Below are 54,767 nucleotides of genomic sequence, written 5' to 3'. Positions count from 1 at the left end.
TTTAAGAATTCGCTTGTTAGCTCATTCAAAAAACTAGCTTTGCGAAACGTTAGTTTCGCGATTTATGACCATTTGACTGGTCGCTCATTGTTCAGTTTTCAAAGAACAAATTTCATGTCCAGGTTTGTTGACCCAGAATTAGATATTAGCACATTCCGAAACATAATTGCAAGCTTTATTTTTCAACTTGTTTTCGTTTCGTTCACCGCGTCGTTGTTGATGTCTCAGCGGCGGAATTAGAATATAACATGATTGTCTACACAGTTGCAACAGGTATTATTTTACAATCCATATATCTCATAGAAGGGCGCGCCTGCGAGAACAAGCGCGCATCATTCCTATGTTCCAGTACTGCATTATTTCCACTCTTCACTGCCTTGAAACGGCATATGACGAGCTTCATCAAATTTAGGGAACGGCAGGTAATCATTAATACCCGATACAGCATTACCTCGCAGCAAGAATGCCGAAGGCCACTGCGGCACTTTAATTAACGTGCTGGTTGGGATATAGCGAATCGTCAGGCCGCAGCGACGCAGCGGGGAGTGATTGGCTTCCGATCCGTGAATGATGCTCGGATGATGGACGGAAACGCCGCCTGCACGCAAGATGAGATCCACTGCTTTGTCCTCTTCAACCAGCGCAGGATCCACTTCGGATTCCAGAACATTCGCCGTTGTCGTGTTGGTTTTCATTTCTTGAAGCTCCATCGTTTGTGTACCCGGAATCACTCGCAGACAGCCGTTATCAGGCAGGGAGTCATCGACTGCGAGCCACAATGTGACTACGTTCATCGGTTCAAGCGGCCAGTAGCTGCCATCTTGATGCCAGAGAACAGGGCGGCCGTCGAATGGCGGCTTACTAATATAGTGGGAAGCGAACAAGGCGATATCCGGACCAATATACTGCTCTGCAATATCGAGCAGGCGATCATCGCTGACTAGGCGAAGCCAGAAAGGATCATCCGCCAATAGCGTGTGACCCAGGTTCTCCGGGCGAAGCCCCGGGTTCTTCTCCATCAGCCATTCCACATGCTGCTGGGCTTCTTGAATCAATGATGCATCGAGAACATCCGGATAGACGGCATAGCCATCACGATCGAACTTTTCTTTTGCCAGCTTTAATTGATCTTGGGACATTGCTGGTTCCTCCTCATGAATTTGAATAACTGCGCGGATTAAGCGTCTTGTACTGCTTCCAGATAAATTCGTTCATTAAAGCCGCCGCGTTTAGCGGATTTCTCCGCTCTTATCGTTTCCAATTGCTCCGCATTGAAGCCATGGACACTTGAGAGCGCATGAAGGAGTTCAAGGATATCGGCCAACTCTTCCAGGGCACTCGCGTTATCCTCCGCTTCCATGTACTCGTGCAGCTCCTCCGATAATTTAAGGCGCAGTTCTTCGTGATATGAAGCTTCATCCAGAATACGAGTCGTGCACGTCTTGCCGTTGTTTGCGATGATTTCCGGAATTCGGTCGCGAACCAGCTTATTGTATGTAGGCATACAAAGGGCTCCTTCTTTAGGGAGTAATTCTAATAAATTCCTCACTTCGAGCCTATTATACCGTGATGATGACACAGATTAAACAGATTCCGGATAAAAAACACCAGCTTCGCAAGGCTTGTGCCCCATGCGGATTTCCCAATCACTGCGTACGATAAAACATCGGGATTCCATCGCGGGAGGAACAGACGCATGAAAGTGGTTGTGACAGGAGGGGCCGGGTTTATCGGCTCGCATCTCGTAAGAAGTTTAATTGCGCGCGGAGCGGAAGTACATGTCATCGACAACCTCTCGTCAGGCTCGGCGGAACGCGTACATCCGAAAGCAAGCCTTCATATAGAGGATATTCGATTCGGTAGAGCAAAACGAATCATAACGTCCGTCAAGCCGGATGTCGTCTATCACCTCGCCGCTCAGGCAGATGTACAGCGATCTATCGCACATCCCAACAGAGATGCCTCTATTAATGTCGGAGGTACGATTAATATGCTTGAAGCCTGCATACTAGCCGGCGTTCACAAAATGATTTTCGCCTCCACATCAGGGGTATACGGCAATTTAGAAAGGGATCGTATCACCGAACAGGATCCCACGGACCCGATATCATTCTACGCAATGTCCAAGCTGACAGCCGAACGATATATCCGCCTCTATAGCCGATTCTATGGGCTGGGATATACGATTCTTCGCTACGGCAACGTATACGGTCCCGGTCAGACGGCCAAAGGCGAAGGCGGCGTCATCGCGAATTTTATAGAGAGAACGGTAAAAGGTTTGCCGCTCGTGATCAACGGAGAAGGGCTCCATACAAGGGATTTCATCTATGTAGGAGATATTGTCTCGGCAAATTTGGCTGCAGCGGAACTCGGAGATCATGAAACTCTTCATGTAAGCACGGGCCTCCGAACGTCTATTAACCACTTAGCTGAGCTGCTTCGAGACCTACACCCCAGTGAAATCGAGGTGCTATATCGACCGGCGAAACCGGGAGATATCTTGCACAGCTGTTTGTCATGCGAGCGAACACGGCACATCCTGCAATGGGAGCCGATTACCGGCATAGAGCGCGGGGTCGGTGAAACGTACCGATTCTGGACGGAGCCGTGAAGCGAACCAAGCAGCTGCAGGTGCGGCAAAATAATAACAGCCTCGTTCTTAGCTCTGAAGGCGATCAGAGTGAAGAACGAGGCTGTATGATTGTCACGGTGCATATACGGAGCCTTGAAGGGTGTACGGACCTGTAATCCGCGCACGCGCGTCATTCGAACGTACGGTCAAGTAGTAGCGCCGCTGCGGAATGGTTCCAACGAAAGTCAGCTGCTCCTTTGATCTTCCTTTTGCAAAACAAGATTCCATATTCCAATAAACAACCAAGCCATCCGAGCTATCCTCACGCAGCATGATCTCCATCTCGCCCGAGTCCCAGCTCGCAAGATCCGGATTCTCCCACCCCACCTCAAACCGCAGCACTACTCGGTCACCGGGCGCTATCGAATCAAGACATAGCGAAGTAAGAACAAGCTGCTCTGGGCCTACGAGGATGGGCTCGAAGCTGCCGACATCCGCACTGCTTTTATCCGAGTATTTCATACCGCACATTCCCTTCCAATTCCTTTAGATGGTTTGCAGCATATGCAAGAAATGTTGACCATACTTTCGAGGTGAAAACTCCACATGCACAAAGCTCATCGCTTCTGCGCGTATTCGTTCTCGCAGCTCCGCGTTCTCCATAAGCTCGCGCGCTTCCTTCAGTGCCTCCGAAACGTTGCCAAGCGTGTAATACTTTCCCGTTCTATTGTGAGTGATCGAGCTAGACACGCCGTCCGAGTCCGTCGTCAGCACCGGGCATCTGCAACTCATCGCTTCTAAGACTGAATAAGGAGCTCCTTCAACTTTGGAAGTGGCACATAGGAACCCCCCGGAATCTCCGATAATCGAAAACCAATCCGGCATTTCGGAATGAGGAACATTAGATCTTACAGTCAAACGGTCCCATAGTCCAAGCTCTCCCACAATCCGTTCGAACGACTGCCGCTCTGCCGGATCTGCCAAATGGGGATCATGAAACATCCATAATCGCAGGCTTGGATACATAAGCGATAGTCGATAGCCTATCTGCAGAAACTCGCGCCAATTCTTGTTATCCTCCAATCGTCCGAGCCACGCCATGATTGGGGATGCATCCGTTAGAAGCGTTGGCCGATACGAGAACGCAGCTGCATCAATGCAATTATTGAAGTGAAACTGCGGCTTATTCGGAAACAAGTCATGGAATATCGAGGCGATATGCGGGGTGCGTGGATTAAGCAGCGCTGAAGCATGGGCCGCTATAACCGGCGAAGCCGCCGAGAGTGCCTGCCTCGCATCTTCTTTGGGGCCATAGCCTTGAATCTCGTAGATGAGCTTCCCATAATAACCGAGCATCCGGAAACGAGTGAGACTCTTATGGTCCGTCGTGACGATTATGGCTTCGTAGCCGCCTGCATCGATCAGCTGTTTAATGGCAATATCGCTATCCGTAATGCGTACATCCGAGGAATCATCCCTATTTTGCAGACCGGCCCCCCATTTGTAGTACAGGCAATGCCCGTACACTCCGAATTCCCGCAGCGCCTTGCACCTTATTCGGTTCAGCGTGTCCATGCCTCCGCTTGGCAGGTAGTAGACAAACAGCACCTTCAACGGCCTCATCCCCCCTTCAGCCCTCAATCCAGCCGATCAAAATCCTTCTCCGTTAATGTCGCAATCAGCGTGCCTTTATTACGAAGTACGGCTTTAATTCGCATCGGCTTATGCGTTGAATAGTTCGTAACAATCAGCAGACTGAACGGTGCATAGTTCGGCGCTACCGGGGGCAAATCAATTTGTTTCCGCGCTTCCATCTCCTGCAGCGTCTCGTAGAATAAAGTCCCGTTATTATAGACGTGCACGAGGCAATCGAATACTTCATCGCCGTCATTGACGATGGACCATGAAATAAACTCAATATACCGGCAATCAATTCTCGCGAAAGCAGCGGCATCCAGCCGAAATATCGCCATGAACTCCCTCCTCCGCACGTCTTTCTTCTATTATCGTATGAGAAGCAGAGGCAAACGTAAGGGCCAAACCGCCCCGGACAGCCACCCAAAAACAAGGGTAACTCATCCATTTGTCCAAGCAGATTCCCTATCACCAGCATTAACTAAATAGAGTCTATCTACGAAAGGAAGGATGTGTGGACGATGCAACTCGTAGACTTGAAGGGGAGCTACGACGCCATCTACAGCCTCGGCGACCTATGTTTGCCGGCAATCCAAATGGAGCTTAACGAGATTCGGCCATTCGCAGGCCCGCTGGACTGGATGCAATCGCAGAACCTCTCCGATGTCACCAGACTGCTTCGAAACCGTTTCGCCCGCTTCATGGATTACAGCCATTTGGAGGTCATCAGCAAAGCAAGCGAGAAGCTTTATTATGTCAAAGAGACCGAATATAACGTGTACTCGAATCATGACTTCTACACACACAACAATTTTCCGCCGGAATTGAACGCGTACCCCGAGGTGAAAGCCAAGTACGACCGCAGGGTTGCCCGCTTCCTGGAAAAAGCCGCTTGGAGCGACCACATTCTATTCATTCGTACCGAAGCGACAATGGAGCAGACGAAGGAACTGACTGACGTTCTCTCCGCTATGGTAGCAGGCAGCTATCGCCTGTTGGTTGTGAATCACGCACCGGTGAGCGGTATCGCCCAGCAGCATTGGCCATTGCCGCATGTATGCGCCATTCAACTGCCTGATGAGGAAATATGGCATGGGAACGACCTGCTGTGGAAAGAGATTTTTCAGGGAATTGCGCTCAATGAGGAGTAATGGAGAAAGGGCATCCATATCGGATTGCCCTTTTATCGTTACGGCTTCTGTTGGTTATCGACCATTGTCGAGAGTACAGGCCAATCCGGCAGCTTGTAGCCGCCGTTCGCGAGTCTGAGTCCGGCCAATATTCGGTTCCACACCTCATAGTCCACCATGACCCCGGGATCCGGCGTTTGGTCTGCAAATATTCGGTTGTACAAATCGCCTTTCACCATGAATCTCTCATTCGGCATAGCTGCCCTCCTCACTTCTCGATTGTTACTTCTTCATAACGGATTGATAAACGTCCAGTACCCGCTCCACCATCTTTTCCATCGACCACTGGGCGGTGCCCCATGCTCTTGCGTTTCGTCCAAGCTGTTCTCGGAGACTGTCATTGGCAAGCAGCAGCCCCAGCTGTTCAGCAAGCTTAACCGAATCGCGCACGGGAGAGATTAGACCTGTCACTTCATGCTCGACCATCTCAGGGAGTCCGCCTGCCGTCGACACTAAGGAGGGAAGCCCTGCCACCTGCGCCTCCATCAAAGAGAAGGGCTGATTATCTTGTATGCAGGAATGAACGAAAATATCGGATGTCCGAAGCAGCCCCGGAATATCATCCCGAACGCCGAGAAACAAGACATCCTGCTGGAGTTGATGAGCTGCCGTCAGCTGCTCAAGCTCTGCCCGCTGTTCGCCGTCTCCAACGATCCAGCACACCCAATCTCGGCGTGTCCATTTCAAAATGCCCAGCGCTGCGATGAGGATGTCAATTCCTTTGACGAACGAAAGGCGTGCGGGGCATATAATGATTTTCTTACCCGGTGTGCGCTGCATCGTCGTTCCTTTGCTTGCCTGCCTCTCGAAGGCGTCGATGTCCAGACCATATGGAAACACCTTGATTCGCTCTTCCGGCACTCCGAACGTGTTTAATAGCAGCTGCTTCTGCCAGTTGTTCGCCGTCACCGTAACATCGCCTGAGGTCGCACCATAATGCTCGATGCCGTTAAAATAATTCCAAGCCGGCGAGTTCTCCGCTACGCCTAATTGGGGGTTTAATCGATAGTTCATCGTCACTTCTATCGCAACGGAGCCATGAACATGGGCAACAAGTGCCGTCCTCGGGGACTTCACCCGTCCGAGTGCTCTAGCGGCGAATATATCATGGGTATGGATGATGTCATATTGTTCGAGCCCAAAATAAGCAGCTGCCAGCTCCAAATAATAGCGCTCAAATTCGCAATGCATCACATAGGGGTCCACGTGAATCTGCGAGACACGAGACGCGCTTAGCTTGGCGGCGATCAGAGGACGCAGCACTTCCTTGGCAATCTCCTTATTCAGACCCGGCATATGCACTTTATCAGGAGCGGTGCCGAGCAGGTCCACTTGATGTCCCATCAGCTCAAGCCGCTCTTTCAGCTGCGTCATATACTTCCATACGCCGCCAACATGCGGAACCTGCCAAAAGGTGGCCAACAATATCTTCATGCTGTCCTCTCTCCCTGCATCCGTCAGCTGCCGGACAACTGCTCCGGCGCGGAAGTGGTCATACGTTGTCGTAGTACCATCGTATGTACGAGATATCTTAAGAGCCACGACGGTTGGACCCCGTCAATGGACTATTTACTGGGAGGCTTTTGTATAGCAAAAAAACCTGCTCCCGGTAATGGGAGCAGGTCAGGCTGTCGAGAAACGCACGTGTTATATAAGAGGAGCCGTCTACCAACCTGTAACGGTTGTGACAGTGGTTATCTGGCCGAAAAAACACTTTGTTATTTTCTAACGGTTGCTAGCGGGCTTATTTGGACATTTTCCGGTAAAAATCGGCCATTGTGCAGTGAATAAGGATGCTCACAACCGCTAGAATTTTAAAAGTCGTTCATTACATGAAATAGCCACGCTGACAACCGTTAGAGGAGAATCAAATGGCAATATCGGTATTGCGTCCAAACAGTCGCTCATGGACGCGGCTCTATGCGGAACATGAAGACTACGCCTCAAGCAATCTGTAAATCACTTTCGCGCTTTCGGCACGGGTTGCATGTCCTTGCGGCTCGAAGCTGCCGCCGTTCTTGCCATCGAGGAGGCCCAGCTCCTTGGCCGCCCCGATCGATGCTGCAGCCCAGCTGCTGATGGCATTCGCATCGGAGAAGCTCTTCAGCTCTTCAGCTTGATCAGCGGTCAGCTTGCCGTGCTTCAACTCATACGCACGCATGAGCATGACGGCCATCTCTTCACGCGTAATCGTGCCGTTCGGCGCGAATGTTGATGCGCTGCGGCCGTTCACGATACCCGCTTCAGCTGCCGCTGCCACGTAAGGCGCGTACCAAGCGCCGGCCGATACGTCTGCGAATGCAGCCGACTTCGTCGCTTTGAGCTCCAGCGCGCGAACAAGCAGTGCGGCGAACTCAGCACGGGTGATGCTGCGGTTTGGCTCGAATCGATCCGCGCTTGCACCGTTCATGATATGCTTCGCCGTTAGTTCACTAATCATCGAAGCTGCCCAGTGTGACGCGGACACATCAGAGAAGTGCTTCGTGAACTCCAGTACAGCGTAGCTGGAGAAGTGAGAAATCCGGACGGTCATTGTGCCGTCAGAATTCAGTTTGCCGCCAACAAACTCAAGTTGACCATTGTCTGCGATATAATAGACGCCGATCAATTTCGTGTTGGCATTGCTGTTCACCTTGAAGGTAAGGGTAAGCGGTTGTACAAACTTACTCAGTACAGCTGTTTCCTTGCCCTTCGCATCTACAACCGCGAGACGGAAATCGTAAATATCCGATGCGACATGCAGCTCTGTTGTGCCTACTTGCTCGGCTTTAGCCACAAGTGCTTGCTTAGCCTGCTCGCTTAGCGGCTGCACATGGAGTGAAATTTGGCTACTGCTTCCGGTCGCACTGTCGCCTTGCTTGACCAGCTCGTTCAACACGTCAGTCGGAACACCGACTTTAACGTCGCCTTGGTTCACTTCCAGTGATTTGTTGCCAAGAAGCTCTGCCGTATTCACAGGCAGAAGCAGCTGGCTCTTCCCTTCCGTATTGATTGTTACTTTGTCGCCCGTTGCTTTGCCGATTACTTCTTTCAATTGTGCTTCTGTACGTCTATCTGTACCTTTATCTGTTTCGCTAACGGTTCCTCCGGAAGTAGCTGACGGAGGCGGCGAAAGATCGCCTTCTCTTGTAATCGTCAGCTCAAGCGTCTTCGTCGCTTGGCTCGCACGTCCTGCATCGGTATACCACGGAAGTGCCAGCGTTTCCGCACTTGGCTCAATATGCAGCGTGAAGTGGTTAACTCCCACAGCAAGCGGCAATTTTTCGACAAGTACATCACCTGTTGCATTCATGTCCGATGCATCAATTGGCTTACCGTTAATGGTGAAGGTTACACCATAAGGTACGTTTGCTTTTAGCGCAAATTCTTTCTCGGACGTTGTAAATGCAATGTCATCGCCGTACGAGATACGCGGCATGGTCACGATCATCGGCATATCCACCCAGCGAAGCACGTAATCGTCCACAACCATCGTGTTGCCGCCTTGGTTCTTGATCGTCAGCTGCATATTCGTATCCGTCGAGGAGTAAGCGTAGTTGCCGGCATCCTCGGTGTCATTGGCTTTACGAGTATGCGAAGTCAGTGCCTCTGTTGACCATGCCCCGCGTGTATATTTGTATTGAATGGTTTTGCCGGCCATCATCTTGAAGCTGTATTCCACCACGTCGCGCGTCGTTGCGCCGCTCGGTACATTCAGCTTGTTGCCCGATGCATTCCAGCCGTTAAGATCGCCTGCCAAGTAAATATCATCTTGAACCGGCGTGTAGCTTGGAAGATGAACGCGCAGCTTCACATCCACCATGACCAGCTTCGGCGTAACCGACTTCTCGTCGGAATAACCGCGATTATAGGCGCTATCTACTGCTGCCACTTTGTACGTGTACGCCGTATCATTGCTGACCGTAAAGTCCACATACGATGTAGCTGTGTTGTCCACAACTGCAATGCGCATAAATTCCGTGTCCGCTTTCTTGCGATAAACCTCATAATGATGCGCCGCTTCCTCAGACGCTGCCGCAGTCCAGGTCAATTGAACACGGTTCGACTCTGTCATAATATCAGCGAGCACAGGCGCTTCCGGTGCCGTCGTGTCGCTGCTGTCTGCGTGTACATCAACGCTCTGCTGCTCGGACTCCGTGAATGTATCCCCGTTGTCGCTGGAGACTTTCGCGAAGTAATAGTAAGCACCCGCCTCGATCGGCTCAAACGCTGCCCAATATACTTTCTTCCCGTCTTGCGTGTCCTGCTTATAACGCAGCTTGGTTTCTACCGCATCGGATTGGCTTGAACCTTTCTTGTAATAAGCAAGGCGTGCAATCAGATTCGGCGCTTCGCTGCCTGCATAAGCTGCGTTATCGGTAAGTCCCGGAATGTCGATGGCGACTTGGATTTCGGAGGTCTTGTGACCCGCGCCGAGCGTAACCGCATCCGATTGCTTCGTAATCGTTACCCCGTTCACTGCAAAAGAAGGCGTCGCCGATGCATACTCGCTCAGCAGACTCTCACCACTGCCCGTAACTGCAGTCACGGTGTAGTAGTACTTCTTCCCGTTCTCCACGTTCACATCTGTCCATGTGTTGCCTTCTGCTTGGCCGGCCAATTGCAGCTCAGCACCTTCGATTGCCGCACGGTACACGTTGTAGCCCGTTGCACCTTGTGCAGCATCCCATGTCAGCGCAACCTCGCCGTTACCGCCGACCGCTGCAACATTCTGCACCTGCGGCACGGTAACAAGCGCGGTCGTGGAGGTCATCATCAGACCACTCATCGCTTTCACTGTAAGCGAGATGGTACCGCCTGTGACCGTACCTTCAATTTCACTGCCCAACTGATCTGCTAATGTGATGCCTTCAGGGAGGAACCCTGCAACATTGGCTTCAAACGTAACATCAGTCGTGCCGCGATTCACTACAACAAGACCTGCTTGACTGTCCGTTTTGCGCGCATAGGCAATTACATCGCCTTGGTTGTACGCCGTCTTCAGCTCACCTGTGCGGAATACTTCATTATCCTCACGGATGTTCGCTGCTTTCTGATACGTATCAAATAAATTCGCGTACTTGCCTACTCCTGCATACTCACCATCGGAACCCGAAACGCGCTCCCACGGGAATGTGCGGCGGGAATCCGGATCCTTCGTACCCGTCAAACCAACCTCATCACCATAGTTGATCGTAGGCGCACCCGGATAACCCAATTGGAAAATCGCGGTAAGCGCCTGCATCTTGAGGGCTTTATCCGATGCATCAGGCGCAATCGCCAAATGTTCCTCTTCCCACTCCGGTTTATCATACTTCGTAATGGAACGAATCGTATCATGGGAATCCACGAGGTTCAGCATGACTTGCCACGCTTCTGCCGGATAATCCTCACGAATGGACTCCAGCGCATCATTTAACTGTGCCGCATTGCCGCTGATAATGAAGCTTTGCAGCGCACCGCGGAAACGGTAATTCATAACGGAGTCAAACTGATCGCCAAGCAGGAAGCGAGTGGCAACGCCCCACTCTTCGCCCAGAATGATCGGTTCCGGAATCGTATTGCCATTGCTGTCCACGCGGCCGGCTGTCGATTTCACCGCTTTGCGGAATTGCTGCCATGTACCTGAGGATACATCCGGCGCAACGTCAAGTCGCCAGCCGTTCGCACCCATCCACTCCCAGCGCTGCGAGTTCGCATTTTGCATCAAGGCATCTGCGTCTTCGTCCGTCTTGCCGCTTAGGTCATGACCGATGACGAGGTCGCGATAGCCCTGCACGTTCCACTCATGGTTGCCCGAGAGTGCATCATTGTCGCCATCCGCCGCTTGCGGTGCATCGACAACAGGCAGGGAATCGTAGCCCCACCAGCCTTCATATTTGTAGTGGCCGTCTACTTGCTCATTCGAAACGGTAAACCAAGTGGTAAAGTCAAAATCATTCGGATAGGCATAATGCTCCCCTGTAGCTGGGTTGATCTGTGCCGTGAACGCATCGATTGTCTGCTGCTTCGCAGCTTCTAACGTTACGTCATCCTTATTCACTTTGTCGTACACTTTCGCCCAGAACTCATAAGCGCCAATCTCCGGATATTTCTCATAACGGTCAAAATAAATCGAGTCATCGCCGACATGGTTAAACACGCCGTCCACGATCAGCTTGATGCCCATCTCGCTTGCTTTCTTCGTGAAAGCAGTGAAAACACGGTCGGAAGCAATGCGCGTTGCTTCATAATCGAGTCCGGAAACCGGGTTGCCCGGTGTATTGTAGACCGGCTCACCGAACATCGGATCCAGATGCTTATAATCCGTCGCGTCATATTTGTGGTTCGAAGCCGCCCAAGCGACGGGGTTGAAGTAGATGACGTTGACGCCAATAGACTTCAAATAGTCGAGTTTCTGTGATGCACCTGCAATGTCGCCGCCATAGAACTCATTCGTCCATAGACCATCTGATTCAGCCTCCGGGAAATACGGCTGCTGCTCAGGTGTTGTACGATCCGGATTCTCGGGTACGTCATTCCAAGAGCCCCACACTTGATCCGATGCAGGATCATTCGATACGCCGCCATCAAAATATTGCAGCTTATGACCGTTCTTCTCCGTCAATTCCTCACCTGGGAGGGCTGCCCCGCCACGATACCCATCGACGATCTTAGCGCGGTTGTTGGAAGAATCCCCATCCAAGAAACGATCCGGGAAGATTTGATAGACGACCGCATTCTTCATCCAATCCGGCGTCTTGAAATCTTTGTCATACACAGTCAAATCGTATGGAAGAACGCCTTCATCCGCAGAAGCACCGCTGCCGCCGCGTGATCCATCGTCCCCGTATTCCACTTTCGCAGGGCCGTCGATCAGAATGAATTTGTAGCCCCAAACACCGATCCCTTGGAACGCAGAAGCAGGAATGGTTACCTCCCAATAATCCTTCTCGTCAAAAGAAGTCGCTTTGCGCATATCGAATGCCGAAGCCAGCCCTTGCGGGTTGCTCAACTCGACGCGCACCACTTGTGCGTCGCCAGCTTCCGTTGCGATGCGGAGTGTTACCGCCTCGCTGCCTTCTTTGATCGCGCCGAAAGGTTTCTTGTACGTAACCGAACGGGAGTCAAATACCAGCTTATCGCGGTGAATCATGCCGTCGAATTGGCTGTCCGCCGGTTTATAGTCCGTCGTGATCGTGCGATCCGCGAGAACGGTGGTGAACGTCACGTCCGCAGGATCCAGTGTTTGCAGCACGAAGTTTCCGCCGCCTGCACCGTAGTTGTTCGCATCCCAGTTATTGCCTTGCACGACTTTCATTTCGTAGCGTGCGGCCGGAAGCGTGCGTTGAAGCTTATAAGCCGATCCGTCGAAATTATAATCTATGAATAGCTGCCGCGCTTGATCCGGTGCCCATTCGGATTCGCCGAATACAGCTTGAATGCTGCCAACAAGCCGCGGCCATTCCGTGGAACTAAGGGCAGGTGTATACTGCTGTGCACCGGCTACGTTTGGCAGGTTGATCCGCACTTGACCCAGCTCGTCATTAAGATAGAAATTGACCTTCGTCTGCTCCGTCAGTGTAAATTCGATATTATTGCCGCCATTGGAATAGCCGTCCCAAGTACCTTGGTGCACGACTTTAAAGGCGTATGAGCCTGCGTCCAGCACAGTGGAGTACGCGTAAAACTCACCAACGAGATGCTTCATCTGCGTCACGGCGGAATCGTTACTCCAGCCTTGGAAGGAGCCGACTACAACCCACTTGTGGTTGCCGCCAGGCTGCTCTGCGAAGGTATCCGCTTGAATCGCACCTTCTCCTGCGGCGTCTGCATTTGCTTGCTGTGGAAAGAAGCCTACAATCTGTACAACCATAAGCATGGATAGAAGAAGTGCCCACATGCGAGTTTGGCTTTTGCCTATCATGGTTATCATTCCTTTGCCTCCCTAAGTTAAAATGACTGACGATGCTGTGCCTCTTGAGCTGAGTAGATGAAAACATGAAATTTCGCGCAAACGTTTGCGCAAATACCCATAAAATCCCCTTTCCGCCGATAAAAAAGAGCTATCCCCATGAAGAGGAGATAGCCGGGGTTGTTCCGCTTCGATTATCGAAGACCGGAAAGCATTGCCCTTAAATTAGCGATAATCAGCGTAGTTCATTGCCTTCATCTTAGTATGAAAACGCTTTATAGTCAATGATATCCATTAAGGAAAATCATTGGCGATATTCGCGGCATGCTTCTTTTCATGCAGTAGTACGCGCAATCGTTTGCGCTTTCCATTATTTTCTGTGAGTATTGCTGCATATGACTTCCTTATCACTCTGCAGTTTCGTGCTGCGTTGGATACACAATAAAGTGCCGATAATCATGTTAAAATTTCATGAACTGTGTTGTATATTTATACATGATATCATATAATTATCCGTAACAAGGATATGAGGGAGGATCATAAATGTCACTCGTAGTACGCAATGTAGAGTTTGAGGACGTGAACGGCCTAGCAGCCTTAATGCATAATTATATCGTGGGCTTCTATAAGAAGGCATGGCCCGGAGATCGCGTTGTTCGTCAATTGATTCAAACGCTGCTCGAGAAACAAGAGGGCATTCAATTCGTAGCGCTGAAGGATGGAGAAACGGTCGGCTTCGCCACGCTCTATTTTACATATAGCACCATGAAAGCCGAACGGATCACCGTCATGAACGACCTCTATGTTATGGAGCCCTATAGAGATACACAGGTGGAGTCGCAGCTGTTCCTCGCCTGTCAGCGTTATACTCATGATCTCGGCTATGCTCGCATGTCGTGGATTACCGCTAAGGATAACACCAGAGCGCAGTGCTTCTTTGACAAAATGGGCGGTGTGCAAGATGAATGGGTCAACTATTCGATTGGATAACGCGCTCATATCGTTAAAAAAGCCGCACCCCTTAACCGGGATGCGGCTTTCTTGATTCTATAGGGAGACGAAGGCACCGCCGGCGTCTGCCGACTTCTGCTCTGCTTCGATAATATCCAGTGTGCGCGCTGCGCTCTCCGGCGTGCATACTGTAATTGGCTTATCGTTTGCCAACGAATCGATGAAGGAGCGAATTTCGAAATAGTACCCCATATCATCGGACAGCTCAGCTACGAAGCTTGGCTCTTCGTTTGGATTAACCTTCACCTTATTATCCGCGAAGATGAGGTTCCCGCCTTCGAAGTTCAGACGGTAGTTCATTTCAAAGCCGAAATCGCCGCGAAGCGTCCAATCCGCTTGAGCATTCAATACGAGACCACTGTCGTATACATAATGCGTCGATACGATATCATAGGCGCTGCCCGGAATGACATTGCGAGCCATTGTCGAAACCTTATCCGGCACACCAAACAGCCAGTGTACCATATCTGTATCATGAATGTGCATGTCCAGCAGACAGCCGCCGCTCTTGCTGCCATCAAGGAACCATTCAGCCGGCAGACCTGAGCCGCGGAAGAACGAACCGCCAAGCGGCTTGCCGTAACGTCCATCTTCGATACATGCTTTGGCATATTCATAGGCCGGCCAGAAACGCAGACATTGACCGATCATCAGTTTCTTGCCTGTACGTTCCGCAGTTGCTACCATTCGCCAAGCATCCTCAGCGGTGCGAGCAATCGGCTTCTCACACATCACGTGGTAGCCTTTCTCCAGCATCATACAAGTGATATCTGCATGAAGCCCTGTAGGCAGCGTGATATCGATCATATCCAGATCTTCATTGGCGATCATTTCTTCAATATTGGTATACAGATTGAACGGATCGAGATTGTACAGCTCTTGATTGGTCGCAATATTACCGATTGCCTTGCCGTCCTTCAATTCCTCGATGCGCACATCGCAAATGGCCTTCAATTGAACCGGCGCGCCTTCCGCCATAAGCCGAGTATAGTTGTCAAAATGCATACGTCCCATAAAACCAAAGCCGATCAGACCTACCTTAATCATGCTGCTTCCTCCTTTTAGTTGTTGCCTCGTCCCAGGATGGCATCCATCGCGCGGGATGTGTTGTAAATGATTTGCTCACCATGATGCGTGTATCCGGGAATCATCTCTGCGATGACATAGTTGTTATAGTCGATGGCGCGAAGAGCCTCTACTACTGCAGGATAGTTCACATCGCCGGCAAGCAGATCAACAAACCCGTGCAATCCGCCCGCTTGTCTGCGGTAGTCTTTGAAATGCACTTTTTTGATCCGGTTGCCCAGAATCCGTACCCATTGCTCTGGATATCCGTTAGCCACGACATTGCCCACATCAAAGTAGGAGCCGACATAATCGGAGTTAACCGTGTCAATGAACGTCCGCAGCTCGAGTGGGGAAAGCAAGAACTTGTTCCACACGTTCTCGATGCCGATTGAAACCCCCGCTGCCTTCGCATCTGTAGACAACGTGCTGATACATTCAAGCGCGCGCTCATAAGCACGCTCGTAATCCACTACTTCACTGTCCGGTATGAAATCAACGCCTACTGCGCCTGGAATAACCAAGATTGTATCGACGCCAAAAGATGCCGCAAGCTCCAATTGCTTGCGAGTAATATCCATTGCTTTCGTGCGGTTAGCCGCCGATTCGCTTGTCATGGAGTAGGACCAGTAGAGACCTGTAGCAAGACCGCAAATTTCAAGATCAGACTGCTCCAACTGAGACTTGATATCGCGTACCTCTTGCTCTGTAGCTTCCAGACTAAGCTCGCCTGTTTCGTTCAAGGACAGCTCGATTCCTTCGAATCCAGCGTCTTTGGCAATGCGTATCGATTCGGCAATCGTCGTCCCTTGTGGAAAAGACCAAATGTTAACTCCCTTTTTCATCAGGCTTGCCTCCTAAGTGATTTGTATTTTTCCTGTTTATTGCGTGAAGCTGATCATTTATAATGAAACTGCCAACAATAATCAAAGTATAGTAGAAATGACGAGAAAAATATTTAGCGGAAACAGATATAATTTGAACTTTTCCGAGATCATATCCGCTGATGAAGAGTGAGGTTCGTTCAGATGGAGCAGCTGCATGCAGAAGATCGTCATCAACTTGCTTACGCCCATTTTCGCGAGTGGTCGCCAAGCATCCATTATGCCAAATATCAGAGCCTTCCCCCCGGAAAGCTGCCAAGACGAAGGCTCTACGACTATGAAATTCTATATGTCAGCCAAGGCGAAGCCGCGACGACGATTGGGGAAACGCGCTACGAATGGAAAGCCGGACAGCTCATCTACCTGCCAGCGGGGCTGTTCCATCAGAATGAGATCGTCTCTCAGCCAAACGCCCAATTTCTCGGCATCCACTTCGACTATTTCGATGAACTGGAGGTGGGCTCTGACGAGGATATGGTTGTGAATGAGGCGCATCCTCCGGCGGAGAAGTTTTGCCGCGAGGCAACGAATGAGACCTTCCCGCCACTGTCGGAGCAAATTATCTATACCCCCTCCCTGCTCTGCGTGCAGCTCATGGAGCAGTTAGTCGAGGAGTTCACTACGCGTCCTCCCGGGTACGAACTGGCTTGCAAGGCGCTGATGCTGAACATTTTGTCGCAGCTGCAGCGTTCCAGATCCACGCTCCATCAGCGTGCTGCCGATACGGTTCACGGCCAGCGTCTGTTGTCGCTCATGAAGCAGATGGAATCATCGCTATCTGAGGCGTGGAGCAACAAACGATTAGCCGATCTGCTGCTCATGAATGAGGATCACGCTGCGAAGCTGTTCAAACAGGTCGCCGGACAGCCGCCCGGCGAATTCCTGCGCTCCATCCGGCACCGTGAAGCTCGCAGACTGCTCCGCGAAACCGACTTGTCCGTCGAAGAAGTCGGCGAACGCACGGGCTGCCCCGACATCCACTACTTCAGCCGCCAATTCCGCAAGCAGGAAGGGCTGTCGCCGAGCATGTACCGCAAACTCTCGCGGGTACTGTAGGGGGAAGTCGGTCTTCAAACTAGCCGAGCTGGATCTTGAGATGCTGAGAGAACGAAAGTCGAACGCTCATCGCCGAAGCCACATCGAAAAATGACTGAGAGTCGAGAAATCGGCCTCTCGTGGCCAAACTAACTGTTGTGTGCTGGCGTTGGTGGTGGTGCTGGTATTGGTATTGGTGCGGGATGATGCTAGTACGGTGCTGGTGTTAGTACGGAGCTCAAAGACCACCGGGCGTCGGAACGCTAACGAACCATGCAGGCCTTATTCGGGCGAAATGAGCCCCCATTTTATTCTAACGAATCGTGGTGGCCTTATTTTAGTGAATTGAGTCTACAATGAGCATTTTCAACCCAAATAAGGCCTGTAGGGTTCGTTAGAATTTCAACCCCCTCGATTTGGCTGAAATAAGACCTCTGTGGTTCGTTAGAGCTTCGGCGGACCGGGGCGGCAGCCACGAACAAAAAAGCTGCCCCACAACCCGCGAAAGCGCGCCTGTGGGACAGCCTTGATTCCAACTATGAACCGTTGGCACCGCCGGTGCCTTCGGGATTATTCTTCGTACCTTTGCTCGTATACGGCTTCGGCGCGCTCTTCTTCCGGTTCTCGGCAGCCTGCCAGCGATTCCAGCCTTTCTTGCCTGTACCGCGGCCTGTACCGCCGCCTTTACTCTTCGCCATGACTAGCCTACCTTCTCGAAAGCGAAGCCCAAGTGCTCTCAAGCCACTTATCGAAATCTGCTTCTTTATCGCCTTCATAGATATCGTACACGTCGGATCTCATCTTCTGCAGCTTCTCTTTGAACTCTTCGTAGGTGTGGCCATCCGGCAAGCTCTTCTTGATCCGCACCAGAATCTTGTTCAAGCCTTTGACCAGCTCGCCTGTCTTGCGTGCCGGCAATTGCACATCTTCGCCAAGCTCCTTCAGCACACGATGAGCTGCAGCCTGCACTTGATGCGTCATATCGCTTTGCGCAATCCGTTTCAGCAACAAAGTAGCCTGCTCGCCGCCCAATTGTCCAAGCTCCTCTACAGCACGAAGACGTTCACGCCAGTTCGATGTACGACCAGCAGCCTTCTTCAACTCTTCATAACTAACGGGTTGTTCTACTACTTCTTCTTCTGTATGTTCCAATTTCGATCAAGCTCCCTCGATTAACTATTCTATACACGCTACTAGAATGATTCAGGAAAGTCAATGTTTGGCTTGTTCGTATAGCCGGATTGCTTCGCATTCATGCGATATTGGCTGGGCGTTAAGCCATACGCCTTCTTGAATTGGGTGAAGAAATGGCTCCGGCTCGCGAACCCCGATTTATCCATAATATCCGTGATCGTATCTGTGGACGTCGCAACCAGCTGGCTAGCGTACGCGAGCCTCACATTATTAATGAAGTCCGACACCGACACAAGCCTATGCTTCTTAAATAGTTTGCCCAGATATGGCGGTGACAGATCAACTTCATCCGCAATGTAATCCAGCGACAGCGCCGGATTCGCCAGCTCACGGTGCACAATCTGATTCACCATGTCGAGCAGCTTCAAATACTTATTGTCTTTCTTCGCTTCGAGCTCCTGTGCCAAACGATCAAACAGTGCGGAGAAGTCGGCCATGATCTGCTCTATCGTTTCCATTTTCTGAAGTTTCATGAGATAGGCGTTGAAATGAAAATCCACCTTCATCGCATGATTGGTCTCCAGCACCTCAATGGCATGACGAATGAGCAGCAGGATCCGGATAAACATAGAGCTCAGCGCCGAATAGCTGTATGCCGAAGCGTCCTTCAGCATGGCCGACAACGCATCCTTCGCCTCCCCAAATTGCCCCTGGATGAGTGCCTCCTTCAATTCATCATCCTTCTCCTGCGACGATTTGAAGTCATCCGTTCTGACCGTGATGTGCTCGCTGAAAATCATACTTTCATGACCGTAAATCAGTCGGTAATAAGACAAGTCGAGCGTCTTCAAATAATGAAAATTCAGCTGGGAGAGCGTTTCGAACGGCTCGCTGAACGTTACGGATACGGCAAGGCGCAAATACTGCTTCGTATGCTGCTGTATCTGCTGCATCCATTCCACAAGCGTCAGCTGCTCGGAAGGTGCACTAAGCGAATCCGCATTGAGCAGCAGCATGACCTGATCCTCTTCAAGTTCCAAGCATTCATGAGCGGCCTTCTGCTGCATCAGCTCAGTAACAATATTGACGATGCCAAACTTTAATAAACTCCGGTCTCCCCTGCTGTATGTCGCGCAGAAGTCCGAGAAGTGATCGATTTTGAACAGCACGATGAGAAAAGCCGCGGAAGGATCAAGAGAAATATCGTATTTGAGAAATTGCCGCCTTAATTCGTCCGCAGACAATGGCCCCTTGGAATGCATGATTTTGCGCAGAAACTGCTGCTTCCGATCATAGGACTCCCCCCGCTTCTCCATCTCCAGCTGGTTATATTTCTGAATGACGAGTGACATGGGCACCATCAGTCTTCGCGAGAAATAGAAGGTGAGCAGGATGCTGCCGACGATGAACAAGACGACGAACAGATACGTCTTCTGCTTCATTCGTTCCACATCTTTGACAATGTCGTGATAGGGCGTAATGCTGACCAGATTCCAATCGAAGGCATCCGTGCTCGTATAGGTAATAAACGAATCGACGCCATCCACATTCATGCGGAAGTTACCAGCCTGCACCTTAGAAGCGTTGATCCGCCGGATATAAGGCTTGTCCGACAAATCTGCAAGCAGAGGATGTGCCTGATCTGCCGATAGCAGCATGCCCGTACTGTCGGTCACGAAGATGCGGCTGCCGCCGGCATCGTTCTGAGAATGAATGCTTTGACGCAGCCACTCTTCCGATATGTTCAGGATGATCGCTTCATTCACTTTGCCGCTCGCGACCTGGGAATCAAAGAACAAATACGAATAGACGTACATATCCTTGACAGCGCCTGTAGCGATGCCGGACATGATATTCGGAATTTTGCGCAGCACGATACTGTGTGAGGGGTGGTTCTTTATGTCATCGAGAATCGGGAAGATGCCTTGATCATCAAATGTGGTGCGGTCATAGATAAATTGTTCTCGGGGGACGGCATAGATTTGCTCACCGTTGTAGATGTAGATGGATTGAAGGAACGGATAAATATTTTTGTACGATTGCAGTTTGATCTGGTACTTCACATAGTCATCGGAATCAATATCCGAGTATAGCAAGTCCGTAATAATGTCATCAAAGAAAGCCGTTGTCGACACCGATCTGGCGGTCTGTTCAAGTGCGCTTACATTTCGGCTCGTATATTGAAGGTCCGCGAGCTGCTCGCGATAAACCTGTTTCAATGCGAAATTCTCGAAATTTCGGCTCAATAAGGAGGATTGAACGAAGAGCAGAAGTACAGTGCTGACCAGGAAGGGAAGCAGAATCGTCAGAAAGAGCTGAAACGGGTTCTTCAGAACGAATTTCTTGAACATTATGCATGCAACTCCTCTACTTCCAAGACTATCACACAACCCGAAAATGATTCAATTTGTTACCGTTTCCCTTCAAAAGCCTGTTTTCAGAACAAAAAGTGATTTTGAGAACTGCTCCATTCGTTCGAAAGTGAACTGAATTGGCATTTAAGAAATTGTCAGCTCCCTGTCTGATCAACTATGATCAAGTCAGTCGTTGAGAACGTTTACATTCTTACCTAAAGGAGGTCTGGCTACATTGAACAAAATTCCGTTCTTGGCTTCATCACGCCATCTAAAGAAGAATCTGCAGCTGGCGCTGCTTGCACTGCCCGCCTTTCTAGTGATCTTCGTTTTCTCGTACCTTCCCATGGGCGGGATCTTCATTGCTTTCAAAAATATCAACTATACCGATGGCATTCTGCACAGTCCGTGGGTCGGGATTGATAACATCAAGTTCTTCTTTACCTCCAGCGACGCTTGGATGGTCGTCAGAAACACGCTTCTATATAATAGCATCTTTATCGTTGTAGGCACGTTCTTATCTGTCGTATTCGCGATTCTGCTCAATGAAGTCGTAAGCCGCAGATGGGTCAAAGCCTACCAGACGGTCTTCTTCTTCCCTTACTTCTTCTCCTGGATCATCGTAGCCTACATGGCTTACTCCTTCATCGGGCCGTATGGCGTGCTTACTACGTTAACCGAGAAACTGGGTTTTGATGCATTCGACTTCTACTCCACCACGTGGGTTTGGCCCATCATGTTAACCCTCATTAATATCTGGAAAGGGCTTGGCTATGTCAGCATTATTTTCTACGCAGGCATTCTGGGCATTTCGCAGGAATACTTCGAGGCAGCTGAGATCGACGGCGCTTCCAAACTCCAGATTATTCGAAACATTACCATTCCGCTCATCATGCCGCTCATCACGATTATGACCCTGCTTTCCATCGGCAAAATCTTTTACTCGGATTTCGGCTTATTCTTCTTCGTCCCAAGAGAAGTCGGACAACTGTTCCCGGTCACCCAAGTTATCGATACGTATGTGTTTCGGATGCTCAAAGTTTCAGGTGATATCGGCATGTCATCAGCGGTCGGGTTATTCCAATCCGTGATGGGTTTTATCGTTGTACTGGGAAGCAACTATGTCGTGAAGAAAATCGATGATGACAATAAATTATTTTAGAAGACGTCTGGAGATGAGCCTATGCCACAGAAGAAAAGGAAGATTTCGCAGCTTATTATCCATTTAATCTTTATTCTCTTTAGTCTATGTTGTATCCTGCCGCTCGTCTCGATCTTGTCCATCTCCTTAAGTAATGAAGTGGACATCATCAAGCACGGATACAGCTTAATTCCGCGCATGTTTGATTTGAAAGCTTACACGTATGTCCTCTACCGCCCCATTCAGCTTCTTGGCGCGTTCAAAGTATCCATCATGGTCAGCTTCATCGGTACTTTTCTCGCCGTGCTGTTCATGGCCGGCATCTCTTACACACTCTCTCGCGAAGACTTCAAATACAAGAATAGCCTCAGCTTCTATGTCTTCTTCACGCTGCTGTTTAACGGCGGCTTAGTGCCCACTTACATCTTGATCAGCAATTACCTGCATCTAAAAAATACGATCTGGGTGCTCATCCTTCCATACTTGGCCGTACCTTGGTTCATTCTGCTGCTGCGCTCCTTTATGCAGAAGATCCCTTTCAACATCATTGAATCCTGTATGATCGATGGAGCAAGCGAGTTCCGGATCTTCTTCCAAATCGTCATCCCGCTAGCCAAACCTGGTTTAGCTACAGTCTCCTTATTCACCATGTTGCTTTACTGGAACGATTGGTGGCTCAGTTTGCTCTACATCGAGAATGAACACCTTGTTCCGCTTCAATATATGCTTTACCGCATGATGAACAACATTGCCTATCTCACCAGCTCGACCAACATGATGCCGGCTAGTATGAAGAATGCCGAGCTCCCTTCCGAATCCGCGCGGATGGCGATGGCGATCTTGGCAGCAGGACCGATGCTGGCTGTCTTCCCGTTCTTCCAGAAATATTTTGTGAAAGGACTTACTGTCGGCGCAGTGAAGGGATAGCTTAAACATGGATCTTTGATCCAATTTAAGATAGCAATGCCAATATAAAAAAGGGAGGATTCACAATGCAACGAGCAAGAGCATTCCGATTGTCCAAGTTAGGCCTTCTATGTACGATTGTGCTTCTTGTATTCAGTATGCTGGCTGTAGCGTGCGGCAACAACTCCACTAACAATGGAGAAAAAAACACAAGCACGAACAACACTAGCAAGTCCGACAATACAGCAAAGAATGATACTTCAAACGCTGCTGCCACAGACAACACAGCTGCTACAGATACGAATACAACGGCAGATCTGCCTGAAGTTAAGCTTACCTGGTATTTCCCCGGAAACTTCCCGCAACCTCAACAAGATAAGATTTTTGCTGAAGTCAATAAAGTGATCAAAGAGAAAATCAATGCTACCGTTGATTTCAAAGCGATCCCGTTTGGTGACTTTGATCAAAAAATGCAAGTGGTTATTGCCTCCGGCGAGCCTTACGACATTACGTTCACGGCCGGCTGGATCAACAACTATACGCAGAACGTAGCCAAAGGCGCATTCCTCCCGCTCGATGACCTGCTTGCCAAATACGCACCGACAACGTTAGCCTCTATGCCCGCTTCCTTCTGGGATGCAACGAAAATTAAAGGACAAATCTACGGCTTCGTCAATCAACAAATTTCCGCAAGAACACCGTCAGTTACGGCTCCAACAGCATTAATCGAAAAATATGGATTAGATATGAATGCCATTAGCGGTAAAATTAACGAAAACAGCTTAGACCTGCTCTTACCATTCATTCAAGCTGTTCAAAAAGATAATCCTCAGAAATACCCGGTTATCGGGATTGACCCCGATTTCTTCAACATGGAGGCTATCGTCGGCTTCAATGTACCCGGCGTCGTGAAGTTTGGCGATAACTCCCTAACGGTTATCAATCAATTCGAATCCGATGCCTATAAGAAATTCGCAGCGACGCTTAGAGATTGGAATGCGAAAGGCATTCTACACTCCAAAGAACGAATTTCCAAGAAAACCGATGATTGGACAGACGGCAAAGCAGGCAAATGGGTGCTGAACATCGGCGGCGCATTCAAGCCGGGCGGCGCTAACCTTGCCTCCGCGCTTGGCGGAGAGCCCTACCAAGAAGTTCCTGCCGGTACTGCGCATTTGACTACTGGCGGTATCACGGCAACGATGCAGGCAATCAACCGGAATTCGAAAAATCCGGAAAGATCGATGATGCTGCTTGAATTGCTCAACACGGACAAAGATTTGTATAACCTCTTGAACTTCGGTATTAAAGGCGAGCAATTCGATTTCGATGCTGACGGTCTCATGATTCCCGGACCTACGCAAGCCGACTACAACCCGCAAGTGCCTTGGATGTTCGCATCCAACTTCTTGGCTAATGTAGAGAAAGGCATGCCTGCAGATGTTTGGGAGCAAACGAAGAAAGTAAACGCAGAAGCTGAACCTTCCTTGCTGCTGGGCTTTACGTTCGATGCCGAGCCTGTAAAAGGTGAAATCGCGAAAGCATCTGCCGTGAATGACGAGTATTCCCGTGCGATCAGCTTGGGCGTTACTTCCGAGGAGAAATACAACGAGTTCGTGGCGAAAATGAAAGATGCCGGCGCGGAAAAAATTATCGCGGAAATGCAGAAGCAAATCGATGCTTGGAAAGCAGCGAAATAATGATGTAAAGAAAAGAAGTCGTGCAGCTCGCTGCACGACTTCTTTTCTTTGTAGGGAATGTCGCGGCTAATCCTGCAGCAAGAACCGATACCCGATACCCGGCTCCGTCTCAATGAATACCGGTCTCGTCGGATCCTCCTCCAGCTTCTTGCGCAAATGGCCAATGTAAATGCGCAGATAATGGCTGTCTGATTCATGGTGATGGCCGCCCCAAACCTGCTGCAGCAATTGGCGCTGCGTGATGACCTTGCCCGCACTCGAGGCTAATACTTTAAGCAGGTCGTACTCCGTAGGCGTCAGCTTCACTCGATTGCCGTCCAGCTCAACGATCCGCTGCGCCAAATCAATCATAAGCCGACCGAACTGAAGAACAGGTTCATCGGCAGATTTGGCTGCATGACGAAGCGCAACGCGTATTCTCGCGAGCAGCTCCCCCATGCCAAAGGGCTTGGTGACATAATCGTCCGCTCCGCTGTCGAGCGCCGCAATCTTATCGTCTTCTCGGTCCTTGGCCGTCAATACGATGACCGGTATCCGCGTCCACTCTCGGACTCGGCGCAGCACTTCCATTCCGGATATATCGGGCAAGCCAAGATCGAGCACGATAAGGTCGGGATGGGAAATACTCGCTTGATAGACGCCTTCTTCTCCCGTTGCTGCGGTATGAATGTCAAAGTGATGGGCTTGCAGCGTTACTTTCAGCAGCTTACAGATCTGGGGCTCATCATCGATGATTAGAATGCGTGCACCGCTTGTTGTTGTCATAACTATTCACTGTTCCCCTTCGGCAATAATTCATCTAGAAAGCTCTGATCGCCTACAGGCAGAGCTATTTGGATAACAGCACCTTTGGGAAGATTAGGCTCAGCAGTAATAAAACCCCCATGCGCTTCTATAATTCCTTTACAAATCGCAAGTCCAAGACCTGTTCCTGGCACATGCTTGGTCGAGCTGCCACGGTAAAATTTATCGAAGATCCGCTCAAAGTCCGCATCGGCAATGCCCAAACCGGCATCAGCTACCCTAATGATAACATGCGTTTCATCCTGCCTAACAGAAATCACGATGGTGCTCTCATCCGGTGAATACTTGATTGCATTGCTGACCACGTTAACCAGCACTTGCTCCAGCAGCACCTCATCGCCAAGCACAATTGGAACACGCTCCGGCAGGCTCACCCGTATTTCGCGATTGCGCTGAAAGTCCTTCACCTGGGATAAGACTACTCCGATAATGTCTTCGACATCGCACCAGTTCTTACGCAGCCGGAGCATGCCGCTCTCTAATTGAACCATGCCAAGCAGGTTCGTGACGAGCCGATTCATGCGCAAAGCGCCGTCTCTAATCGTCGCAAGCAATTCGAGGCGATCCTCGGAAGAGAACATCCGATCACCTTCAATAAGTCCCGTTGCCGACCCGATGATCGTGGCGAGTGGTGTCCGTAACTCATGGGATACGGAGTCCAGCAGCGCTGTTCGGAGGCGCTCGGATTCAGCCGTCAAATGGGCAAGCTTGGCCTCTTCGCCTAGCTTCACCCTTGCAATCGCACTCGCTGCAAGTCCGGCAAAGGCTTCCAGGAGCCTCTTATTCTCCATGGATAGAGCAGTCGTCGAATTCCCATTACTCGCAAGATTCATGGCGATTACGCCGTACACCCGCTCCTCCGTTAGCAGCGGCACATACAAGCCGGGAAATTCTCTTAGCGTGCCTGAACCTCGGCCGGCCATCTCCCCGTGCGCATATACCCATTTGGCGATCGCCGTCTCCGATTCTCCTTTGCCCCAGTCCCCGCTTGCGGAAGACGCGGCTAATGTGAGCTCATCCCGACTGTCCGGCATATATAGCGCCACCTGCGAGTTAATGGTAGTCGATACTTGGCGGCACACGTTCTCAAGCAAGGATTGAAGGTCCGCAATGGCCGTCATTTGCTGACTTAGGGTGTAGAGTGATGCCGTGTGGGCCTCTCTTTGTTTTGCCAGTAATAGCTGCTGTTTGAGTCTTGCTGCCAGACTGGCTGTTAAAGCTGCAACGGCAAGGTAGACCACAAAGGAGAAGAGATAGCGCAAATCCTCTACCGTAAAGCTGAGAAAAGGCGGGACAAAGAAGAAGTCAAAGGCAATCACACCTAATGCCGCAGAATAAAATGATGGTCCAAGTCCCCAATATACAGCACTGAACAACACGGGAAATAAATAGATAAGGGCGATGTTAACCATATCGAAGGCCAGCTCAAACGCATGGAGGGCGATGGTTAACAAGGTGACGCATAGGGTAACCCACACATAGGGCTTCATAGAAAAGACTCTAATTCGATAGCTCAGATTCATGTTCATCACATCCTGAAGGAGACTATAGGCCTGAAGTTATTGCGTTTGAGCATCAAAGTCAGCCACAATCAATACATCCATATGCCTGGTAAGCCGAATTAGCTGATTGACGACGGAACCCTTCCACAGTGCTTCCCAGAAGGAAATTTTCGGCTGACCGATGACCAGCTGCGTCGCTTCAACCTCTTCCGCTTTGGAAGCTAAGACAACGGCAATTTGTCTATTCTGATGCTCTTCATGGATAATAAACTTCCCGCCTAATCGCTCCGTCAATTTCTCCAAAGCGGCCAGCCGTTTCTTCAGTTCATCCGTGCAGCTGCCTCCAACCTGTACATAATTGACATACCATGCGGCTTTCAGCCTGTACGCCGTCCGGAACCCGCGCCGAATCAGACGTTCGGCATGCGGCGTACTGTTGACGCAGATAAAGATCACTTCTTTCCTTCTCCACGGACCTCGCAGCGAGCTCTTCCGCTCGAACGATTCCAATCGCTCATCGACATCGTCGGCAATTTCGCGAAGGGCCAGCTCTCGCAGAGCAATCAGGTTACCTGTCTTGAAGAAGTTATTCAGCGCCTGATCGACTTTCGTCATGGCATAAACTTTGCCTTCCCGCATCCGATGCTGGAGCGCTTCCGGAGAAACGTCAATGAGCTGGACCTCATCGGCCAAATGAAGAATACTATCAGGTACCGTTTCCCGGACACGAACCCCTGTAATTTGCTCGACGGCATCATTCAAACTCTCCAGGTGCTGTACATTGACGGTTGAAATGACGGAAATACCGGCATCCAATATGTCCAGCACATCTTCATAGCGCTTCTTGTACTTGCTTCCGGGTACATTCGTATGCGCGAGCTCGTCGACCAGTACAACCTCGGGACATCTTCGGATGATTTCCTCGGTATCCATTTCTTCAAGGGAAACCCCTTGATACACCATACGCTTTCGATCAATGACATTCAAGCTGCCGATTTGCTGGATCGTCTCTGCTCGGTTATGGGTTTCCAGCAGTCCGATCTGCACATCAATGCCTTTCCTCAGATGGTCATTCCCTTCTCGCAGCATCATATACGTTTTACCTACGCCGGGAGCAGCGCCGATGTACACTTTAAACTTGCCGCGTCTGATCTGGTCGATCTTCTCCGCTACTTCCTGCTGACTGAGCCGCTTATACTTCTGCTGCTCCGTGGCAGCCGTCATTTGGGCAGGGAGAACCCGTTCCCCCTCGTTAGCTGTCGAATCGGCAACCAGAAACAGATCGATATTTCTCGTGATCTTCAGAAGCTCACTAATTATCGACCCCTGCCATAATTCCTGCCACCGCGTTTGCTTCGAATGTCCCATCACGATTCGCGTCACATTATGCTGGGTCGCATAGTTCACTAACGTCCTTGGGATGCGCCTGCGTTTCGGAAAAGGCAGCTCTTCAAACTGACCGTCCACTTTCTCTACAAGCTTAATCGTGCTTCTGCGGAAGGTTGCCTCTTCCTTGGATAACGTCTTCTTCAAATTACGAAACGTGATCACCACTAAATCGCCGTTCAGTCGTTTGGCGATTTGCTGCCCTCGCCTAACGTAGATTGATCCGTTCCAGTGGTACTGCGTCGTGACAAGGATGCGCTCCGCTGTGCCGGATGGGCCGATCAGTCCCATTTCTTCACGATGCAACTTCAGGGATTCATTCACATCCTCCGCAACCAGCCGAAGCGCCAGTTCACGCAGTACACCTAAGTTGCCTCGTTTAAACAACGTTGCATCCTTATTGCCTTTCAAATGACCTTCGGCCATTCGACTTAAGACCGTTTCCGGGGTGACGTCAATCAGCCTTACCTCATCGGCCAGTTCAAGCGTATCCGCCGGAACCGTACATGTCGCTTCAATCCCCGTAAGCTTATGCGCGATTTCCGTGTAGCCTTCGAGCTCGTAGACGTTAACGGTTGTGATCACGCTTATCGCATGGGAGAGCAGGAATTTGATATCCTCCAGCCTTGTAGGAAACCGAGCGTCAGGACGATTCCGGTGTGCGAGTCCATCGACGAGAACGACTTCCGGATTTCGTTCTATGAGAGCATCCAGGTTCAAATCTTTGAACTCCGTACCGTCTGTATACCAATGAATACTAGGGACCCGCTCCAGATCACCTACTTGCTCTACCGTCTCGGGTCGCTGCAGCGTCGACACCGCGCAAATCACCACATCAATGCCTTGCTGCTTCAAAGCCTGCCCTTCACGCAGCATATGATAGGTTTTGCCTGAGCCGCTCACCGGACCGATATAGATCTTCAGCGTCCCGCGATGAAGCTTAGAGATGGAGTGCAAGATATCTTCCGGTGTTCTGCGTTTGAAGCTTTCCATTGGCGATTTCCCCCCCTATGTGAAACATCGAATAAACCGAGAAAGCCACCCCCATATGAAATGGAGGCGGCTGCTTAATAATCACTTCACTTGCTTCATTAACTCCATATTGATTGCCGTTAAGTTCACGCGCGGTTCCCCGAAGATACCAAGCTGGCGGCTTGTCGTATTGGCATCCACAAGTTCATTCAGTACCTGCTCCGAAATCCCTGTTTCTTTGCTGATTCGCGGCACTTGAAACTTGGCCGCTTCCGGGGATATATCCGGATCAAACCCGGAGCCTGAGATGGTTACCAGATCGGCCGGGATGTCCGTTAAGCTCGGATTCTCCTGGCGCAAGGCATCGATTCGCTCCTTCATCGCTTGCACATACTCCGGATAAGCGATTGCCATATTGGAGCCTGCTGTGGCAGTCGGATCAAATTTCGCATTTGAGGCTCGCGGGTGAAACCATTTCGGCGATTGGAAGTCCTGGGCGATCAGCTCCGAACCTACAACTTTGCCGTCTACTTTAATTAAACTGCCCTCGGCTTGTTTGGGGAATAGGACCTGGGCAAAACCCGTCGTGACTAAAGGATATAGGAGCCCGCAAAGCAGCATAAGCACTACGGACAGTCGGATCGCGGTCAATGTCATCTTCATATGATTATCTCCTTAAACAAGTTGAAGACCATGAAGCACCAGGTCTATGATTTTGATGCCGATGAAAGGGACGATAATCCCGCCGAGGCCGTAAATCAGAACGTTGCGCGTAAGCAGTGTATCTGCTGTCATCGCACGGTATTTCACGCCTTTCATCGCAATCGGAATGAGCAGCGGAATGATGACGGCGTTAAAGATAAGCGCCGACAGAATCGCCGATTTCGGCGAGGCCAGATGCATGATATTCAGCGATTGCAACTGAGGCATCGCGATGATAAACATAGCCGGGATAATCGCAAAATACTTGGCGATATCATTGGATATCGAGAACGTTGTAAGTGCACCCCGAGTAATGAGCAATTGTTTGCCGATAGAAACGACCGATAACAGCTTCGTCGGATCGGAATCCAAATCGATCATATTGGCCGCTTCCTTGGCAGCCATCGTTCCTGAATTCATGGCCAGACCCACGTCGGCTTGCGCCAGCGCAGGAGCATCATTCGTACCGTCGCCTGTCATCGCAACGAGCTTGCCTTCTTGCTGCTCCTTCTTGATGGCGGCGATTTTATCCTCCGGTTTCGCTTCGGCGATGAAATCATCGACGCCCGCTTCGAGGGCAATCGTAGCTGCTGTGAGCGGATTATCGCCCGTACACATGATCGTCTTGATGCCCATTGCCCGCATTTCTGCAAAACGTTCCTTCAGTCCGGGTTTCACGGTATCCTTCAAGTAAATGACGCCATAGATGCGATTGCCTACAGCCGCAGCGAGCGGAGTGCCTCCGGCTCTGGCAATCCGGTTCGAGACTTCTTCTAAGTCGCTCGGAATGCTGCCGCCGCTCGCGGAAACAAATTTCTTAATGGCATCGACCGCGCCTTTGCGGATCTGTACGCCGCCTGCCAGATCGAGTCCGGACATTCGCGTTTCTGCCGTGAACTCGACGATTTCAGCACTTGCATATTCACTCGCCGTCCAAGATTCGCCAAGCTTGCCGGCAAGCTCTACGATCGAACGACCTTCAGGCGTTTCGTCCTTAACGGAGGCCTGCAACGCGACGAACGTCATTTCCTTGGCGGTGACGCCTTTTACAGGAATGAACTCCGCAGCCATCCGATTCCCGTAGGTGATCGTACCCGTCTTATCCAAGATCAGTGTATCGATATCGCCGGCGGCCTCGACTGCCTTACCGGACATCGCAAGTACATTATATTGCGTTACACGGTCCATACCGGCAATCCCGATAGCGGACAACAGCGCGCCGATCGTTGTCGGTATTAAGCAGACGAGCAGAGCAATTAGAGTGGCGATATCCAGATTGACATTCAGATATTTCGCCATTGGAACCATGGTGATAATAACAATAAGGAAAATAATCGTTAACACGGCGAGCAGAGTCGTTAACGCCAGTTCGTTCGGTGTTTTTTGCCGTTTGGCGCCTTCTACGAGCGATATCATGCGATCTAGGAACGATTCGCCCGGATCTGTCATGACCTTCACAACGATATAGTCTGAGGCTACTCGCGTTCCCCCTGTAACCGAGGAGAAATCGCCTCCGGCTTCCTTGATTACAGGTGCGGATTCACCTGTAATCGCCGATTCATCGATGGATGCCAGACCTTCGATAATTTCACCGTCGGTCGGAATAAGCTCGCCGGCTTCCACACGGACAATGTCGCCTTTCTTCAGCTGTGTGGAAGGAACCTGCTTAAAGGATCCGTCCCGCTGAACAAGCTTCGCCATCGTTTCGGATTTTGTTTTCCGAAGGGTATCCGCCTGCGCCTTGCCTCGGCCTTCCGCTAAGGCTTCAGCGAAATTCCCGAACAATACGGTAAAGAGCAGGATGAAAAACACCGTCACATTATAACCTCTGCCCACAGTATCCGTACCAAACAGGTCCGGCCATATGGATAGCAGCAGCGTAATCACTGTACCTACTTCAACAATAAACATAACCGGGTTCTTCATCATAACGACCGGATTCAGTTTCTTAAAGGCATCAAGTATCGCCTGCGATGCGATTTCCTTCGTTATGGTCTTTCTGCGTGCAGCAGCCATCGTTATCTCTCCTTAAGTTTAGTGCGACATGGCCAGATGTTCAGCGATTGGTCCCAGTGCTAGGGAAGGGAAGAACGTAAGCGCTCCGATCACGAGAATGATCATGATGAGAATACCCGTGAACAATGGTGTATTCGTGCGCAATGTTCCCGTTGTAACCGGAACAACTCGTTTAACCGCGAGAGATCCGGCAATCGCAAGCATCGCAATGACTGAAATATAACGGCCGAACAACATCACAAGCCCAATTCCTACATTATAGAAGTCGGTATTCGCGGTCAGACCGCCAAATGCGGAACCGTTGTTTGCCGCGCCGGACGTAAAGGCATAAAGCACTTCAGATAGTCCATGCGTACCGGCGTTCGCTATGGACGCGACGGCTGTCGGCGTTGCAAGTGCAAGCGCGGTCGGTGCCAGAATGATCAAAGGGTGAATGAGCAGCGCAATGGCAGCCAGCTTCACTTCCTTGCCTTCAATTTTCTTGCCGAGGAATTCCGGCGTACGTCCGACCATCAGACCGCAAATAAATACGGATAAAATGAGATACAATAACCCATTGAGCAGCCCGACGCCTTTACCGCCGAATACGTTATTCAGCATCATTTCGGCTAATGCAACGAATCCCCCCATCGGTGTTAACGATTCGTGCATATTATTTACGGCCCCAGTTGTTGCAGCTGTCGTCACTGCCGTAAACAAAGCGGACTCGGATATACCGAACCTGACCTCTTTGCCTTCCATATTTCCATGAAGGCCTGCTGCATCAAGTGCGGGAACTCCTTTGTATTCCGATACAAAAACGACTGTAAGCATAACCATGAAGATGAGTCCCATCGCCGCGAATACAGCCCAGCCTTGTTTCTTGTTCTTTATCATCAGGCCGAAGGCATAGACAAGCGCGGTAGGAAGCAGCATCATACTAATAATTTGAACCATGTTTGCGAGCGGTGTTGGATTCTCGAACGGATGCGCCGCATTCGTACCGAACCATCCCCCGCCGTTCGTACCGATATTTTTGATTGATTCCAGCGTTGCAACGAGGCCTCTGGTTATCGTTTGCTGAGCCCCTTCAAGCGTGGTCGCATCTACAGCACCTTGGAACGTTTGCGGAATGCCTTGGAACACGTAGAACAAAGCAACCAAGAAGCTGAGCGGCAAGAACACTCGCGTGATTCCGCGAACCATGTCCACATAGAAGTTACCTAGATTATCCTGACGTCCGACGAGTCCGCGTATGAACGCAATCGCAATTGCAAAGCCGGTTGCCGCCGACGTGAACATCGGAAAGGTAATCGCAAGCAATTGAGACAGATAGGATAGTCCGTTCTCACCCGAGTAAGACTGCCAGTTCGTATTCGTAATAAACGATACGGCTGTATTGAAAGCCTGCCCTGCAGGCATATTGCCGATCCCGTCCGGATTAAGCGGCAGAAAGCTTTGAAACCGTAATACAAGATACAATAGGAGCATCATAACAAAGTTGCTCAGCAGGACGGCTGCTACATACTTCTTCCAGCCCATTGCTTCATCTTCGCGTACGCCCATCAACCGATACAGCAACCGTTCAAACGGACCGAACACACGATCCAATGCTGTTTTCTCATGCTGAAACACTTTTACAAGATAACTGCCTACCGGCTTAACCAACAACATAATGATGATCAGCGTAATGGCTACCTGTACGAACCCCATACTCATGTCATGAATCCTCCGCCCTGGCCATTTAGAATTTTTCTGGTTTAACTAACACAAAGCCTAGATACAAAATAAGAATAGCTGCAATAATGCCGACGATAATCATAGCGTTACCTCCCTAGGCTCTCTCACAGAATTTAAGGAATCCCCAGAATATTGCGAATGCAGCAACAAACAATACCACCATTGTAAAATCATTGACCATAACTTCTTACTACCTCCTATAGCTGCATGCAGTGAATTGAGAATATTTTCCCCTGCTAGATTGAAACTATTCATGTCTTTCAGCGTGCTTGAGGTTTCATACGCTGCTTATCGGTTCCCCCTCTTCGGTATAAGGAAATCTTAATACGGGTTGCCGTAAAAAGGGGGTAAAGAAACCTGCTGCCAGGTGTAAAAAAAGTATAAAAATCAATCGTTATCGCCGTCTAGAACGATACGTATGCCTGAGAATGGTCGAATAAATAGGCGCGATTCCATAATGCGTAATTTCGATTGGCTATGCCTTTCGCCGTGTAATCCAGCTGCTCGGCTAAGCTTGTTAATGCCGATTCCATTAAATGCGCGCGTTCCATCCCCCATGCGTCTTGCTTCTGGTGGATGTAGTCCAGACTCTCCTCGAGTGTCAGTCCCTTCATTCGCTGGTAGATGGCCGTCCACTGCACAATGTCGCCCTTCAGGTTACAGCCGTGCATCTGGAATTCAATGAGGCTGCAGCCTCCGTCATTCGTGGTGATGGCGAGTAAACCGCAAATGCAGTCTTCACTATGTCCAGGCAGCCGTTCATCCGTGAGCTCCCCATCAAATTGAAACAGCTCGATCGCCTTAATCTTGCAATCTTTCACAATAGTCACTCTCCTGAATGGTTTGGTAGAAAACACAAAGAGGCCCGGGGAGCAGAGAAACTCTACTCCCGGGCCTCTTTCACAGCGTGCGTAAAGAAACAAGCTGCTGGAAGCTCGATTGAAGGGGGTTCTCTCTCATACGCTTACGAGGTTAGCTGTCGGATTCGGGCTTGAGAGTACCCTACCTTAACAAATAACACCTGTTATGGATTCACCCCAAGAAGCCGTTCTGATCGAAATCGGCTTCTGATTGGTTCCCCCGTTCCTCTTGCGAGGACTCAGCGTTTAAAGCAAGTTATTCCGTTGATGAATCAAATCTTATTCCTGCGCGAAGAGAATGTAAAACCTGATTTACGTGCTAATTCCGCCAATTCTATCGAATTGCGCGCATAATTGCGCTTTCATCCTGCGAACCCATTCTTTTCAATTGGATTATCATAGGAATGCTTCCAAACCTTACTGCTTGTGATGCCAACAATAAGGAGCAAAGCACATTGTTCTCACATGGCAATTGAATGTGACCCCGAGATGCGATACGCTGAAATCTATAATGGACCCGGCCTGCTCGCTGGGAAGAAGGAGATTGGATCATCGTGCAGATTTTGCACCGGGAAAACAGCTCGCTGAACGAGATTACCGTTTACGATACGAATACGTACGGCGAGGAGCATGGGCGATTCCGAGTCCTTCAGTTCTCAAACAGCGCCATGCAAGGTGCTGTGGATTTGGATCAGCCTGAGCGGATCCTATTCGAATATCCGCAGGCTATGCTTCACCTCATGAATGGCAGCAACCCGACCTATCAGCGTCTGTTTATCATTGGTCATGGCGTTGGAACAATTGCTCGACATAGTACGGCGAGAACGATCAAAGTTGCGGAGCTGGACGAGCGAGTTGTGGCGTTAAGCAGGCAATATTTTGGCTATCGTGACGATAATGTGGCGGTTGGCGATGGCCGTGAACTGCTCTCATGCGAAGCTGAGCATACGGTTGATTTTATTGTGCTCGATGCCTTCTCCGATAAGGGAACGCCGCGGCATTTGACTTCGATGAGCTTCTTCGAGCTTGCTGCCGCCAAGCTGGATGAGAGCGGTGCTATCCTCATCAATCTCATGGGTAAGCGTGAGAACGATGCACATATAAACGCCATCTATACAACACTTCGAGAAGTGTTTCGATTCGTGAAAGCATTTGCTTTGCCAGCTGAAAACGCCGCGGATCGTCGAAATTACATCCTGACGGGCAGCAGCGCCCCGCTGACCTGCCAGACTCGCCGAATGGCCGGGTTTATGGAAATGGAATTGGGGCAAGGCTATATCATCGTGGATCACGATCACGACTAGTAGGATTCGCCTATCAGACGTGCTAGTGATATTTTTGATAAGAGAGGGGTTGCTATAAACCTTTGAATACGCCAGCCGCTCCGGCGCAGACCGTCCGCTTATTCGCTGCCGTCCCTGTACCGGATTCCATTAAACAGTCACTTTCGATAGGGTGCGAGGACATCAAATCACAGCTTCTATTTCGCAAATGGGCACATCCTGACGATTATCACATCACGCTGCAATTTCTGGGCGATACGCCAATAGAGCTTGTCCCTGCCATCTCGGCAGCACTTCGTGAAGCAGCATCGTCCGTTCAGGCTTTCGCGTTACATGTGACTTCGCTGGGCGTCTTCGGGCGTCCGATTCGCCCCTCCGTCCTGTGGGCTGACGTCGCAGGGGATGTCGAGCAGCTGCACAACTTGCAACAGCATGTTGCAAGGAGGTTAAAACCTCTCGGCCTCATGCCGGAGAGCCGCACCTACCATCCGCATCTCACGCTTGCACGCAACTACGCGGGCGAAAGCTCATTCGAGCCATCGCAACTGAACGGCTGGAAGCTGCCGCCGACCGGAAGCCCGCTCCAGTGGCAAGCGGATGCCATAACCCTCTATCGAAGCCACCTGCAGCGACGTCCGATGTATGAGTCCGTTTCGGTTGCTCCGCTCCTTCTCTGAGTTTTTCCCTATTCCCCTCCAATATTTGCGTTATACTGGTTAATAAACAACCCATTTTGGAGGTAGATGTGCCCCTATGGAATCACGCTGTTTCATTACCCATACCACCTATCAAGACTGGCCCGCCGTCCTCATGGAATCTACTGAGCTGCGGATTACCGTCATACCCGAGCTGGGAGGCAAAATCGTCTCCCTAGAGAACCGCCTTACCGGTAAAGAGTGGGTCGTCGGCACCGGGTCCCGTCCACTCGCTAAGGTCGAACATGGCTCTGACTTCCTCGCAGCGGATATGAGCGGCTGGGATGAATGTTTCCCTACCGTTGCCGCATGTCTCTACCCGTTAGAAGGGGACAACTTCGGACAACACATGCCGGATCATGGCGATGTATGGTCCATCCCGTGGGAGGTTTCTTTCGAAGAACAAGATGCACTCGTTTGCAAAGTAGTCGGAAGAGCGCTCCCCTATGAATTGACAAGAACCATTCGATTCGAGAACGATCAGCAGCTGCGTTTCGAATACACAGTTCGGAACCTCAGTTCGGAGACGATAGCGGCATTTTGGCTTGCGCATCCCCAGTTTGTTGCCACGACAAACACGCGGATTATGCTTCCTGGGGCCACTAAACAAGTACGCTGCGTATTCGGTGGTCGTTTGCTGCAGACAGGCGAGCTGTATGATTGGCCGGAAGCGGATATTGATGGTTCTTATCTTCGCCTTGATACGATCGAACCCGCTTCTGCCAAGGATGCTCGTAAATTCTATGTTGACGGGGCAGTCGATGAGGGATGGACCGGACTTTATGAACAAGACAGCGGGGATTACTTAATGCTGGAGTGGGATGCTGAATCAGTGCCCTACTTGGGCATCTGGATTGACGAAGGGTTATGCAACGAGCAAGCCGTTTGTGCACTGGAGCCATGCAATGGTTACTACGACAGCCTAACTGAAGCAGCTGAACGAGACAAGCTTCTCCACATTGCTCCTCACGCTACGAGTGAGTGGTACTTATCCGTCAAGCTAGGTTCCGGTCTAATGAAGACTAAGTAATTAGTCCTACTAATATAACGCCGTTTCTCTTAAGCTAATGCTTGGGAGGAACGGTTTATTTTTATTGCGGTGAGACTTTAGAACTAGGAGGATTTGCGACGTTCTGTGTCGAAGATAGTAGGAAATGTATGTTAATCGAAGGGAACTGTGATTGCTTATGAAAGCACACGAGCAGCAACAGCAGCCATCTAGAGAGAGTGGCTTTACATTAGTTGAAATCTTGACCTGCCTCATCATCCTCTCCGTCGCCGGACTCGCGATGACAGGTTTTTTTGTCCATGCCCTCTCCTACGCCAAGGGCAACCAGAATAAGACAGTCATGGTCAATCTGGCGCGTAACACGCTGTTTTATATGCAGAAACAATCAGATTTTGATGAGATGGCCAAATTTTTCAAGGTTGGACAACCGCTTGGCATCGGCGAGGAGCGTAATGAAATCAATTCAGACGGCTGCCCCGAAGGCAGTGGCTCCTGTACAAATTATAAGGAACTCGTAGATGACCCGCAGACGCTTGCCTTTATCTTGAATCCCAAAATCAACGATATTTCTTACCATGTCACAATTAGCTTCCAAGATAAAGTCAAATTTTCTCCCGATAGCGGACAGATCAATAAATATCTGCTCCCCATTAAAGTTGAAGTTGCAGAGCTTGAGCCTCACAATAGCGAAGACAATCGGAGCAAACGGGAGTATTCGGAAGTGGAGGGGTACATAAGCGATGAATCGATTCGTTAACCACATGAGACGGCGACTAACCGGTAGCGAGGCTGAGAGAGGCTATACACTAGTTGAACTGATTGCCTCACTGACCATACTATCCGTCGTTCTGGGTGTCATTTACTCTTCTATTACATTTGGGATGAATACCTACAATAAGGTTCGCGTCGAGAACTCCCTTCGAGACGAAGGCGATCTAATCATGTCCTCCATTATTACCGAATTGTACCGGGTCGGACCGAGCCGAATCTCGCAATCCGATGCAAGCCTTAGTCAATCGATTACGCTGACGCTGCCGGAGATTTCTTCTGAAGACCCTATAGAGACAGGGGACGACCCTCTCCGGGAAGTAATCAGCATTAAACATTCTGATGCCTCGAATAAAAGCGCTCTATTTATCGGTAATCGTGAAGTAGCTATCGCATCAGAGATTGTACCGAACAGTCCTACTGCATATAACGAATCTTTCATTAAACTAAAATGCGTGAACGGCCAAACAGGCTGCAGCAGCGGGATGCTTGAAATCAAGCTTAAGCTGCGTCAAGAGTATGGCGACCGAAATTTTGATCTTAACCTGGAAAGTAGATTCGGATTTTAAGAGGAGGCAGCTCGCTAATGATACGTGAAGAGAAAGGCTCTGCCTTTTTACTTGTTGTGTTTATGATGCTGCTCTTTACACTAGTCGGTGTAGCTGTTCTCGGTGCTACGATCGGCGGAGCAGCACGGACTCAGAAATCGGAAGACAATTTGCAAACCGTCCATCTTGCGGATAAGGCGCTGAGTGAAGCGATGGCACACATTATGGCGCGCTTCGATAATCAATCGATAAGCCCTTCCCTGTTGACACAAAATGTAGAGCAATTCGTGGAAAGCTTCAAAGACTATGGGGAGCGAGGCTATTTGAATGAAGGCTCAGAGCTCGATAAGGCCAAGAAGCCGGAATATCGTATCAAAAACATGTGCATTCTCGGTACGATCAATCTTTTGAAACAACAGTTGTATTGCCAGAATCAAAGCAGCGGAACGGGTCAACCAACGGCCAATGAATACTTAACTGCCATTCGAATAACGGCTGAAGCAGAAGTGAACGGCGTCAAACGGGATTTGGTACAGGATATGACGCTGGATACGTTCCCGGATTTTCTGAAATATGCATTTGGTTCAGAAGGCGATGTTGTCATCAACGGCGCACCAGCCTTCAAAGGTAACATCTATGCGGGCAATGAGCTGAGAATCCAAAATGTCGCGAACTACACCTACTTGAACAACCCGCTTACTGCCAATACACAGTTCCTGTATGTCGACCCTGTTGATTCATCGGCGTTGGATGGCATCTATGTGCCTGACGGTGATGACATTGGGAACGGTAAAATTCAAATCCAATCGCAAAGTAAAATTAAATATCGCGACAAACCGGTTGATCCAAATACACCCTACCAAATTCTTGAGAATCTGGGGGATCCTCAGTTCCATGACCTAGATTCCAAAGTGGAGCTAATTGAAAAGAAAAAATTCATTTCCATAGACGTGGCGCAATCTTTCGTCGATAAAGCCTATGACGCGCTTGGTACAGGTGCGGATCCAAGCTTGAGAGACTCCTTGTGGAATGCCTACACGCCTCAGGATTCCGGGGATGGACTTCTTGCTCTAATGAAAGCTTCCTTATCAACCAACCCGATTACCATTCCTACGGCCCCTTCATTGCCAGACAGTGGTGCTACGATCGAAGAACAAGATTCCTATAATGAAGCTAAAGCAGATTATGATCACACCATGAGTGTTCTGAATACGCAGTTGAGTGATCTCTCCGGTGCTGTATTTGTAGACGGTGACTTAACAATCGGTGCTGATCTCCGTCAAATTCGATACACATCGAAAGGTGCTCACGATTGGCTTATCGTAAATGGTAATATGACCATTCAGAACGATAATCCTAATACCGTTATCCCCATTCGAGCCAATATTCTGGTCAAAGGAAAAGTAACGTTGATAGGTAATCTTGAAATGGATTCCACCATCTTCTCCTTGCAGGATGATGAGATCAACGAAATTATGGATGCTCAGATTCGCGGGATGGTCGTGAATGACAAGAAAAGAGAGCTGGTAATGATCACCAATGGACCCATTGACATCTATCGGGTCACCGCCTTCCAACAGCTAGGTGATGGCTATAAACAATCGAGTATTAGCACGCTGGATGGCTTCTTCTACACAGATCAAACAGCTGAGCTGTATGGCGTAGGCTCGCTCTTCTGGATTCATGGCGGATTCTTTGCCAAGGAAGGCATCACCATTAACGCCGTGCTTGGTGATACCACCTCGACTGAAACCGGGACCACACTGAATTTCAGCCCTCAAGATTTTGGTCCAGATAATGAACCGGTTACACAAACTCAAGCCCGTTTTGTCATCGATTACAATAAAGATGTCTTTATTAATCAGCTTGCAGGCCTTCCTCGCGTCAACAAAATTAGAGTCAATATCGGACAGAAGAAGCTGCTTCCTGTGCAAAATTAGCCCCCGAATAGAACGGTTAAACTAAAAGAAGATGGCGTAGAGTTTAGACTCCGCGCCATCTTTTTGGTTTGATTAAGAGAGAAGGGCTGTCCCTCGTCACCTAAGGTGACGTTTGGGACAGCCCTTTCTTACGGATTAGTATTTGTCGCTCTTGTCGACCGTAACTCTTACAGTAAGCGTAATTTGCAGTACAGGATCATACACGGTGATTGTCGTCGTACCGTAATTGACACCCTCAATGACACCGTTAGCCGATACCGCTACAATATTGCTATTGGCGGATGTCCATATCAGTCTAGGCACTATAGTAGCCCTTAGTTTGGCTGGTAGAATAGTCAAGGATTGACTAGATGCCAGATTCATCTGTTGCTTTACTTTAAAATGAGGCACTGTAGCAGGTAATTTAATGAGTACAATATCAACCGTCAATGTATCGGTAAATACTTTACCGGCCGGTGACTTCACCTTCACTTGAATGGTCACAGTTCCGCCATCCTGCCAGCCCGTCGTTAATTTCACTGAGTTTTGACCGCCCGTAAGGCTAGTGCCTTTAGAAGGACTATTCAGCAATGTCCATTCCGGTTCATAGGTGAAACTTGGTTTGCCGGCAGCTCCTTCCCATGTAATCGGGTAATTAATTGCTGAAGCTGCTTTAACGATCAGACTGCCATCGAGCTTTAGCCCGCGATTCTGAATGGTTATCGGAAACTCCTCATCCACTACTGAACCGTCAAGAAGCTTCACATAAACGATTACCGTCACTTTGCCATCACCGATCGCACTAAGTTCATTGGTGAAGTTTTTGCCCGTTGATGCCGGAAGCGTAACGATGTCGTCAGCTCCTGCTTCTTTCAGACCCCAACTCACACCTTCTATTAGGCTAGTATCGGTTATCGCCGTAGAATCCCCCGATGACTTCGTCAATCCGGCTGTTAATTCGATTACATCGCCTACGCCGACTTTGAGCGGCCCGCTTAAAGTTACATCCGGTTTAAGAATAGTAACATCCACTTGCTGCGGATACGTTTTCCCATTTTGCAGTTTCAAGGAGACCGTCACGGTTATGGTTCCGGGAACAAGCGCATGTAGATTATTCGTGTAGTGCTTGCCTGTGGAGTTCGAAATTAGCTCTGCCTTCGTATTCGAACGCTCCCACTTGAGAACACCTAGAATCACGCTATCATCTGCAATGGGAGCACTGTTATCTTTCGACTTCTGCAGTGTAGCTTTCAGTTCCACGGTGTCTCCTAGGCTGATGGTTCCTGGACCTGACAAGTTCAGATAAGGTTCCTCGATCGTAATCGATCGCGTCGCCGAAACCCACGTGCCATTCATGAGTTGGAATTTCACTAAGACCGTTACATTACCTGGAGCTTTAGCCTCGAGTGAATTATTCATCTGCTTAGTAGTTGGGATTGGCAGATCTACTAATTCTTCCGCATTAGCACCTTCCAGCCCCCATTTAACATCCTTGATCATACTTGCAGCAATATCTGTATTACTGCTTGCCGATTTCTTCAAGGCTGCGGTCAGCGATATCGTATCGCCTATACTAATAGTACCCGTTCCTTCCAATGACGGGAATGGGCTTACTACCGTCACTGGCAGCGTGTCCTTTAGCACCGTGCCATCAGCAAGTTTTACGGAAGCGACGACAGTTACAGTCCCTGGAGCAAGACCTTGGAGCTGATTCGTAAACTGATTGTTTGCTGCCGTCCCTAGGCTCACAAGACTTGAGTCACTTGTACTGCTCAATCCCCACGTTATGGTGACACTATCGTCTATAACAGCCGTTGTGTTTGTAGCCGACTTCTGCAGCGTTGCAGTGAGTTGAGCGATGTCTCCAATTCCAATTGATGGTGACCCTGTTTTCAAAGTAAGAACCGGATTCTCAATCGTAATCGACAGTTCCTTCGTGATCACCGTATTGTCCAGCAGTTTCACAGAAACAACGACGGTGGCAGTGCCTGGAGCAAGTCCTTTCAACTCATTCACAAGCAGCTTGTCTGTTGTTGCTGGAAGAGAAGCGATTTTCTGCTTATCCGCCTCTTTCAAACTCCAGCTCACACTTTGAATCACTCTGCTATCCGTAATCGGCGTATGATCTGTGAGTGATTTCTGCAAAGCAGCGGTGAGCGGAATCGTATCGCCGACGGTAAGATTACTGCTGCCTGTCAAGGTTAAGACCGGATTCGTAATGGTGACATCCTTTGATGCATCATAAGAGGTCGTCACCGTTGACCCGTCAATGGTCGAATTATAAGTAGTCGTCACATGCAGGGAAACTTTTATTTTACCGGCTTTTAATCCGGTAAGCTTCGTTTGCCAACCGCTGCTCGTACTCAATGATCCGTCTGCCGGATTAAATATCGACCACTCGATGTTGCTAACCGTTTCGCGAGTTGGTTTGACAAGTGCACCTGACAAATCCATCGTCATACCCGCTGTTACCGTATCGTTAGCGATGATGTTAAGCCCCGATTCCAGTACAGTTACTTGTGCGGTAGCCGTTTTACCGGTAATCGAATCAGTCACTCTAATCGTTGTTACACCTTTGGCAACGCCTGTAACATACCCGTTACCTGCATTCGTCGTAATGATGGTGGCTACTGCTGGGTTCGATGATGTCCAGCTAAATTTAGGCGTTGCATCCGCTGGCGTGAAAGTTGGAATGACCGTAGCTGTGTCATACACTGTCGCTCCGGTACTGTCCTTCTTGTTCACGAGCGTAATATCCTGCAGCCCGATGCTTAAGCTATCCAACCGAACAATGGAGTTCAACGAATAGGTGTCGAAAGGAAGTGTCGTCGATGCAGTCTGTCCGACATCCTTAAATGTGAGACTCGAATTGTTGAGAGGAAGAGTCCCTGTCACAGTTGGCTTAACCGTAATGGTGAATGTAACAGGCGAAGCCGTATAGCTTTGTCCGTCCACGGCATACTGAATTGTGCTTATTGATCCACTAAGAATAGTCTTGTTGTTTGAATCCTTATTCGTCGTTAACGTCATCCCCGGAGGAAGCGATGTACTAACGATCTCCAGCCCAGCCGGGAGTGTTTCGGCAAACGAAACCCCTTGGATTTTGAGCGTGTCGACATTGACAGAACCCGATTTCGTAATGGCTTTCGGCGTTGCCGTATACGTCATTGTTGTCGTAGTACCTTTATCGAGCGTAAGCTCCGACCCCGAGCTCAATCCGGAAATCGTACGTCTCACAGTAAGATTGGAAGATACCTTCTTCACCTTAACCGGAATGGTCTTCGTAATCTTCGCACCTGTCTTGTCTGTTACCGTAATTTCGATAGAGAGATCGCCGTCTCCGGTTGTAAATGGATTCGTGATGACAGAGTTAATGGTAGAACCTGAGACAGCCGTTGTAATCGGCTGCGTTACGGTCTGCAGTCTAGTACCGTCATTATAGGAGTACTTGACCGAAACCGTTAAGTTGCGATCCACAAAATCATAATCCTCAGGCATAAAGCTGAGATTAATATTTTGATAGCTCGGAATGAAATTATCCTTAGCAGCCGAGTAATCAATCGGATTGTACACCGTTAACATCGGCGCATGGTTAGAGCCCATAAAAGCACGGTACATCGTATTGACGAACAGCTGCTGCTCCCAGGTTGGGAAGTTTGTATTCGTGTGACCTGTACCGGAATACGTCACATTCCCTTTGGAATAGGTGTAGTAGTGGTTCCAGCTATCGTCTTCATCACGGTTCGAGCCAATAATGTTGTACCATGGCACAACCGTCTTATCCTCCAGATCAAGCGTAAAGTATTGATTGTGCGTTAATGCCACCTCTGGTGTAGAGGTATTCAGATTAAACGGGAATTGATTAAGAAGTCCGTCGTTAACCTTCTTCACGGCCTTAGACGTGTTAAATGCACTGAGACCAAGATTCGTCCAAGGTTCGATTTGTCCGGTTGTTTGCTGGAATTGGTCAATCCATGTATTCCGGTCCGTCTCGCTGCTTGAGAATACAGTATCATGCGTAAACATAACGCTTTGGCCTGTCCGAATGAAATTATTGACGGCATTAGCTGTATCCAATGTAATGCTGGCACTTGAATTATAGGTATCCGTAAATCCGAAAATAAGCATGTCATACGTTCCATTTAGATTTGTTTTGACCATCGAGTTGAACGCATTAAATTTCATAGTCGTGATTTCAATTTCGTATTCATCCGTTGATTTCAGATACGTCTGGTTTAAGTTACTGTTATTCTTCAAGCTGCTCGTATCAGAATCATTCGGCATAACTTGAAGTACACGCACCTTAGTCAATTGATCGCGATATCTGAATACACCTGTTTCGTAGCTCTTCAACTTGGTAGTTTGATCTACGATTTCGAGCTTCCAATAATAAAGGCCGGAATAACCTTTAGGCAGCACGTAAGAAATCTCACTGTCTTCGTTGTTATTGGAAACAACTGAGGAAGCAACAATCTGGTCATTGCCGAACGTTACCGCTTGATCTAGACCCAGATACAAGTTTGCTGTTAATCTACCATCTCCGAATTTGTTATAGTTCGGCACATTGAAATGAAAAGATAACTTATCTCCGGCGCGATAGAGAGTGCTAGAGTCCATGAGATAAGCGGTTGGTTGACCGCTTAACACGAGTTTTGGCCGTTGGTTCAGCAGCCCATTTTCATTCAAGCTAAGGGTAGCTAAATTAGCCAATTCTGTTGGCTTTAGAAAGACAACATTATCTCTGCCGGCAGTCGAGTATGCTGCAAACGTTTTGTATAGATTCCCGGTATTTTTCTGGTAAAGCAGACCGCTTTTATTAGAGGAGTCATTATAAATGAAAACGGGCTGCCCTTTCGTAATAAAATTATCGACAATCTCGCCTGCTTTAAGAAGCGTTATGTCGTTCTCCAAGTTCTTGGTCTCATGTGCAGCTGCTCGGTTGGAAGAAGTTGTCTTAGCTACTTTAGTTGGATTGAAGCTGCCTTTACCGATGTAGATACCGTCGTATTTGCCGTCAAGCTCACCGCGCAGAGCGACAAAACGCTTCATACTCATTGTTTCAATTGACATATTCGGCTGTTTGCCCAGCAGCGGCTGTAGGTCTGACGTTCCGCCGCCATCCGTGATTTCCAGCAGTTTGGTCACATTCTCAGTGAATCTCAGCTTCGTTCCATTGGCCTTGTCCGACTCAGAAGGATAGAGTTTCTCCGAATTTATTTTCACATACCTCTTTGTATTATTAGAACCTATAGTAGCTACTAAATAGTCATCCACAATGCTGAATTTCTCGCTAGCGCTAATTGTCGCAGCAGTTGCCGCCAATGCTTTGTCTGTCTTTGTAGCGGTCACATATTTGCCGGTCGATTTGGATTTAATCGAATATGTATCATCGCTGTTCTTGATTCGCTCAAACTGCTCCGCTGACGTGCCAATGCTTGTCACACTAGCAGATAACTCATTATTGGCTCCCACCGTGATGAACTTCGTGTCGGCTTTGATTGCGTAATAGACTGTCCCGTTCGCGTACGCATCCTTCAAGTAAAGCCCCGGAATAATAATGAGAGCCGCAATCATGCCTATAAAAAGCAGTCTGATTACTAGAGACCTCGTCTGCAGCCTCTGATTTGCTCTCCTAATCATCCTAGTACTCTTTCTCGTATCCATAGCTTCCCCCCCTGTCATTGGTTTTTTGCTACAATTTGATACAGTTCTAAAGGACTACTTTCAGTTGACTATATTATACATAGAATCCCGGAAGAAAAATAGATAAATATGTTAATAAAAATCCCATATTGTCTAAAAGAACTAGCTGTGTGTATAATTACCTTATCAGAAGCGGGATTTGCTAGATTTATGCAAAAGTACAGCACGAAATGGCAGTTACCATATAGGCACAAAGACCCACTGCCTTGTCGTAACAAGATTAACATGATACGAATTGTCATGAGGGGATTGGTAGAAATGAGTACCGTGAAAAAGAAGCGGCTGGGCGACCTCCTCATCGAGAGCAATGTCATTTCCGAAGAACAGTTGCAGCAGGCATTGCGCGAACAAAGCAAGACGAAGCAGAAGCTTGGCGATTTGCTTATTACACAAGGATACATAACCGAACAGCAGCTGTTTGAAGTACTGGAATTTCAACTAGGCATTCCACATGTCAGTTTGTTTAAATATCAGATCGAGCCTTCTATTACGCAGATCATACCCGAGAGCTTGGCTCGCCGATATCAAGCCATTCCGATTCATAAAGAAGGCGGCAAGCTGCTCGTCGCCATGGCTGATCCGCTGGACTATTTTGCAATTGAAGAGCTTCGAATGTCTACCGGCTTTCGCATCGAGCCAGCTATCTCTGGCCGAGATGAACTGCAAAGAGCCATTGCTCGTCACTACGGTTTGCAAGATTCCATGTCTCAGCTCATGGGCGAGTTGCCTACGGCAGATGAAATTCGTGAAACCGAGATTACGGATGAGGACTCTCCTGTCGTTCGTCTAGTGAACCAGATGATTCAGCAGGCCGTACAGCTTCAGGTGTCCGACATCCACGTCGACCCAGGTGAGACCAATGTAACCATTCGTTATCGGCTTGATGGCGTGCTTCGGACCGAGAGAGTTATTCCTAAACAAATGCAGGGCTTCATTACGGCCAGACTTAAGATTATGGCGAAGCTGAACATCGCTGAACGCCGTTTGCCGCAGGATGGTCGAATGAAAATGCAAGTCGACTACAAGACAATCGATATCCGGGTTTCCTCACTTCCAACCATTCATGGAGAGAAAATCGTACTTCGGATTCTCGATCTAAGCGTTGGTGTTAAGGCGCTCGATCAGCTCGGCTTCAGCAAGCACAACCATAGAATCTTTAGAGAAATGATTGAGGTTCCCTACGGTATCATTCTTATTACCGGACCGACGGGCAGCGGTAAAACAACAACGCTCTACTCCGCTCTTCAACATCTCAACAAAGAGGACTCTAACATCATTACCGTTGAGGATCCGGTCGAGTACCAGCTTGAGGGCATCAATCAGGTCCACGTAAATCCGCAAATCGGACTTACTTTCGCAGCAGGGCTGCGTTCGATTCTCCGTCAAGATCCTAATATCATCATGGTCGGCGAGATTCGTGACTCTGAGACGGCAGAAATTGCTATTCGCGCCTCTCTAACAGGACACTTGGTACTATCGACACTACATACGAATGATTCCGTCAGCTCCATTACGAGGTTCCGCGATATGGGGATTGCCCCCTACTTGATCGCCTCTTCATTGGTCGGCGTAGTTGCACAGCGGCTTGTCAGACGTGTATGCCCGGATTGTACGACAGCCTATACGCCATCCGAGCAAGAAATCATTTTCCTGCAAAATCACGGACTTCACGCGGACAAGCTGTATAAAGGCACCGGCTGTGGCACCTGTAACCAAACCGGTTATCGCGGCAGGGTCGCCATCCATGAAGTACTCGGCATTAATGACGCCATTCGGCAGCAGATCAGCCAAGAGGGCTCCCTTCAAGACCTACGAGTTGCAGCAGAGAAGAATGGGTTAATTCAGCTGATGGATGATGGCCTGGAGAAGGCGGTTAAAGGCATTACTTCCCTGCAGGAAGTGCTGCAAGAGACCGTATCCCATTAGAAAGGAGGGCCAAAATGACACAAGTATTGGAACAGATCACATCCTTGCTGCAGCAAGCTCATGAAAGCAAAGCATCTGATCTTCATATTTCCGTTGGCTCGCCTCCTGTTATGCGGGTTCACGGCACACTTCAACGGCTAGGTGAGGAAGCAGTTACGATTGAGCGTTCTAGAGCTATGGCGGCGGCCCTGTTAAACAGCGAGCAGTTAGCCCACTTTGAGCAAGCCGGTGAAGTTGACTTCTCCTATGAACTGGAAGGCTACTCTCGATACCGGATCAATGCATACCGACAGCGTGGCAAAGTGAGCATTGCGATTCGGACCATTCCGACGCGCATTCCCTCACTCGAGCAGCTGCAGCTTCCTGCAATCATCGAGACGCTTGCTAATAAGCATCAAGGACTTGTCCTCGTTACAGGACCGACAGGCAGCGGCAAATCCTCGACGTTAGCGGCGATGATCGATTACATCAATCGAACGCAGAAGAAGCATATCGTCACCTTGGAGGATCCCATCGAATTCCTCCATACTCATTCGGCATCGGTGGTCGATCAACGTGAGGTCGGCAATGATACGAAGAGCTTTAGCAACGGGCTGAGAGCGGCACTTAGGCAAGACCCTGACGTCATCCTAGTTGGCGAGATGCGTGATCTAGAGACGATTTCAGCAGCTGTTACGGCAGCTGAAACCGGACATTTAGTATTTGCGACCTTACATACAACAGATGCTCCGCAAACGATCGATCGGATTATCGATGCTTTTCCATCTCACCAGCAAGGACAAATTCGGACGCAGCTCGCAGCTGTTCTGATCGGAGTTATCTCACAGAGGCTGCTGCCTCGCCCTGGCGGACAAGGCAGATCCTGTGCTACGGAGATTATGATCAACACGCCTGCCGTCGCCAACCTAATTCGCACCGAGAAAATTCATCAGATCAAGAGCGTCATGCAAACAGGACGCGCGCTGGGCATGCATACACTAGACGCTTCGATTAAGGAGCTTCTGCAGTCAGGACGTGTTGATCCGGCTGCCGCCAAAGTCTACTTGACTGAAGGTGCTTACTAATGGCTCAATTTGCCTACCATGTCAAGACAGGCGGCGGCAAGCAGCTGAGAGGTAAAATGTCCGCAATGGACAAATCGACGGCAGTTGAAGAGCTGCGTAAACGCGGACTTGTCGTGCTTTCGGTCATTGAACACCGAAACACGATTCTGTCGATGGACATTTACATCGGTAACCCGGTTAAAATGCAGCATTTCATCATCTACTGCCGCCAATTCGCAACGCTAATTCGCGCAGGTGTCACGATTCTCGATGCCACAGGCATTCTAGCCCAACAAACCGAGAGTAAACCGCTTAAGAAGGCGCTCGTCGATGTGCATTCGGGCTTGCTTCGCGGTAATGCCTTCTCGCAGGCCGTGCAGGAGCATAAGCGAATCTTCCCTTCGATGTTCACCAACATGATCCGCGCAGGTGAAGAGTCCGGTGATCTGGAAGGTACACTCGAGCGACTAGCTGTCTTCTTCGAGAAGCAGCATATGACGAAGGAAAAGATCAAATCCGCCTTAACTTATCCGATGGTTGTAGGATTTCTCGCTATCTCAGCCGTCATCTATCTACTTAAAGCAGTTGTACCTCAGTTCGTAAGTATGTTTGATTCTATGGATGCGAAGCTCCCAGCCATCACTGTGATGGTTATGGCAGCCAGTAACAGTATCCAAAATCAGTGGTATCTATGGCTTCTCGTTGTCGTGCTTGTCGTTATCGGTTTCATTACAGCCAAGCGCACTACAAAAGGAGCCTATGCAATAGATTACATGAAGCTTAAGCTTCCAATCTTCGGCAAGCTTTCGCAGAAGGGCGTTATTGCCCAAATGTCGCGTACGATGTCTTCCCTCTACGCTAGCTCGGTTCCCATGCTACAAGCACTGTCCATCGTCGAAGAGGTTGTTGCAAATCGGGTCGTAGGCAAAGTCATTCGTAGCGCAGGAGATTCACTAAGACAAGGTACACCGCTTTCGGACCCACTCAAGAAATCATGGGTTTTCCCACCACTGGTTACTCAAATGATAGCAATTGGCGAAGAGACAGGCTCTCTTGACCTAATGCTCTCTAAAGTAGCCGACTTCTATGAGATGGATGTCGAGAACACAGTCGACCGGATGAAGTCATTAATCGAGCCGATCTTGCTCGTATTTCTCGCCGGTATGGTCGGAGTCATCGTGGCAGCCATCATGCTGCCAATGTTCAGTCTATATAGTCAGATGGGCTAAGTAGGCAAGTAAAACCAATTCAGGGAGGAATTAAAAATGGTAGCAAATGTTTTGAAACGTGCAAGAGAGAATGAGAAAGGTTTTACACTAATTGAGTTGCTAGCTGTTATCGTCATCTTAGGGGTCATTGCTGCGATTGCAATTCCACTTATTTCTAACATCATTGGTAAATCGAAAACTGATTCTGATATTGCAACTGCTCGGCAAATCTACGATGCATCACGAATTTACGTGACCTCTGAACTAAATGGTGATTTTAAAAGCGCTGGTTCAATTCAAATCGTTGGCGATGCAACTACTCCAGGTCTAATCTACAAAGGGTATCTTTCTAGCGATATCGTCCTCCCAAGTACAAAAGCAACAATTACGGATGGAACAGTTACATATAACTCCACAGGTACTCTCTTTAATATAGTGATTAGCACTGCATCCGGTACATCTGACGATAAGACCTTTACTGCAACTCAACTTAAATAACTCCTCATCTTCTGTCAGGAACCGGAATCGTTCCGGTTCCTTTCTCTTCATTTTAGATAGAAAGTAGCCATTCATAGATGACGACTGTCCTAGCAATCTATTTTTTCATCCTCGGCCTTGTATGTGGCTCATTCTTTAACGTTGTGGGCTTGCGTGTACCACTGAAACAATCTCTCATTCATCCGCCCTCCCACTGTACAAGCTGCCAAACACGACTTAGGAAACGTGATTTAGTCCCCTTATTCAGCTATCTGCTTGCACGTGGCCGCTGTCGTCATTGTGGTACAACTGTATCTCCTTTGTATCCACTCGGTGAAGTCATTACCGGACTATTATTCATGAGTATGTATCTGATCTTTGGCCCTAGCCTTGAACTTATCTCCGGCCTGCTTCTTGTCAGTCTGTCCGTTATCATTACCGTTGCCGATCTCAAATACATGTTAATCCCAAACAAAGTACTACTTTTCTTTCTCCCATTGCTCATCCTATCTCGACTTTTACATCACGAACAACCTTTATGGCATTACGCTGTAGGTGCATTGCTAGGCGGTGGGATGCTGCTTCTAATCAATCTTCTCTCACGTGGCCGTATGGGGCTAGGAGATGCCAAGCTGTTCTTCGTATTTGGACTTGCTATTGGTCTTCCCCACATTCTAGTTGCAATGCTTCTTGCTTGTCTGACCGGTTCAATCGTAGGCGGCACCTTGCAGCTACTTCACCTTGTCAAACGAAAACAACCGATCCCTTTCGGCCCGTTCCTTGCTGTAGGCACACTTGCTGCTTATTGCTTCGGAGATGCGCTGATAGAAGGGTATCTAGCTATAATAACCTAAGCGGGATGTGATCATGTTGATAACCATTGGCTCCAAACAAATCGGTCTTACCATTGAACAAACCGCCATCCGTTTCACTACGCTGCGCAAGAAAAAAGCATGGGAGCTTGATCGAAGCGGTTTTCTTCCACTTCCTGAAGGTGCCATTGTTGATGATCAATTCATAAAAGTAGACGAAATCCGCAGCAGTTTCAAAAAATGGATCCTACGCGAGAAGCTAAACGGCGCTTCTGTTTCTCTTGCCGTTCCTACTTCGCAAATTATCGTTCGTAAAATGCGAATCCCAACAACCAATGATAAAGAGCTTCGCTCTTTAATTGAGTTAGAGGTTGAGACGACGCTCCATCTGCCATTCGAAGAGCCGATCTACGATTATCTACAGATTGGCAAGGATGAGACTAGCACACAGGTTTTGATCTTTGCCGCACCACTTAAGTGGATTCGCACAGCTATGGAGTTAATGCAAGAAGCCGGCTTACGCGTTAAAGCCATTACATTCCCTGCAGCTGCCCTGGCAAAATCATTATTTACACAACAAACAGAGAAAACAAGTGAAACGATGGTCCTTAACATCGGTGATACGATGCTCGAGATCTTTATGTTCCATGAAGGCAGCCCAATCTTCATGAGAGCGATCAACTTATTGGAAAATGGCAGTCATCAACCCGGTCACTTAAACGAATCACAGCTATCCGAGCTAAGCACTGAGATCTCTCGGATCTTGAATTTCTATCAATTCGGCCTTCATGAAGGCGCGTCACGTATTAGTACTGCAATCGTAGCTGGGGCCGTATCCGCACAGCATGACCTCATCTCCATATTGCGCGAGACACAGGCGGAAATCGCCATTCATGAAGCTGACTTTCCTTCCTTTGAAGGCGGCAGCCTAGATGATGAGCAGGGTAACTATCTGATCCCAGCCGGCTTAGCACTACCAAAAGACCTTAGCTTTAACATCGACCTGCTTCCCAAAGTTAATCATGAAGCAAAACTGCTCCCTGTTGTTATCACCAGTGCTCTAGGTGCTTGGCTGCTCATTATGGCACTCATCGGCTACTCCTTTATAAGTAACCGTACCGAAATTTCAGATAATAAAGATCAGGTGCAAGCCTTAAATGACCAAATTGCACTAGCCCAGAATGAATTGATTACCGGTACTGCTCAGGGCCAGTCAAACCCGCTTACGGAAATTGAAGAAATCAAGAAAAAACAAAGAGACGTAGTTGCGATCGTTAAAGAGATTGAGCATAAGCTTCCGATTAGCGCAGAACTTCGGACCCTTGGCTACACAGAGCAAGGACAAATTGCACTTACAGCCAGCTTCAATTCAATGAAGGATATGTCCCGTTACTTGTTCGATTTACACCGTTTATCCTTTACCGAAGATGCCGGCATGCAAACGATGTCCAAAGGGGAGACAATGGCCACCTCAACCGACAGCGGTGGGATTTCCGTCTCCAAACCATATACGGCTTCCTTCAGTATCTTGATGAAGCAGTCGAACGAGGAGGATAACAATGGAACAACTAACTAAAAACCGTCCCTTGTCTGTCCTTCTAATCGCAGTGCTTTTCCTCGCTTTGTTTGTTATCTATACTTACCTGCTGAAGCCATCAACAGATCAGATTACCGATCAACAAGCAGAGATCGAGCGGCTAAACAGTGAATACAAGATTCTGAGCAACAAGCTCGCGGAGAAAAAAGAAGCGAGCAATGAATATTCTAAAGAAAACGTACAACTAGCTCTCCCTTTATGGGACAACACGGAGCAGCTGCTGCTTGATTTACAACAAATTGAAGCAAGTACTGGTGGAGAGGCCCTTACCGCAACCTTTACGCCTGATCGTAGTGATAATCAACAAAATTCGGAAGCTGCTGCAAGCGAAACTATTGATTCTTCTTCGGGTAGCAACTCATTTGGTCCTAATGTGAAAAAGCTTAAGGTAGGCATAGTTATTAAAGGTCGTTATGCAGACATATTGCGTTATATCGAAGAACTGCAAAAGCTGCCTAGACTAATTACAGTTGATTCATTCGACGTCGCTAAATCAAGCAGTTTAGCGGGTGATGCCACTCCAATCTCAGCCAATCTGGCATTCACGGCTTACTTCGATCCCTCTTACAAGCCACTTGTGAAAGAAGTTCTTTTACCATTCGATGAGAAATAGAAAAAGCCGCTTACCGTCGTAATCATGTCGGTAAGCGGCTTTTTTGTGGTTTATATCCATGCAAAAAGACCGCTACTCAGATCTTTGAGTAACGGTCATGAAAGTTGTAAAAATGGAGCGGAAGACGGGAATCGAACCCGCGACCCTCGCCTTGGCAAGGCGATGCTCTACCGCTGAGCCACTTCCGCAGATAAATATGGTGCGCGTAGAGGGACTTGAACCCCCACGGTCGCCCGCCAGATCCTAAGTCTGGTGCGTCTGCCAATTCCGCCATACGCGCATAATGTAAAGTGCCCCCATTGTCGTTAAACGAAAATGGTGAGCCATGTAGGACTCGAACCTACGACACCCTGATTAAAAGTCAGGTGCTCTACCAACTGAGCTAATGGCTCAAGTTTGAAAAAATGGTGCCGGCGATAGGAGTCGAACCCACGACCTACTGATTACAAGTCAGTTGCTCTACCAACTGAGCTACACCGGCATGTGTATAAGTTTCAAGTCTCTTCAACTCATGAAATAAAACCCACGAATGGGTTATTCAATTGGTTGGTTTGCAACTTGAAAACTGGATACGAACCTTTGCGAAGGTCTTGTTTAGCTGATTATTGTCCGAAGTTGAACATCCGAGCAGATATTCGTAGGATAAGCCCTCGACCGATTAGTATTCGTCAGCTGCATGCATTGCTGCACTTCCACCTCGAACCT

Annotated in this window: 42 protein-coding genes, 4 tRNA genes and 1 riboswitch; of the genes, 20 read left to right on the top strand and 26 right to left on the bottom strand. The window is 49.1% G+C overall.

The window, feature by feature from the left end:
- Positions 1-356 precede the first annotated feature (356 nt).
- Both AC0YN4_RS31520 and AC0YN4_RS31515 read right to left on the bottom strand, forming a co-directional pair.
- Positions 357-1,139: a phytanoyl-CoA dioxygenase family protein gene (locus AC0YN4_RS31520; RefSeq protein WP_475837609.1), complete on the bottom strand. Its 783-nt coding sequence runs from the start codon at positions 1,137-1,139 to the stop codon at positions 357-359.
- A gap of 38 nt (positions 1,140-1,177) precedes the next feature.
- On the bottom strand, positions 1,178-1,504 hold the full coding sequence (locus AC0YN4_RS31515; RefSeq protein WP_475837608.1) for a nucleoside triphosphate pyrophosphohydrolase: 327 nt from the start codon (positions 1,502-1,504) through the stop codon (positions 1,178-1,180).
- 192 nt (positions 1,505-1,696) lie between these two features.
- On the opposite strand from AC0YN4_RS31515, the gene AC0YN4_RS31510 reads away from it, so the two are divergent.
- Positions 1,697-2,611 (top strand): NAD-dependent epimerase/dehydratase family protein, encoded by a 915-nt coding sequence (locus AC0YN4_RS31510; protein WP_475784760.1) that lies wholly within the window; start codon positions 1,697-1,699, stop codon positions 2,609-2,611.
- A gap of 93 nt (positions 2,612-2,704) precedes the next feature.
- On the opposite strand, the gene AC0YN4_RS31505 is transcribed toward AC0YN4_RS31510, so the two are convergent.
- From AC0YN4_RS31505 to AC0YN4_RS31495, 3 genes are read right to left on the bottom strand one after another with little or no spacing between them, the layout of a single operon-like run.
- The gene (locus AC0YN4_RS31505; RefSeq protein WP_475784759.1) at positions 2,705-3,094 is read right to left on the bottom strand and encodes a hypothetical protein; all 390 of its coding nucleotides are present in this window, start codon (positions 3,092-3,094) and stop codon (positions 2,705-2,707) included.
- Between the two features lie 24 nt (positions 3,095-3,118).
- Entirely contained in the window at positions 3,119-4,180 is a 1,062-nt protein-coding gene (locus tag AC0YN4_RS31500; RefSeq protein WP_475837611.1) for a glycosyltransferase family 4 protein, read from the bottom strand.
- 29 nt (positions 4,181-4,209) lie between these two features.
- Positions 4,210-4,545 (bottom strand): hypothetical protein, encoded by a 336-nt coding sequence (locus tag AC0YN4_RS31495; protein WP_475837607.1) that lies wholly within the window; start codon positions 4,543-4,545, stop codon positions 4,210-4,212.
- Between the two features lie 183 nt (positions 4,546-4,728).
- Here AC0YN4_RS31495 and AC0YN4_RS31490 point away from each other — a divergent pair, with 183 nt between their 5' ends.
- Positions 4,729-5,358 carry a DUF1796 family putative cysteine peptidase gene (locus AC0YN4_RS31490; protein ID WP_475784756.1) on the top strand — a complete coding sequence of 210 codons (630 nt, stop codon included), beginning with the start codon at positions 4,729-4,731 and terminating at the stop codon, positions 5,356-5,358.
- 38 nt (positions 5,359-5,396) lie between these two features.
- Here the strand turns inward: AC0YN4_RS31490 and AC0YN4_RS31485 are convergent, their stop codons facing one another.
- The 3 genes from AC0YN4_RS31485 to AC0YN4_RS31475 all read right to left on the bottom strand — a co-directional run bounded on the left by AC0YN4_RS31485 (position 5,397) and on the right by AC0YN4_RS31475 (position 13,291).
- The gene (locus AC0YN4_RS31485) at positions 5,397-5,594 is read right to left on the bottom strand and encodes a hypothetical protein (RefSeq protein WP_475784755.1); all 198 of its coding nucleotides are present in this window, start codon (positions 5,592-5,594) and stop codon (positions 5,397-5,399) included.
- 25 nt (positions 5,595-5,619) lie between these two features.
- Complete coding sequence (locus tag AC0YN4_RS31480) at positions 5,620-6,939, bottom strand: glycosyltransferase family 4 protein (RefSeq protein ID WP_475837606.1); 1,320 nt, start codon at positions 6,937-6,939, stop codon at positions 5,620-5,622.
- Between the two features lie 394 nt (positions 6,940-7,333).
- Positions 7,334-13,291, bottom strand: a complete 5,958-nt coding sequence (locus AC0YN4_RS31475; protein WP_475837605.1) for an S-layer homology domain-containing protein — start codon at positions 13,289-13,291, stop codon at positions 7,334-7,336.
- Between the two features lie 522 nt (positions 13,292-13,813).
- Here AC0YN4_RS31475 and AC0YN4_RS31470 point away from each other — a divergent pair.
- Complete coding sequence (locus AC0YN4_RS31470) at positions 13,814-14,260, top strand: N-acetyltransferase family protein (protein WP_475784752.1); 447 nt, start codon at positions 13,814-13,816, stop codon at positions 14,258-14,260.
- Between the two features lie 57 nt (positions 14,261-14,317).
- Here AC0YN4_RS31470 and AC0YN4_RS31465 read toward each other — a convergent pair whose 3' ends face one another.
- Positions 14,318-15,328: a Gfo/Idh/MocA family protein gene (locus AC0YN4_RS31465; protein WP_475784751.1), complete on the bottom strand. Its 1,011-nt coding sequence runs from the start codon at positions 15,326-15,328 to the stop codon at positions 14,318-14,320.
- A 14-nt stretch (positions 15,329-15,342) separates the two neighbouring features.
- The gene (locus AC0YN4_RS31460; RefSeq protein WP_475837604.1) at positions 15,343-16,191 is read right to left on the bottom strand and encodes a sugar phosphate isomerase/epimerase family protein; all 849 of its coding nucleotides are present in this window, start codon (positions 16,189-16,191) and stop codon (positions 15,343-15,345) included.
- Between the two features lie 183 nt (positions 16,192-16,374).
- Here AC0YN4_RS31460 and AC0YN4_RS31455 point away from each other — a divergent pair, with 183 nt between their 5' ends.
- Complete coding sequence (locus AC0YN4_RS31455) at positions 16,375-17,286, top strand: helix-turn-helix domain-containing protein (RefSeq protein WP_475784749.1); 912 nt, start codon at positions 16,375-16,377, stop codon at positions 17,284-17,286.
- 515 nt (positions 17,287-17,801) lie between these two features.
- Here the strand turns inward: AC0YN4_RS31455 and AC0YN4_RS31450 are convergent.
- The 3 genes from AC0YN4_RS31450 to AC0YN4_RS31440 are packed head-to-tail and all read right to left on the bottom strand — an operon-like array spanning position 17,802 to position 20,750.
- Positions 17,802-17,963, bottom strand: a complete 162-nt coding sequence (locus AC0YN4_RS31450; protein WP_475784748.1) for a DUF3934 family protein — start codon at positions 17,961-17,963, stop codon at positions 17,802-17,804.
- Between the two features lie 7 nt (positions 17,964-17,970).
- Positions 17,971-18,417, bottom strand: coding sequence for a HEAT repeat domain-containing protein (locus AC0YN4_RS31445; RefSeq protein ID WP_475784747.1), 447 nt, complete (start codon positions 18,415-18,417; stop codon positions 17,971-17,973).
- Positions 18,418-18,458: 41 nt separating this feature from the next.
- The gene (locus AC0YN4_RS31440; RefSeq protein WP_475837603.1) at positions 18,459-20,750 is read right to left on the bottom strand and encodes an AraC family transcriptional regulator; all 2,292 of its coding nucleotides are present in this window, start codon (positions 20,748-20,750) and stop codon (positions 18,459-18,461) included.
- 238 nt (positions 20,751-20,988) lie between these two features.
- On the opposite strand from AC0YN4_RS31440, the gene AC0YN4_RS31435 reads away from it, so the two are divergent.
- The 3 genes from AC0YN4_RS31435 to AC0YN4_RS31425 all read left to right on the top strand — a co-directional run bounded on the left by AC0YN4_RS31435 (position 20,989) and on the right by AC0YN4_RS31425 (position 24,500).
- The gene (locus tag AC0YN4_RS31435; RefSeq protein WP_475784745.1) at positions 20,989-21,915 is read left to right on the top strand and encodes an ABC transporter permease; all 927 of its coding nucleotides are present in this window, start codon (positions 20,989-20,991) and stop codon (positions 21,913-21,915) included.
- Between the two features lie 21 nt (positions 21,916-21,936).
- Positions 21,937-22,821 (top strand): carbohydrate ABC transporter permease, encoded by an 885-nt coding sequence (locus tag AC0YN4_RS31430; RefSeq protein WP_475784744.1) that lies wholly within the window; start codon positions 21,937-21,939, stop codon positions 22,819-22,821.
- A 65-nt stretch (positions 22,822-22,886) separates the two neighbouring features.
- The gene (locus tag AC0YN4_RS31425) at positions 22,887-24,500 is read left to right on the top strand and encodes an ABC transporter substrate-binding protein (protein ID WP_475784743.1); all 1,614 of its coding nucleotides are present in this window, start codon (positions 22,887-22,889) and stop codon (positions 24,498-24,500) included.
- Between the two features lie 66 nt (positions 24,501-24,566).
- Here the strand turns inward: AC0YN4_RS31425 and AC0YN4_RS31420 are convergent, their stop codons facing one another.
- The 8 genes from AC0YN4_RS31420 to AC0YN4_RS31385 form a co-directional block, all read right to left on the bottom strand.
- The gene (locus tag AC0YN4_RS31420; protein ID WP_475784742.1) at positions 24,567-25,265 is read right to left on the bottom strand and encodes a response regulator; all 699 of its coding nucleotides are present in this window, start codon (positions 25,263-25,265) and stop codon (positions 24,567-24,569) included.
- Positions 25,266-25,267: 2 nt separating this feature from the next.
- Positions 25,268-26,794 (bottom strand): ATP-binding protein, encoded by a 1,527-nt coding sequence (locus tag AC0YN4_RS31415; protein WP_475837602.1) that lies wholly within the window; start codon positions 26,792-26,794, stop codon positions 25,268-25,270.
- 69 nt (positions 26,795-26,863) lie between these two features.
- Entirely contained in the window at positions 26,864-29,185 is a 2,322-nt protein-coding gene (locus AC0YN4_RS31410; protein WP_475837601.1) for a histidine kinase, read from the bottom strand.
- An 81-nt stretch (positions 29,186-29,266) separates the two neighbouring features.
- Positions 29,267-29,827 (bottom strand): potassium-transporting ATPase subunit KdpC, encoded by a 561-nt coding sequence (kdpC, locus tag AC0YN4_RS31405; protein ID WP_475837600.1) that lies wholly within the window; start codon positions 29,825-29,827, stop codon positions 29,267-29,269.
- A gap of 12 nt (positions 29,828-29,839) precedes the next feature.
- Positions 29,840-31,882, bottom strand: a complete 2,043-nt coding sequence (gene kdpB, locus AC0YN4_RS31400) for a potassium-transporting ATPase subunit KdpB (RefSeq protein WP_475837599.1) — start codon at positions 31,880-31,882, stop codon at positions 29,840-29,842.
- A gap of 18 nt (positions 31,883-31,900) precedes the next feature.
- Entirely contained in the window at positions 31,901-33,574 is a 1,674-nt protein-coding gene (kdpA, locus tag AC0YN4_RS31395; protein WP_475837610.1) for a potassium-transporting ATPase subunit KdpA, read from the bottom strand.
- A gap of 31 nt (positions 33,575-33,605) precedes the next feature.
- Positions 33,606-33,683: a potassium-transporting ATPase subunit F gene (locus AC0YN4_RS31390; protein WP_090986693.1), complete on the bottom strand. Its 78-nt coding sequence runs from the start codon at positions 33,681-33,683 to the stop codon at positions 33,606-33,608.
- Between the two features lie 322 nt (positions 33,684-34,005).
- Positions 34,006-34,422 carry a hypothetical protein gene (locus AC0YN4_RS31385; RefSeq protein ID WP_475837598.1) on the bottom strand — a complete coding sequence of 139 codons (417 nt, stop codon included), beginning with the start codon at positions 34,420-34,422 and terminating at the stop codon, positions 34,006-34,008.
- Between the two features lie 125 nt (positions 34,423-34,547).
- Positions 34,548-34,716, bottom strand: a riboswitch (cyclic di-AMP (ydaO/yuaA leader).
- A gap of 299 nt (positions 34,717-35,015) precedes the next feature.
- On the opposite strand from AC0YN4_RS31385, the gene AC0YN4_RS31380 reads away from it, so the two are divergent.
- The 6 genes from AC0YN4_RS31380 to AC0YN4_RS31355 all read left to right on the top strand — a co-directional run bounded on the left by AC0YN4_RS31380 (position 35,016) and on the right by AC0YN4_RS31355 (position 40,704).
- The gene (locus AC0YN4_RS31380) at positions 35,016-35,765 is read left to right on the top strand and encodes a spermidine synthase (protein WP_475837597.1); all 750 of its coding nucleotides are present in this window, start codon (positions 35,016-35,018) and stop codon (positions 35,763-35,765) included.
- Between the two features lie 62 nt (positions 35,766-35,827).
- Positions 35,828-36,421, top strand: coding sequence for an RNA 2',3'-cyclic phosphodiesterase (gene thpR, locus AC0YN4_RS31375; RefSeq protein ID WP_475837596.1), 594 nt, complete (start codon positions 35,828-35,830; stop codon positions 36,419-36,421).
- 76 nt (positions 36,422-36,497) lie between these two features.
- A complete protein-coding gene (locus AC0YN4_RS31370) occupies positions 36,498-37,469 on the top strand; it encodes a hypothetical protein (protein ID WP_475837595.1) in 972 nt (323 codons plus the stop codon).
- A gap of 157 nt (positions 37,470-37,626) precedes the next feature.
- The gene (locus AC0YN4_RS31365) at positions 37,627-38,205 is read left to right on the top strand and encodes a type IV pilus modification PilV family protein (RefSeq protein ID WP_475837594.1); all 579 of its coding nucleotides are present in this window, start codon (positions 37,627-37,629) and stop codon (positions 38,203-38,205) included.
- Between the two features lie 4 nt (positions 38,206-38,209).
- Complete coding sequence (locus AC0YN4_RS31360; protein WP_475837593.1) at positions 38,210-38,785, top strand: PulJ/GspJ family protein; 576 nt, start codon at positions 38,210-38,212, stop codon at positions 38,783-38,785.
- A gap of 17 nt (positions 38,786-38,802) precedes the next feature.
- Positions 38,803-40,704: a hypothetical protein gene (locus AC0YN4_RS31355; RefSeq protein WP_475837592.1), complete on the top strand. Its 1,902-nt coding sequence runs from the start codon at positions 38,803-38,805 to the stop codon at positions 40,702-40,704.
- A 135-nt stretch (positions 40,705-40,839) separates the two neighbouring features.
- Here AC0YN4_RS31355 and AC0YN4_RS31350 read toward each other — a convergent pair whose 3' ends face one another.
- On the bottom strand, positions 40,840-46,323 hold the full coding sequence (locus AC0YN4_RS31350) for a DUF5057 domain-containing protein (protein WP_475837591.1): 5,484 nt from the start codon (positions 46,321-46,323) through the stop codon (positions 40,840-40,842).
- A 321-nt stretch (positions 46,324-46,644) separates the two neighbouring features.
- Between AC0YN4_RS31350 and AC0YN4_RS31345 the strand changes: the two genes are divergently transcribed.
- From AC0YN4_RS31345 to AC0YN4_RS31315, 7 genes are all read left to right on the top strand, one after another.
- Positions 46,645-48,312: a GspE/PulE family protein gene (locus tag AC0YN4_RS31345; RefSeq protein ID WP_475837590.1), complete on the top strand. Its 1,668-nt coding sequence runs from the start codon at positions 46,645-46,647 to the stop codon at positions 48,310-48,312.
- 14 nt (positions 48,313-48,326) lie between these two features.
- Complete coding sequence (locus tag AC0YN4_RS31340; protein WP_475837589.1) at positions 48,327-49,376, top strand: type IV pilus twitching motility protein PilT; 1,050 nt, start codon at positions 48,327-48,329, stop codon at positions 49,374-49,376.
- The gene (locus AC0YN4_RS31335; RefSeq protein ID WP_475837588.1) at positions 49,376-50,584 is read left to right on the top strand and encodes a type II secretion system F family protein; all 1,209 of its coding nucleotides are present in this window, start codon (positions 49,376-49,378) and stop codon (positions 50,582-50,584) included. The genes AC0YN4_RS31340 and AC0YN4_RS31335 overlap by 1 nt, the downstream gene beginning before the upstream one ends.
- A gap of 36 nt (positions 50,585-50,620) precedes the next feature.
- Positions 50,621-51,061 (top strand): prepilin-type N-terminal cleavage/methylation domain-containing protein, encoded by a 441-nt coding sequence (locus AC0YN4_RS31330; protein WP_475837587.1) that lies wholly within the window; start codon positions 50,621-50,623, stop codon positions 51,059-51,061.
- A gap of 77 nt (positions 51,062-51,138) precedes the next feature.
- Entirely contained in the window at positions 51,139-51,894 is a 756-nt protein-coding gene (locus AC0YN4_RS31325; RefSeq protein ID WP_475837586.1) for a prepilin peptidase, read from the top strand.
- 13 nt (positions 51,895-51,907) lie between these two features.
- The gene (gene pilM / locus AC0YN4_RS31320) at positions 51,908-53,428 is read left to right on the top strand and encodes a type IV pilus biogenesis protein PilM (RefSeq protein ID WP_475837585.1); all 1,521 of its coding nucleotides are present in this window, start codon (positions 51,908-51,910) and stop codon (positions 53,426-53,428) included.
- Entirely contained in the window at positions 53,412-54,062 is a 651-nt protein-coding gene (locus AC0YN4_RS31315) for a hypothetical protein (protein WP_475837584.1), read from the top strand. Before pilM ends, AC0YN4_RS31315 begins: the two co-directional genes overlap by 17 nt.
- 113 nt (positions 54,063-54,175) lie before the next feature.
- On the opposite strand, the gene AC0YN4_RS31310 is transcribed toward AC0YN4_RS31315, so the two are convergent.
- The 4 genes from AC0YN4_RS31310 to AC0YN4_RS31295 all read right to left on the bottom strand — a co-directional run bounded on the left by AC0YN4_RS31310 (position 54,176) and on the right by AC0YN4_RS31295 (position 54,543).
- Positions 54,176-54,250 (bottom strand) — tRNA-Gly (locus AC0YN4_RS31310).
- Positions 54,251-54,259: 9 nt separating this feature from the next.
- A tRNA-Leu gene (locus AC0YN4_RS31305) sits at positions 54,260-54,342 on the bottom strand.
- A 36-nt stretch (positions 54,343-54,378) separates the two neighbouring features.
- Positions 54,379-54,454: transfer RNA gene (locus tag AC0YN4_RS31300), tRNA-Lys, on the bottom strand.
- A gap of 13 nt (positions 54,455-54,467) precedes the next feature.
- A tRNA-Thr gene (locus AC0YN4_RS31295) sits at positions 54,468-54,543 on the bottom strand.
- Positions 54,544-54,767 lie beyond the last annotated feature (224 nt).

It is taken from the genome of Paenibacillus sp. J22R3 (genome assembly GCF_056269305.1).
The sequence above is the reverse complement of the archived record's forward strand: the minus strand, read 5'-3'. Positions and strand labels throughout refer to the sequence as shown.

Excerpts from the sequence above, each read along its gene's own strand:
- AC0YN4_RS31520 (WP_475837609.1), bottom strand. The coding sequence starts at position 1,139 with ATGTCCCAAGATCAATTAAAGCTGGCAAAAGAAAAGTTCGATCGTGAT.
- AC0YN4_RS31505 (WP_475784759.1), bottom strand. The coding sequence starts at position 3,094 with ATGAAATACTCGGATAAAAGCAGTGCGGATGTCGGCAGCTTCGAGCCC.
- AC0YN4_RS31370 (WP_475837595.1), top strand. The coding sequence starts at position 36,498 with ATGGAATCACGCTGTTTCATTACCCATACCACCTATCAAGACTGGCCC.
- AC0YN4_RS31440 (WP_475837603.1), bottom strand. The coding sequence starts at position 20,750 with ATGTTCAAGAAATTCGTTCTGAAGAACCCGTTTCAGCTCTTTCTGACG.
- AC0YN4_RS31365 (WP_475837594.1), top strand. The coding sequence starts at position 37,627 with ATGAAAGCACACGAGCAGCAACAGCAGCCATCTAGAGAGAGTGGCTTT.
- AC0YN4_RS31510 (WP_475784760.1), top strand. The coding sequence starts at position 1,697 with ATGAAAGTGGTTGTGACAGGAGGGGCCGGGTTTATCGGCTCGCATCTC.
- AC0YN4_RS31490 (WP_475784756.1), top strand. The coding sequence starts at position 4,729 with ATGCAACTCGTAGACTTGAAGGGGAGCTACGACGCCATCTACAGCCTC.
- AC0YN4_RS31350 (WP_475837591.1), bottom strand. The coding sequence starts at position 46,323 with ATGATTAGGAGAGCAAATCAGAGGCTGCAGACGAGGTCTCTAGTAATC.
- kdpA (WP_475837610.1), bottom strand. The coding sequence starts at position 33,574 with ATGGGGTTCGTACAGGTAGCCATTACGCTGATCATCATTATGTTGTTG.
- kdpB (WP_475837599.1), bottom strand. The coding sequence starts at position 31,882 with ATGGCTGCTGCACGCAGAAAGACCATAACGAAGGAAATCGCATCGCAG.
- AC0YN4_RS31495 (WP_475837607.1), bottom strand. The coding sequence starts at position 4,545 with ATGGCGATATTTCGGCTGGATGCCGCTGCTTTCGCGAGAATTGATTGC.
- AC0YN4_RS31340 (WP_475837589.1), top strand. The coding sequence starts at position 48,327 with ATGACACAAGTATTGGAACAGATCACATCCTTGCTGCAGCAAGCTCAT.
- kdpC (WP_475837600.1), bottom strand. The coding sequence starts at position 29,827 with ATGAAGATGACATTGACCGCGATCCGACTGTCCGTAGTGCTTATGCTG.
- AC0YN4_RS31415 (WP_475837602.1), bottom strand. The coding sequence starts at position 26,794 with ATGAAGCCCTATGTGTGGGTTACCCTATGCGTCACCTTGTTAACCATC.
- pilM (WP_475837585.1), top strand. The coding sequence starts at position 51,908 with ATGTTGATAACCATTGGCTCCAAACAAATCGGTCTTACCATTGAACAA.
- AC0YN4_RS31345 (WP_475837590.1), top strand. The coding sequence starts at position 46,645 with ATGAGTACCGTGAAAAAGAAGCGGCTGGGCGACCTCCTCATCGAGAGC.
- AC0YN4_RS31325 (WP_475837586.1), top strand. The coding sequence starts at position 51,139 with ATGACGACTGTCCTAGCAATCTATTTTTTCATCCTCGGCCTTGTATGT.
- AC0YN4_RS31390 (WP_090986693.1), bottom strand. The coding sequence starts at position 33,683 with ATGATTATCGTCGGCATTATTGCAGCTATTCTTATTTTGTATCTAGGC.
- AC0YN4_RS31455 (WP_475784749.1), top strand. The coding sequence starts at position 16,375 with ATGGAGCAGCTGCATGCAGAAGATCGTCATCAACTTGCTTACGCCCAT.
- AC0YN4_RS31430 (WP_475784744.1), top strand. The coding sequence starts at position 21,937 with ATGCCACAGAAGAAAAGGAAGATTTCGCAGCTTATTATCCATTTAATC.
- AC0YN4_RS31515 (WP_475837608.1), bottom strand. The coding sequence starts at position 1,504 with ATGCCTACATACAATAAGCTGGTTCGCGACCGAATTCCGGAAATCATC.
- AC0YN4_RS31470 (WP_475784752.1), top strand. The coding sequence starts at position 13,814 with ATGTCACTCGTAGTACGCAATGTAGAGTTTGAGGACGTGAACGGCCTA.
- AC0YN4_RS31450 (WP_475784748.1), bottom strand. The coding sequence starts at position 17,963 with ATGGCGAAGAGTAAAGGCGGCGGTACAGGCCGCGGTACAGGCAAGAAA.
- AC0YN4_RS31420 (WP_475784742.1), bottom strand. The coding sequence starts at position 25,265 with ATGACAACAACAAGCGGTGCACGCATTCTAATCATCGATGATGAGCCC.
- AC0YN4_RS31410 (WP_475837601.1), bottom strand. The coding sequence starts at position 29,185 with ATGGAAAGCTTCAAACGCAGAACACCGGAAGATATCTTGCACTCCATC.
- AC0YN4_RS31465 (WP_475784751.1), bottom strand. The coding sequence starts at position 15,328 with ATGATTAAGGTAGGTCTGATCGGCTTTGGTTTTATGGGACGTATGCAT.
- AC0YN4_RS31425 (WP_475784743.1), top strand. The coding sequence starts at position 22,887 with ATGCAACGAGCAAGAGCATTCCGATTGTCCAAGTTAGGCCTTCTATGT.
- AC0YN4_RS31330 (WP_475837587.1), top strand. The coding sequence starts at position 50,621 with ATGGTAGCAAATGTTTTGAAACGTGCAAGAGAGAATGAGAAAGGTTTT.
- AC0YN4_RS31460 (WP_475837604.1), bottom strand. The coding sequence starts at position 16,191 with ATGAAAAAGGGAGTTAACATTTGGTCTTTTCCACAAGGGACGACGATT.
- AC0YN4_RS31360 (WP_475837593.1), top strand. The coding sequence starts at position 38,210 with ATGAGACGGCGACTAACCGGTAGCGAGGCTGAGAGAGGCTATACACTA.
- AC0YN4_RS31315 (WP_475837584.1), top strand. The coding sequence starts at position 53,412 with ATGGAACAACTAACTAAAAACCGTCCCTTGTCTGTCCTTCTAATCGCA.
- AC0YN4_RS31335 (WP_475837588.1), top strand. The coding sequence starts at position 49,376 with ATGGCTCAATTTGCCTACCATGTCAAGACAGGCGGCGGCAAGCAGCTG.
- AC0YN4_RS31485 (WP_475784755.1), bottom strand. The coding sequence starts at position 5,594 with ATGCCGAATGAGAGATTCATGGTGAAAGGCGATTTGTACAACCGAATA.
- AC0YN4_RS31355 (WP_475837592.1), top strand. The coding sequence starts at position 38,803 with ATGATACGTGAAGAGAAAGGCTCTGCCTTTTTACTTGTTGTGTTTATG.
- AC0YN4_RS31475 (WP_475837605.1), bottom strand. The coding sequence starts at position 13,291 with ATGATAACCATGATAGGCAAAAGCCAAACTCGCATGTGGGCACTTCTT.